The organism is Novosphingobium sp., from assembly GCF_030699305.1.
Lineage (GTDB): Bacteria > Pseudomonadota > Alphaproteobacteria > Sphingomonadales > Sphingomonadaceae > Novosphingobium.
Map to the genome: position 1 here is coordinate 1 of NZ_JAUYNB010000029.1, position 57,671 is coordinate 57,671.

Annotated in this window: 46 protein-coding genes, 1 tRNA gene and 1 pseudogene (1 of these 48 running past the window's edge); 18 read left to right on the top strand and 30 right to left on the bottom strand. The window is 62.9% G+C overall.

The annotated features are described in order from the left end of the window. Positions 1–79 precede the first annotated feature (79 nt). Complete coding sequence (locus tag Q8Q53_RS11830) at positions 80–721, top strand: helix-turn-helix domain-containing protein (RefSeq protein ID WP_305701979.1); 642 nt, start codon at positions 80–82, stop codon at positions 719–721. Positions 722–890: 169 nt separating this feature from the next. On the opposite strand, the gene Q8Q53_RS11835 is transcribed toward Q8Q53_RS11830, so the two are convergent. The 12 genes from Q8Q53_RS11835 to Q8Q53_RS11890 form a co-directional block, all read right to left on the bottom strand. Further along, the gene (locus tag Q8Q53_RS11835) at positions 891–2,579 is read right to left on the bottom strand and encodes a DUF262 domain-containing HNH endonuclease family protein (protein ID WP_305701980.1); all 1,689 of its coding nucleotides are present in this window, start codon (positions 2,577–2,579) and stop codon (positions 891–893) included. A 340-nt stretch (positions 2,580–2,919) separates the two neighbouring features. Beyond that, entirely contained in the window at positions 2,920–8,883 is a 5,964-nt protein-coding gene (locus Q8Q53_RS11840; protein WP_305701981.1) for a DEAD/DEAH box helicase, read from the bottom strand. After that, positions 8,873–12,232 carry an STY4851/ECs_5259 family protein gene (locus tag Q8Q53_RS11845; RefSeq protein ID WP_305701982.1) on the bottom strand — a complete coding sequence of 1,120 codons (3,360 nt, stop codon included), beginning with the start codon at positions 12,230–12,232 and terminating at the stop codon, positions 8,873–8,875. The genes Q8Q53_RS11840 and Q8Q53_RS11845 overlap by 11 nt, the downstream gene beginning before the upstream one ends. Before the next feature lie 53 nt (positions 12,233–12,285). Then, a complete protein-coding gene (locus Q8Q53_RS11850) occupies positions 12,286–16,041 on the bottom strand; it encodes a DEAD/DEAH box helicase (protein WP_305701983.1) in 3,756 nt (1,251 codons plus the stop codon). Beyond that, positions 16,035–17,432 (bottom strand): EH signature domain-containing protein, encoded by a 1,398-nt coding sequence (locus tag Q8Q53_RS11855; protein WP_305701984.1) that lies wholly within the window; start codon positions 17,430–17,432, stop codon positions 16,035–16,037. The genes Q8Q53_RS11850 and Q8Q53_RS11855 overlap by 7 nt, the downstream gene beginning before the upstream one ends. Beyond that, complete coding sequence (locus Q8Q53_RS11860; protein WP_184081893.1) at positions 17,429–18,157, bottom strand: OmpA family protein; 729 nt, start codon at positions 18,155–18,157, stop codon at positions 17,429–17,431. The genes Q8Q53_RS11855 and Q8Q53_RS11860 overlap by 4 nt, the downstream gene beginning before the upstream one ends. Beyond that, positions 18,157–20,082 (bottom strand): anti-phage ZorAB system protein ZorA, encoded by a 1,926-nt coding sequence (gene zorA, locus Q8Q53_RS11865; protein WP_305701985.1) that lies wholly within the window; start codon positions 20,080–20,082, stop codon positions 18,157–18,159. The genes Q8Q53_RS11860 and zorA overlap by 1 nt, the downstream gene beginning before the upstream one ends. Positions 20,083–20,362: 280 nt before the next feature. Next, positions 20,363–20,620 carry a ribbon-helix-helix domain-containing protein gene (locus Q8Q53_RS11870; protein WP_305701986.1) on the bottom strand — a complete coding sequence of 86 codons (258 nt, stop codon included), beginning with the start codon at positions 20,618–20,620 and terminating at the stop codon, positions 20,363–20,365. Beyond that, entirely contained in the window at positions 20,617–21,273 is a 657-nt protein-coding gene (gene parA / locus Q8Q53_RS11875; RefSeq protein ID WP_305701987.1) for a ParA family partition ATPase, read from the bottom strand. Before parA ends, Q8Q53_RS11870 begins: the two co-directional genes overlap by 4 nt. Positions 21,274–21,341: 68 nt before the next feature. Next, entirely contained in the window at positions 21,342–24,221 is a 2,880-nt protein-coding gene (gene mobF / locus Q8Q53_RS11880) for a MobF family relaxase (protein ID WP_305701988.1), read from the bottom strand. Further along, complete coding sequence (locus Q8Q53_RS11885; RefSeq protein WP_305701989.1) at positions 24,218–24,979, bottom strand: hypothetical protein; 762 nt, start codon at positions 24,977–24,979, stop codon at positions 24,218–24,220. The genes mobF and Q8Q53_RS11885 overlap by 4 nt, the downstream gene beginning before the upstream one ends. Before the next feature lie 340 nt (positions 24,980–25,319). Beyond that, on the bottom strand, positions 25,320–26,492 hold the full coding sequence (locus Q8Q53_RS11890; protein WP_305701990.1) for a helix-turn-helix domain-containing protein: 1,173 nt from the start codon (positions 26,490–26,492) through the stop codon (positions 25,320–25,322). A gap of 406 nt (positions 26,493–26,898) precedes the next feature. On the opposite strand from Q8Q53_RS11890, the gene serS reads away from it, so the two are divergent. The 5 genes from serS (at position 26,899) to Q8Q53_RS11915 (ending at position 31,223) form a co-directional block, all read left to right on the top strand. Then, the gene (serS, locus tag Q8Q53_RS11895; protein WP_305701991.1) at positions 26,899–28,194 is read left to right on the top strand and encodes a serine--tRNA ligase; all 1,296 of its coding nucleotides are present in this window, start codon (positions 26,899–26,901) and stop codon (positions 28,192–28,194) included. 165 nt (positions 28,195–28,359) lie between these two features. Then, complete coding sequence (gene surE / locus Q8Q53_RS11900; protein ID WP_305701992.1) at positions 28,360–29,121, top strand: 5'/3'-nucleotidase SurE; 762 nt, start codon at positions 28,360–28,362, stop codon at positions 29,119–29,121. Further along, positions 29,121–29,996 (top strand): M23 family metallopeptidase, encoded by an 876-nt coding sequence (locus tag Q8Q53_RS11905; protein WP_305701993.1) that lies wholly within the window; start codon positions 29,121–29,123, stop codon positions 29,994–29,996. Before surE ends, Q8Q53_RS11905 begins: the two co-directional genes overlap by 1 nt. Next, positions 29,993–31,021: a TrkA family potassium uptake protein gene (locus Q8Q53_RS11910; RefSeq protein ID WP_305701994.1), complete on the top strand. Its 1,029-nt coding sequence runs from the start codon at positions 29,993–29,995 to the stop codon at positions 31,019–31,021. Before Q8Q53_RS11905 ends, Q8Q53_RS11910 begins: the two co-directional genes overlap by 4 nt. A 19-nt stretch (positions 31,022–31,040) precedes the next feature. Next, positions 31,041–31,223 (top strand): hypothetical protein, encoded by a 183-nt coding sequence (locus tag Q8Q53_RS11915; protein WP_305701995.1) that lies wholly within the window; start codon positions 31,041–31,043, stop codon positions 31,221–31,223. A gap of 216 nt (positions 31,224–31,439) precedes the next feature. Here Q8Q53_RS11915 and Q8Q53_RS11920 read toward each other — a convergent pair whose 3' ends face one another. After that, complete coding sequence (locus Q8Q53_RS11920) at positions 31,440–31,784, bottom strand: DUF1761 domain-containing protein (protein ID WP_305701996.1); 345 nt, start codon at positions 31,782–31,784, stop codon at positions 31,440–31,442. A gap of 68 nt (positions 31,785–31,852) precedes the next feature. Between Q8Q53_RS11920 and rimO the strand changes: the two genes are divergently transcribed. After that, positions 31,853–33,226, top strand: coding sequence for a 30S ribosomal protein S12 methylthiotransferase RimO (gene rimO, locus Q8Q53_RS11925; RefSeq protein ID WP_305701997.1), 1,374 nt, complete (start codon positions 31,853–31,855; stop codon positions 33,224–33,226). Between the two features lie 28 nt (positions 33,227–33,254). Beyond that, positions 33,255–34,658 carry a serine hydrolase gene (locus Q8Q53_RS11930; protein ID WP_305701998.1) on the top strand — a complete coding sequence of 468 codons (1,404 nt, stop codon included), beginning with the start codon at positions 33,255–33,257 and terminating at the stop codon, positions 34,656–34,658. Here the strand turns inward: Q8Q53_RS11930 and Q8Q53_RS11935 are convergent. Continuing rightward, positions 34,655–35,629: a magnesium and cobalt transport protein CorA gene (locus Q8Q53_RS11935; RefSeq protein WP_305701999.1), complete on the bottom strand. Its 975-nt coding sequence runs from the start codon at positions 35,627–35,629 to the stop codon at positions 34,655–34,657. The genes Q8Q53_RS11930 and Q8Q53_RS11935 overlap by 4 nt on opposite strands. 106 nt (positions 35,630–35,735) lie before the next feature. Here Q8Q53_RS11935 and Q8Q53_RS11940 point away from each other — a divergent pair, with 106 nt between their 5' ends. From Q8Q53_RS11940 to Q8Q53_RS11950, 3 genes are read left to right on the top strand one after another with little or no spacing between them, the layout of a single operon-like run. Further along, the gene (locus Q8Q53_RS11940; RefSeq protein WP_305702000.1) at positions 35,736–37,226 is read left to right on the top strand and encodes an NAD(P)/FAD-dependent oxidoreductase; all 1,491 of its coding nucleotides are present in this window, start codon (positions 35,736–35,738) and stop codon (positions 37,224–37,226) included. Positions 37,227–37,280: 54 nt separating this feature from the next. Next, entirely contained in the window at positions 37,281–38,042 is a 762-nt protein-coding gene (locus tag Q8Q53_RS11945) for a molybdopterin-binding protein (RefSeq protein ID WP_305702001.1), read from the top strand. Further along, on the top strand, positions 38,032–38,583 hold the full coding sequence (locus Q8Q53_RS11950; RefSeq protein WP_305702002.1) for a hypothetical protein: 552 nt from the start codon (positions 38,032–38,034) through the stop codon (positions 38,581–38,583). The genes Q8Q53_RS11945 and Q8Q53_RS11950 overlap by 11 nt, the downstream gene beginning before the upstream one ends. A 66-nt stretch (positions 38,584–38,649) precedes the next feature. On the opposite strand, the gene rplA is transcribed toward Q8Q53_RS11950, so the two are convergent. From rplA to Q8Q53_RS11980, 6 genes are all read right to left on the bottom strand, one after another. Beyond that, complete coding sequence (gene rplA / locus Q8Q53_RS11955) at positions 38,650–39,351, bottom strand: 50S ribosomal protein L1 (protein WP_305702003.1); 702 nt, start codon at positions 39,349–39,351, stop codon at positions 38,650–38,652. Between the two features lie 4 nt (positions 39,352–39,355). Beyond that, positions 39,356–39,787 (bottom strand): 50S ribosomal protein L11, encoded by a 432-nt coding sequence (gene rplK / locus Q8Q53_RS11960; protein ID WP_305702004.1) that lies wholly within the window; start codon positions 39,785–39,787, stop codon positions 39,356–39,358. 174 nt (positions 39,788–39,961) lie between these two features. Then, entirely contained in the window at positions 39,962–40,498 is a 537-nt protein-coding gene (gene nusG, locus Q8Q53_RS11965) for a transcription termination/antitermination protein NusG (protein ID WP_305702005.1), read from the bottom strand. 22 nt (positions 40,499–40,520) lie between these two features. Beyond that, positions 40,521–40,715: a preprotein translocase subunit SecE gene (secE, locus tag Q8Q53_RS11970; protein WP_305702006.1), complete on the bottom strand. Its 195-nt coding sequence runs from the start codon at positions 40,713–40,715 to the stop codon at positions 40,521–40,523. Between the two features lie 133 nt (positions 40,716–40,848). Then, the gene (locus tag Q8Q53_RS11975; RefSeq protein ID WP_305702007.1) at positions 40,849–42,354 is read right to left on the bottom strand and encodes a hypothetical protein; all 1,506 of its coding nucleotides are present in this window, start codon (positions 42,352–42,354) and stop codon (positions 40,849–40,851) included. Positions 42,355–42,386: 32 nt separating this feature from the next. Beyond that, a tRNA-Trp gene (locus Q8Q53_RS11980) sits at positions 42,387–42,462 on the bottom strand. Between Q8Q53_RS11980 and aat the strand changes: the two are divergent. Next, positions 42,436–43,098, top strand: a pseudogene (gene aat, locus Q8Q53_RS11985) (leucyl/phenylalanyl-tRNA--protein transferase); the annotation flags it as partial. The gene Q8Q53_RS11980 and the pseudogene aat sit on opposite strands and share 27 nt — an antisense overlap. A 47-nt stretch (positions 43,099–43,145) precedes the next feature. Here aat and Q8Q53_RS11990 read toward each other — a convergent pair. From Q8Q53_RS11990 to Q8Q53_RS12005, 4 genes are all read right to left on the bottom strand, one after another. Further along, on the bottom strand, positions 43,146–43,790 hold the full coding sequence (locus Q8Q53_RS11990) for a DUF2155 domain-containing protein (RefSeq protein ID WP_305702008.1): 645 nt from the start codon (positions 43,788–43,790) through the stop codon (positions 43,146–43,148). 3 nt (positions 43,791–43,793) lie between these two features. Then, positions 43,794–44,234 carry an NADH:ubiquinone oxidoreductase subunit NDUFA12 gene (locus Q8Q53_RS11995; RefSeq protein WP_305702009.1) on the bottom strand — a complete coding sequence of 147 codons (441 nt, stop codon included), beginning with the start codon at positions 44,232–44,234 and terminating at the stop codon, positions 43,794–43,796. Positions 44,235–44,302: 68 nt separating this feature from the next. Then, the gene (locus tag Q8Q53_RS12000) at positions 44,303–44,785 is read right to left on the bottom strand and encodes a DUF192 domain-containing protein (protein WP_371136550.1); all 483 of its coding nucleotides are present in this window, start codon (positions 44,783–44,785) and stop codon (positions 44,303–44,305) included. Further along, on the bottom strand, positions 44,785–45,342 hold the full coding sequence (locus tag Q8Q53_RS12005) for a regulatory protein RecX (RefSeq protein ID WP_305702010.1): 558 nt from the start codon (positions 45,340–45,342) through the stop codon (positions 44,785–44,787). The genes Q8Q53_RS12000 and Q8Q53_RS12005 overlap by 1 nt, the downstream gene beginning before the upstream one ends. 140 nt (positions 45,343–45,482) lie before the next feature. Here Q8Q53_RS12005 and Q8Q53_RS12010 point away from each other — a divergent pair, with 140 nt between their 5' ends. The 4 genes from Q8Q53_RS12010 to Q8Q53_RS12025 all read left to right on the top strand — a co-directional run bounded on the left by Q8Q53_RS12010 (position 45,483) and on the right by Q8Q53_RS12025 (position 49,633). Then, entirely contained in the window at positions 45,483–47,243 is a 1,761-nt protein-coding gene (locus tag Q8Q53_RS12010; protein WP_305702011.1) for a fatty acyl-AMP ligase, read from the top strand. Between the two features lie 140 nt (positions 47,244–47,383). Continuing rightward, positions 47,384–48,595 carry a toxic anion resistance protein gene (locus Q8Q53_RS12015; protein ID WP_305702012.1) on the top strand — a complete coding sequence of 404 codons (1,212 nt, stop codon included), beginning with the start codon at positions 47,384–47,386 and terminating at the stop codon, positions 48,593–48,595. Position 48,596: 1 nt separating this feature from the next. Beyond that, entirely contained in the window at positions 48,597–49,340 is a 744-nt protein-coding gene (locus tag Q8Q53_RS12020) for a hypothetical protein (RefSeq protein ID WP_305702013.1), read from the top strand. Then, positions 49,340–49,633: a polyhydroxyalkanoic acid system family protein gene (locus Q8Q53_RS12025; protein ID WP_305702014.1), complete on the top strand. Its 294-nt coding sequence runs from the start codon at positions 49,340–49,342 to the stop codon at positions 49,631–49,633. Before Q8Q53_RS12020 ends, Q8Q53_RS12025 begins: the two co-directional genes overlap by 1 nt. A 6-nt stretch (positions 49,634–49,639) precedes the next feature. Here Q8Q53_RS12025 and Q8Q53_RS12030 read toward each other — a convergent pair whose 3' ends face one another. From Q8Q53_RS12030 to Q8Q53_RS12040, 3 genes are all read right to left on the bottom strand, one after another. After that, positions 49,640–50,242 carry a CDP-alcohol phosphatidyltransferase family protein gene (locus tag Q8Q53_RS12030; protein ID WP_305702015.1) on the bottom strand — a complete coding sequence of 201 codons (603 nt, stop codon included), beginning with the start codon at positions 50,240–50,242 and terminating at the stop codon, positions 49,640–49,642. Positions 50,243–50,292: 50 nt separating this feature from the next. Then, on the bottom strand, positions 50,293–52,440 hold the full coding sequence (locus Q8Q53_RS12035; protein WP_305702016.1) for an FAD-dependent oxidoreductase: 2,148 nt from the start codon (positions 52,438–52,440) through the stop codon (positions 50,293–50,295). 61 nt (positions 52,441–52,501) lie between these two features. Next, positions 52,502–53,623, bottom strand: a complete 1,122-nt coding sequence (locus Q8Q53_RS12040; RefSeq protein ID WP_305702017.1) for an FAD-dependent oxidoreductase — start codon at positions 53,621–53,623, stop codon at positions 52,502–52,504. 125 nt (positions 53,624–53,748) lie between these two features. On the opposite strand from Q8Q53_RS12040, the gene Q8Q53_RS12045 reads away from it, so the two are divergent. After that, positions 53,749–54,510 (top strand): DUF1499 domain-containing protein, encoded by a 762-nt coding sequence (locus Q8Q53_RS12045; protein WP_305702018.1) that lies wholly within the window; start codon positions 53,749–53,751, stop codon positions 54,508–54,510. A 7-nt stretch (positions 54,511–54,517) separates the two neighbouring features. On the opposite strand, the gene Q8Q53_RS12050 is transcribed toward Q8Q53_RS12045, so the two are convergent. After that, positions 54,518–54,958: a DUF2721 domain-containing protein gene (locus Q8Q53_RS12050; protein WP_305702019.1), complete on the bottom strand. Its 441-nt coding sequence runs from the start codon at positions 54,956–54,958 to the stop codon at positions 54,518–54,520. 67 nt (positions 54,959–55,025) lie between these two features. Here Q8Q53_RS12050 and Q8Q53_RS12055 point away from each other — a divergent pair, with 67 nt between their 5' ends. Further along, positions 55,026–55,583 (top strand): lipocalin family protein, encoded by a 558-nt coding sequence (locus Q8Q53_RS12055; protein WP_305702020.1) that lies wholly within the window; start codon positions 55,026–55,028, stop codon positions 55,581–55,583. On the opposite strand, the gene acs is transcribed toward Q8Q53_RS12055, so the two are convergent. Further along, entirely contained in the window at positions 55,580–57,508 is a 1,929-nt protein-coding gene (acs, locus tag Q8Q53_RS12060) for an acetate--CoA ligase (RefSeq protein ID WP_305702021.1), read from the bottom strand. The two genes, Q8Q53_RS12055 and acs, sit on opposite strands and share 4 nt — an antisense overlap. Positions 57,509–57,579: 71 nt before the next feature. Beyond that, positions 57,580–57,671, bottom strand: partial view of a TonB family protein gene (locus Q8Q53_RS12065; RefSeq protein ID WP_305702022.1) — the final stretch only. It continues 625 nt past the right edge of the window; the window shows 92 of its 717 coding nt (coding positions 626–717); its start codon lies off the right edge, out of view; the stop codon is at positions 57,580–57,582.

Genomic DNA, 57,671 nt, shown 5'->3' on the forward strand with positions numbered 1-57,671 from the left:
GCCAGCGGCGGATCACACTGAGTAGGTCCATGTCGATCACTCCGATGCCTCCCGACTGTCAGCCGGGGGCGAGGAAAGCATGGGTCAATTCTCAGTGATAATTTCTGCACCTCCTGGGTCAATTCTCAGCGCTACTCAACAAGCGGCCACCATTCGTGCGTCACGGCAGGCCAAGGCACTGACCCAGAAAGAGCTTGGGCAGCGCGTCGGCCTGCCTCAAAGCCATATCTCAAAGATCGAGAAGGGCGCCGTCGATCTCCAGCTATCCAGCCTCGTCCAAATCGCTCGCGCACTGGACCTTGAGGTTAAGCTTGTGCCCCGCAAGGCTTTGGCAGCTGTAGAGGGGGCTGTTCGTGCCCACGGTTCGACCTCCGCAACCAGTCGCGCCCTCAACCTGCTCAATGAGCAGGAGCGATTGGCCGAGCGCATCAAAAACAGCTTTCCTGAAATTCCGCAGACCGAAACCTTCCAGATCGCGATCCGGAACATTCGCAAACTACCATTCGATGCCGCTCAATTGAAGGCTCTGGACGATGCCTTGGGGCCTGCAAAGCGACTGAAACCCCTGATCGACGCACAGGGCAGTGAAGCCAAGCTGGCCAAACAGCTTGCGGAAGCGACTTCGTCGCTGCGGCACTTCCGGAACATTCTGGCAAAGAACCCGCTCATCGAGACACGATGTCAGCTTCCTGCCTATCGGCTTGAGGAAGATGACGAATGACTGGCGCAGCCGCCCTCGACAGACTCCTGCATGACCGCCGCATCGGCACGCTTGCCCTTCTCGATGGGGATTGCAGCATATTCACGTTTGACGAGGCCCACCTCGCAGATGAGGATCATGCGACGCTCTCGCTTTCCTTTCGAGTCCGCATTTGTGCAATCGCAGCACCTCAAGCCTCTTCTATATCCCATTTCTCGTAGAGTATTTTCAACAGGCTTTGCTGACGCGCCTTTACGATGTCAGGTGTCCACTCATCTTCCGCAATGACCTGGCTAGTCAGCGCATAGGACGAAACGTTTTTGGTGCCAGAAAAGTAGATATCGCACTTAGGGCCAAACTCGTAATTCTGCGCGGAAGAGTTCTTCTTTTTGTTGAGTGGCACGAGGTTGGCGAGCCGATGCACCCAAGCTTTGCGTTCGGACGCATCTGGCCACCATGTCCTCCATTCGCTGTCTGCCGGGACAGTCTGCGGCAGGACATGCTCGATTGTTAGAATCGAAGGATCATAGGTCGCCGCGCCATCGGAGATAAAGGAATCTAGCCGAAGGATGAGATAATTGCGTCGTCGCGGCGTCAGCTCATAGATGTCGCCGTCCAGCGCATCGCGGAACGCTTCGTGATCGTCGTCCCCGAACTCGAACTGCGCCATGTCGTCCGGCTCTGCACCTGACTGTATATCGTTGATCAACTCGGCATAGGCGTCGATGCGATCGTTCACGTTCCAGCGGCAAATGTGCATGTAGGCGGCGAGGCGCTCGAGCAGCTCAAAGAAGCGCGCCACTCGTTTCGGCTTATTCCGTTGCTCCTTGAGATACAGCATCGCCGGCGGGATCCAGTCGGAATTGTCGATCCGTTGCAGCCACCGGATAAAATAGTTGACCGTTTCGGCGTGGGAAGTCGCGGAATAGGACGCGTTTCGGATCGCATCTAGGGCATCGGCAAATGGCTCGAGAACGTCGTCAATGAAGATTTTCGGATCAGGGTTTTTTGGAAGGACGTGGGTCCGAAACTCCTCGAGCAGGATGCGCTTCGCCTTTTCCTTTGCATAGACCATGCGGATATAGGTGAAGAGATCCCGGAAGCCATCGCGCGTAAGTTCGACCTCCATCTCCTCCCATTTGTCGTTATAGATCTGCCGGTCGCTCTCGCTCTTGAGCTTACCGATCGTGTCGGCCTTGATGATATCGGTCGGCTGAAGGTCGAGGCCGCGGCTGTTCATCACCGAGAAGACGCGAAAGGCGGAATCCTGGCTGGCTGTGGACACTGCCACCAGATAGCAGCGCGTCAGCAGAAAGGTGACGAACTCCCGAAGCTTCTCCGGCGTCGGCAACGCCTCGGCGACAGCCCGCACGAAATGCTTCGCATTGGCCCGGATATTGACTTGTGATTCGTTATCAAGCGACGAGGGATCGAGATCGATCAGGGCTTCAAGTTTCAGGTCCTGGACGTATTTCGCAAAGAAGCCCTTGTCGCGCTCGCGCAGCGCCAAGCGGGGCTTGGGAAGGATCCCTTCCATCTTCTTGCCCGGTTCAAGGATGTAGGGACGAAGCTCATCAAGATCCTCGCCATCGTTCGCACAGGCCATCGCAGCAAGCAGGATGGTAAGTGTTGTCAGACGCTGCTGCCCGTCGATGACCTGCGAATAGGCGCTGTCCTCCGACTTGATCAGCACGATGCTGCCGAGAAAATAGCCTTCCTCCTGCTCTGCCTGAAAAAAGGCTATCAGATCTTCGAAGAGTTCGCCGGCCTGATCGGGCGTCCAGGCATAGGGCCGCTGATAGGAAGGGATGACATACTCGAAATCGGACGAGAAAATCTTGGAGAGAGGATACTCAGCGCCACTAATTTTCTTCGACACAACTGACTCCCGTATTCCCAGCCAACAAGGTGCAAGCCGATCCCTGCCCTGTCAATCAGGGCAGGGTCACCTTTGAGAAGCATAATCGGCTTTCCCCCCGCTAGTCGCAGGTGCACCGCACATAGAGGTAAACTTAATTCTTCTCCAACCCTGTGCGATTATGTAAGGTTTCTGACTTTTACAACTCCGAACAGGATCAGTGAAAGCGGTGCTTTCGCCCCCTATACAAAGTTCGAGTCGAAAACGAACTCTGATAGCCGCATCTCGCAATATTACCTTGTTGCGGAACCTCACCTATCACATCAAGGCGCACTCGGATCCGCACCCTGCCTGTATCCACTTATTGCTTCGTCACTGCAAAGTAGCTTTCCCCAGACCCCGACACTGCAGCGTTTGACCGCGCGAGGTCACTTGCCTGCGCATCCGGGGCCGCGCGGAAGTCATGCCTCGGCGGGTTGCCTACGATGCGCCAGTAGCCAAAACCTTGGTCGAGCAGGACTACAGCCTTGCTCCCGTCTGCGTATTCCAATTCCAGCTTTCGCCCATGAATAGCGCTACCAGTCACCTCAAGGGCGACATCGAGGCCAAGGTTTTCACCCAGAAACTGCGCAACGTCCTCACGGTCGCCCTCATGATCCCAGTCGTTGAATATCCGATAAGGCACCCGGTCTTTCTTCAACGGCTGTACAACGACATCGACTTCGACTGTGTCGCCGACCTTCAGCTCTGCCGCAAGAGCCTCGCAGGTCCTAAGGAACAGAAGCATAGGCAGCGGGGCATTGAGGTAGCGGTCCGAATAGGAAATTCGGACGAGCTGGCCCGGATGCCAGATTCCGGCCGCTTCCATATGCTGCTTCAGCTTTGCGCCAAAACGTTTGCCAAACTGCCCCACCGGGCATTGGCCAAATCCAAACATGACCTCCACCTTGTCCCCGGGAGCGACTTGGCGCTCGAGGTCGTCGGCAATTATCAGAGTGAAGGGCGTCGGCGGATTGACGCTACCGGCAACGACAGCATGGGTTTCACCAACCCCCCATCGCTCGCCGGGCTGCGTTGCATTCTCGTCGCGTGAAAAGAAGCCTTTCGCGCTGTCCAGGGAGACCAGTTCGGCGATACGATGGTTGCCGAAACGGCCTCCTGCAGCTTCGCCGAGGGCAAGCCGGAAGTCGTTGCGTACCGCCGTATCGCGCAAGAACCGGCGCTCCACTTCAGCCAGGTTATCGAATGACTTACGGGACAGAACCAGCGTCACCGGTACGCCGCGGGCTGAGGCAGACGAAAAAAACGATCGCATTTTGATTGATGACAGTTCGGCAAGATCGAAGGCTTCGGGCAGGAATACCGTTACACTATCCCCGCTTCGCGCGCGCAGCAGAATTGTGTTCGCTGCATCGTTGACAGCCTGCGCGTCCGCAACGACCCGGTCCTCCTCGGGCAACTCGGCATTCGTCTCGAGGAAGGCACGAACGGCCATCAACGCCGCGTTTCGATCGAGGCGACCTTGCTGCTTGTAGAGATCTGCCGCCAGCACACAGGCCGAGCACCCCATTTCGCATTCCTTGGGGCAATCGAGAACATGGGAGGCCCGTTCAAACACATGATAGATGTCGTCGAGCAATCTCGGCGCATACCCGGCGCCGCCAGAGGCTTCGTCAAACAGGTAGATCGAGGGCAACTTGCGGCCCAACTGGCCATCCCTCGCAGCTACCGAAATTCCCAGTTCGCGTGGCTCAATGCCAAGCCAGCGGGCGAGACTTTCGCGCAGAGCGGCGCCGAGTGCCCAGGCTGCGCCGTCGCTTTCGAGCCCCGGCAACTGGACTTCTACGACGTCGGTCAGAACCTCGTGCCCCAAAGCCAAGGCACGCGTGATCGCGTACCCCTGATCGTTGCCCGGACAGCGATCAATCGCTTTCTTGTCGCGTGGCGTCAGCGGCCAGTGATCCTTAAGCGCGTCGGTGCCTGCTTCTCCAGCTCGTCCGCACTCGAGGCAAATCTCGTAACCCTTGTCGTTTGGCCCGCGCGAATGGTGATAGATGTAACCATCGTGCGCAGCACGGATGCGACCACTTTCCGGCTGCAGCAAGGGTTGCCACAAGGCGTCGCCGACGCTGACCTTTGGTGACTTGGGCTCGATGTAAACAGCCTGATCCGTGTCGGCATGGGGCTGCGCATTCCAGTCGACCCTGAAACCGGCCGGCTCGAGAAATTGCTCCGTCTTGACGTTCGGATCGCCGCAATGGTCGCAGCGTTCGGGCATCTGGTGATCGGAGCCGGCGCCGCCGCATTGATCGCACCACCAGGCCCAGCGCAAGTTCTGCGGCTCTCGCTGGCCGCTATCAATCGGGCTCAACCAATTTAGCGTTACGCCGGCCGACTTCCAGACGAGGCCATCAACCACAACCTCGGCACCTGGAGCATATTCACGGATTGCAATGTCGGCATTGCGGGTTGAGCACTCATAGCGGCGATCCCGCGTACCCTCCTCATCCGAGCGATGGCGCTCCTGCGCCTTTTGCGTTTCAGCACACAAGGTATCGAAGGGAACAACGGCTGTAGGAAACCCGCTTCCCGGTATCAGTGAACGATTGGCCAGCTCCTTGAGCAGGAACTCCTTGCACAGGCGCCGCGCCTGGAACTCGATTGCCTTCTTTGCAGGACCTTCAAGCGCATCGGCATCGTCCTTCAGGCGCTCCCAGGTCCGTCGGAAGTTTGCTGCCTCCTGCTCGAACATCGCAGCCGTGTGCTCACGAATCGCAGTGTCGAATTCGAGACCAGTACCCTTCAGCAGGCGTGTGAGCCCAGCGTCTGTGTTGGCCGCAGTAGTGGGCAGTCGAACCCATTCGCAGAAGGCGTCCACGGGCGGCAGCCCCTCGAAAGGCCGAAGGTCGGCGCGGCAGCCGAAAAAGTCGCCCGTCTTAGTCCGGGCGAACTCGCCATCCACCTCTCGGAACCATTGGGCAAGCAGATAGGCATTCGCGTGGCGCAAAGCGATCCGGTCCGAATCCAGAGAAACGCGCGGTGATGCGAGCTTGCGGGCGAGGTAGCTGGCAGGATCGGCGAACGTTTCCAGATCGAGCGGGGTGTTACGTGCAATCGTGAGGCTTGTCGAAAACCCTTGGCCCCGTCGACCCGCTCGACCAGCGCGCTGGTTGTAGTTGGCAATTGAGGGCGGAACGTTGGTCATCAGGACCGCCTCAATCGAGCCGATATCGACGCCCATTTCCATCGTCGTCGAGCAGGCCAGGAGGTTGATGTCGCCTTGCTTGAACTGCTCCTCGAAATCCCGCAGCCGGTGTGGAGGCTGCTGTGCACTATGTTCTTCGGCACGCAGATAGGGAGTCGCCAGCGCTGCCTGGTCATGGAGGTGAGTCCATAGATGCAGGCCGCGTAGGGACCGCACCTGCTCGTTGTCAGCCAGCCAGTCAGCAAGCCTTTGCTTGGTTTCGGAATTGAGCGGCCTGGTATGCGGCAGCTTCGGGAATTCGACTTCCGCGACCACCTTGCCGTCGAACCTTCCAGTTCCCGTGGTGACAAGGTTTGGCGAACGACCGAACACGAGCCGGGGCAGCACCCGCCGCGTTAGCGGGCATTGCCAGGTCTTAGTCACGGCTTCGATCTCTGCGGTTTTCTCGAGGCGCAGACTGAATGTGCCGCCGACACCGGAGAGAAGCGGCGCCATGTGTTCCCACGCTGTGCGAAGGAGTTGATTGATTTCGTGGCGATCGCGCGGCTCCGAGATATCCAAACCCAGGGAGGTAGCAAGAAGGAGGACGGCAGTCGGTTGCCCACCTTTCGTGTTAACTGACGGCCAGAGGATATCCCTTTTGGAACCGGGGGGTTGATCAGGTCCGATTACATTCCGGGGACGCGCCCGACCGGGCATCCAACGAGCGTCGCCGTCGTCTACGTCCAACGCAAAATAGCTTCGGAGATAGTCGACCATGAAATACAGGAAGTCGCGCCAGTCCTCGATTGAGTAACCTTTTGCTGCAACGGCCTCGGGCAGCTTCTCCTTGCCGATCCGTTCGATGTCCGGGAAACGCAAGCGAGCCAGACCCAGCGTTTCCATGGCGTTGGCGTTGCGCGGTCTGCGGGCGAGTTCACGCAGCATCATGAAGCGCGCAAGTGCTTCACGATTATCGTGATAGCGCTCGCTGCGGTCGAGGTCCCAGACCTTCGCCATCATGCTGATTGTCGGCTCCGAGGCCAGAGCAGATACCAGTTCCTTCCACGCAATGCCTGCTGCGCTGACACCGTTAAGCTCGGCGTCGATCTTTGCGATGTCGTCCTTAAATGAAGGCATTTCACCGACCAGGCTCGCGAGCTTTGCCCGCTTCTGGATTAGTTCCTGCCGCTTCTCCTCGGGGAGGTCGCTGCCTTGAGCCGCCTTTTGCACCGCATGGTAGATGAACCCGCGTACAAATCCGCGCTCGCCGTTGGTCTCGATGTTGGCGGCAAACCGGGCCGTGCCCTGTCGGCTATCGGAGAAGCTGATCAGCTGGCGGCCATCGAAAGGCAAAGCATGCTCTGCCTGATGCGGTGAAACACCTTCTAGGAGGATCGGCGCTGCATTCTGGGTCAGGTACGGAGTGCCGAAACGGAAAGACAGCATCGCCGGCCGCCCGTGCCGCTTGTTGCTGAGGCAGGCCGGGCAGCGCCCCTCGTTCAACTGAGTCAGCGAGAATTGGCTCGCTTCGCCGTTCAATTCGCCGCTGACGACGTCAAATCCAACAGGCGTCGACTGGGATTGCGCGTTGATAGCGATCAGGCGCGGATGCCCGATGCCCTCCGGTTGCCGCTCTTCCTCGTCGTCTTCGTCATGGTCCCGATCGCGGTAACTATTTTCGCGAAACTCATCGGTGTCTTGATCGCTTCGCCGCGGCAAGACCCTGTCCCCCAGATCGTTCACAGGCAGGAACGGCTCGCCACAATCCGGGCAGCTCTGGATCTCGAACACCAGCGACTGGCAGTGTGGGCAACTGTCCTTCTGATCAAACAGGACTGGGCCGAATGGCCAGCCGTCCGGCCGTGTGCCCCCGGTGCAGCCCGGATTAATGCAGGTCCACAGGCCAGGAATGGCTCGTGTAAAACTGTGCGCGCGCATCGGCAGCACCGGCCTGATCTCTTTGGCATTGTGCGCAGACAGGTCGAGCAGGATCTTTTCTGCGGACGTCGTGACGGATGACAGAGACGAGATGGTCTGCGGCTTCCTTTCGAGCATCTCGGCCACCACACGCGCCGTAGGATCGTCCGATGCAGTCAACACCTTCGAGAGGTCCACCGGTTGCGGCTTGCCGATTACGACATGGGTGCGATCAAGAGGGACGCCGGCGATATCGGAGAGGAACCTCTGGAGCGAAGCAACCGCCTCCGCGTCATCCGCCGACCCTATCGTGGCTGAGGTCGCCACAAATCGGACCTGATCGGGCGTCACGTCGAACGCATTCATGACGCGCCGAAGCAACAACGACAGCTCCGCAGCGGCTGAACCGATGTAGCTATGCGCTTCGTCGATCACGATCCAGCGCAGCTTGCCCCTGGACGCATCGAGTATCTTACGGTCCTCACGCCGGATCGTCATGTATTCCAGCATCGTCTGGTTCGTGACGAGGATGGGTGGCGGATTCGCGCGGAGGGTTTCGCGGTAAAGAACCTGATGCGGGATTTCGTGCTCGGCTTTGTCGCGGTTTGATTTTCGCGCTGTTCCCATCAGCCCATTGTAGAGTGCGAAGCGCACATCGCCGGTGAGCGGCTTCGTCCAGGCCGTGAGACGCTTCTCCTGGCTCGCGATGAGCGCATTGAGCGGATACAGCATGAGAGCCCGCACACCGGTCAGCGGCCCCTCGGCTTCAGATGCGCGGACCAGATCATCAAGCAGCGGAACGAGGAAGCACTCGGTCTTGCCAGAACCCGTCCCACTTGAGACCAACACGGATTGAGGGTTTGCATTTCGCAGAAGCTCCCAGGTTCTCAGCTGGTGCTCGTAAGCCGGATAATCGAACCGCAAGTCAGAAACGGACGTTCGCGTGATCGCCTCAATCGTGCGGGGATGGAGCAGCGAGGCCAGTTCATCAGGGCGTTTGCCAGACGAAACATAGCCGGGTGCTGCCTGAAAGAGCTGTTCCGACAGCAACGCACCCTTGGAGGGATCGGTGCCGGCGAGGTTGTGCCGGAGAAAAGCGTTCAGGCCCTCATGCCTCATGCCAGCCCGCGACACGACCGCTTCTGCGAGGCCAGCCTGCAAGCGCCGATGGACATCCATCGGCGACAGACGGGTAGGCTGGGACATCTTGTTAGCGGTCATTCTTAAGCTCCGTGAGGGCGTAGCCATACGCCTTGGCAAAGTATGCAGGATGACGTCGCTCGACGTCTTTCACCGTGAGAATCTGTACCTTGTCGAGCGTGATCCGACCCATAGCCGCCAAGGCTGCCACAAACGGCGCATCAAAGACCCGCATGAGGGATTCGAGGAAATTTTCCTTTGGGAGCTGCTCGCGGAAGGCGGGACGGAAAGGGTTGAAGCCGCCAGCGTCAGTGCTGATGCCCTCGCTCGTGTGGTCGGTGAAGTGACTACGCACGTCCTCCCAGGTCGACGGCGAATAATCGCGGCAAATCAGTGGAGCCAACTGCGGTGCCCGCGCTGCGATTTCATTCTGGCGCTCAGTGAGCCTGGTTAATGCCCATTGGGGGTCATCCAGCCGGGTGACGAGATAGTGCCCTTGGGCCTGGAAGGCAGCATCCCATGCGCCGTAAGGCAAAAGGATCCAGCTCGAACAAAGCCCGTCGAACAATTCGAGAATGGTCGACAGGTGCTGTTCTTCACAGCGGTACAGTAGCAGGGGAGCAAGTGCACCGGCGTGAAATAATTTGCTGAAGATCTCGAATGTCTGCGGTGGGAGGCCATTTAGCGACAAAGCCAGTCTCATGACGACCTGGATCGTCTGACTGGCCTCTGCCGTCGTCGGAACTTGCGCTATTTCGGCAACGAGGGACTGCAGGTCCTCTTGCGCCTTAAGGAATGGCTGGGCCATGGCCCGGCCAAGCCGATGCTGCGGAACTACGGGATCCGGGTCGCCAGAGACAAATTTAGGTCGAGTGAGGACGCGGGAGCCCTCACGAAGATAGACGAGCCAATCACCTTTGAGACGCGGTAAGTGAATGAGCTGGCCGCCAAGGCCACTTTGCAGACCGTCGTAACTGCCAAATTCGAGCTCTGTCTCTGGAGCACCAAGTGAGCGGGCCCACACCCTAACATCCTCACCGACTATCGCGGTTTTTGGACGCAAGCCCCCGTTTGGTTCCCACTCGAGGCTGTTACCGAACTCCGTTACATACCAGTGGTCGTTGCTTCCGTTGTGAAAATCGAGCCTGACCTGAGTGTCGATGCCAAGGGGGCGCATGAGAGCGGCGATATCCGTTCGCAGTGCGGACAGGCCTAGCTCCCCATCAATTCGCCAGTTAGCGTCCAATGCAGCGTCAGCATGATGGGCCACTTCCCCCATCAGGATCGAAGTCGAGGGGACGCGCGCTACCGTGTCACGAAGATCGGCTAGGCCAAGAACTGTGTCGCGCGGGATGAGATCTCCGTCCCAGGTTGTGAGCCATTCCTTCGATTGGAGGGGGACCTTAAGATCGAACGCAGGAGTTTGAGCGGAGGCTAGGCGTAAGGTCAGCAAGGCCCGTCGAGGAGGATCAATCCGGATTCGCCAGCTGTGATCCGAACTCGGTGCTTCGTCGCCTAGCACAGCTGGCCCATCCCAACCGCTCAGCTCGATATCGGAATGTGTCCCGTTGCTCCGCTGTGTCAGCTCAAAGTCAGCTGGCAGAACGAACGTAGTCAGCCGATCGCGCACATGGCCTGTTGATCCATCGAGCCATGCGAATTCACACAACCCTGGCCCGGCAGCGGCCAAGTCTTCAGACCAGCTACGTTGGCCCGCAAACCGCCAACGAACCTCTCCCCGAGATGCGACCCGGTGTGAAAGGCCATCTGACACCTGCGCATGGAGCGGGTGCTTGAAGAGCTGTTCGCCGTCAGGCGACTGCACTCCGGTAACTGCATTGGCCACGATCGAGAGCCGGTCTTTGCGGTCCGCACTCTGTCCGGTTCGCACAAGGAAACTGTCGCCGTTGCTCTTCTGAGCTATGATTGTGCCCGCGCACCGGTAAAGACGGCGCCCTGAAGCGAAGGCAAAATCTTCGGGCTCAATCTTGGCGTTGCCGTCTTTTCCTCGAACTGACCAGTCCTCTGGAACATCGATAAAAACAGGCTCCGCTTTGTAAGCGCCGGAGCCTTGGCCGATGAGAGCAAAGGTTGTGCGCTGGGCATCTGTGCCGCGCGGCTCGAATACACGCAGCCCGCCGTTCACGGGTTTACCGCCAGGCAGCATAAAACTGCGAGCCAGCCGATCTCCGCGTGCGTGAAATTCGGCCGTAACCGGAAGGTCGAATGGAAATTCGATTGCAGCGTCGCTCCGCATAGGTCTCGCGATCCAGCGGTTCGCATCTTCGTGCTCAAGGTAAGCAAGTCTGCCGGAGACGCGGTCTGCCAAACCATCGGAGGGCTGGAGGAATACGCGAATGTGATTGCCGGGCGAAAGCAGCTGATCCTTATCGTCCCATCGTCCGTCTAGATGGAAATCGAGGCATTCACGCCAATCTTCACCATGCTGTGAAATCAGCCGGCCAACGCGAATGCTGCCGCTGCTGGAGAGTTTTTTTGCTTCCAGCAGCGTATCGATCAGGCCCGCCGCCGCCCCGTCCAGGGTCATTGGCAATTCATCGCGCCAATCCTCGTAGGCCTGGTCCAGCCGCGCCGAGTAAGGACGACCATCGGCCGGCACTTCCTTGTCAACGAATGCGCGCAATTCGACAATCTTGAGCGCCAGCTCGCCGCAGATCGCGTACATTTCCTGGCTGCGCCAGATCGTCGGCAGCAGGTATTCGTTCCGCTCACAGATGGCGAGTGCGGTGCCGATGTCCTGCACATCTGAGCCCAAAAGCTCGCCAACAGCCCTTGCGAGATACTTCCTTGGCCAACCTGCTCCGCTCTCAATGGCAGCCGCAGGAAATCCCCCTTGCCGGGCGAGATTTGCAAGGCGCTGATTACTTTTGTCCGATGCTCTGATTAGGGGCGCAATTTGCCAAGCGTCGAAGCCTTGGTCGGCAAGTCGGGTCCATTCAGACCAATTGAGATGCACATTTAAGGCCGAGCCAATGTCTTCCCATTTCGGCTTCCCTCCCTGATAGGAACGACGAAACCAGTCTGCGGCCCAGAGAACAAAGGCTGGCGCCAGTGATGGACGTTGCCAATCAGACGGGAGGCCGGACGATAGCTTCTTCTCCATGCGCTCGAACATTCCGGGCGCAAGCTTGTAGCGGTAAAGCGGCAGACCGGTTGGCCGAGGCAATCCCAGTTCGGCGCTTGCTTTGCCAAGTGGATGAGGGCCCGTGTCTGCAGCCCTGGCACGCTGGATCGCCCGGATCACAAGAAGGCGCGAACCTCCTGTCGCCTGAATTTCGTCGGCAATCTTGCGCAGCTGAGCGGGATCGTTGCGCGCAGCTTCGATTTCAGCTTTGAAATCGCGTCCCTGCATTGCTGAATTATCCCCCTGCAAATGCACTACCGCACGGTAACGTGCGTTACCCGCCATGCGCTAACCATCAATGAACATTACTTTATAATCAATGATGGAGGACGAGACTTTCAGTGTATTAGGGGCGAGTTCGGTGAAGCTCTATCGTAGAAAGCATTGACTACGCAGGACCAGCGGGCGTTCATGATCCCGTCGATACCGCGTCCCAAATCCCAGATGACAGAGTCCCCGTTAGCCAGACGGGCTTTGACGAAACGATCATGCAGGTCTCCGACGGATCGGCGCGACTTTTGCGCCAAGTGCAACTGCACCGATGCCAGCATGCGGTTCCACCGATCTTCGAGATCTTTTCGTTGATCGTTCGTGCTTTCGGGTTCCCGCGTCTGAACCGAGTCCGCATCGAAGGTCACAACATGGACGGCGGCGATTTGTGAAGCGAGCTGCCCAAAGCGACTGATGAAACTGATGAGTCGTCCCCGCGCTTGCCCATCAGCGCAGCAGTACGGATCCTGAATCTCAAGCAGTGCGATTTTCGCATCCCGGACGTGCTGCTCAAAGATGGTCCAGTCTCGCTGCCCATATTGTTCGAAGACCACTCGCTGAACGTGGGAAGCCCGTGCTTCTGCCGCTTCAACAGGAGTTCGCACCGAGAGAATCGGGCGACGAACCAACGGCCTGTCCAACGGCGCTGCCACAACCTCGTCGGCTGCGTCCTCTGATCGCGCGTTTCTGTCCTCGGTCGGACTAGGCGTTGCCACTTCCTCAGGCGCGGGCGGCAAGGATTCGCTCGCTGAGAATTTGGGTTTTTCATGACTGACCTGAGGCTCTGTCGGAGCGGGACGCTCAATGCTGTAACTGGCCTGCTCCCGGGCAGATTCGGGCTTCGTTTCAGGCGTTGTAGCGGATTGATCCTGCCGCTCGGGCCGCTTCCCATCGAGCACGTCGGCAAGCAAGTCCTCAACATCCCGCTCGCTCTCGGGCGGCATGAGCAGGCCACGGCTCAGTGAACGCTTGCGCTCCATGAGGGCGTCAAGACGCTGATCGAAGCTCGACGGACCGATCGCTTCATCGGGATGGATGGCCATCGGAATGTGTATCGTGACCGGACGTGTCTGACCGATCCGGTAGGCGCGGTCGGTCGCCTGGTCCTCGACAGCCGGGTTCCACCAGCGCGAGAGGTGGATCACATTGTTGGCAGCGGTGATGGTAAGTCCAACACCTCCTGCCTTGGGAGATAGAATTAGAACGTCAAAGGCAGATGCTGAGCTCTGGAATGCGTTCACCATCTCCTGGCGCTTATGACCGGCCACCTTTCCGCTGATGCACATCGGCCTATGCTTGAGGTCGAAGCGCTCCTGGATGGCCATGGCCAAAAAGGCCTGCATTTCGAGATCTTCGCAAAAGAGCAGTGCCTTCTCGCCGCGCTGTTTAACTTCCTCGAGAATCTCGAACGTCTTCTTCAAGCGCGCCGACTGTGAAACGTAGGCGCCAATATCCGTGACGCCCCGCGGTGCCAACGGATGGAGCGATGTCCCGCGCAGCATGTGCAACACTTTGAGCATCGCGCCTTGCTCGCCGCTCTCACGAAGAGCGCGCGCCCTTGCGAGTACGAGATCATAGGCCTGCGCTTGGGCAGGCGGCATTTCGACCGCGTATTTTCGCGTCGTCTTTTCCGGCAGACCGGTGAGGATCTCGTCCTTCATGCGCCTGAGCATGAACGGAGGCAGCTCGTCATCACGCTCGACCAATCGCCGCTGAAGGTCTTCAAGGCCCGACAGATCGTTCGCCGGGTAGCTGCTTTCGAACTCCCGGCTCGATCCGAGAAAGCCTGGGTAAACCGTATCGGCAATTGACCAGAGATCCTGAAGCCGGTTCTCGACTGGTGTACCGGTCATGGCAATTTGCAGGCGACCATTGAGCGCCTTGGCTGCCCGGGTCATTTGGCTGGCCGGGTTCTTAAGCTTCTGGATTTCGTCGTAGACGATCGCGTCAAACGGAATGCGCGCGAAGCTCATATGATAGTCGCGCATCGTTTCGTACGTTGTGAGGACGATCCCTGCGTCTTCCCACTCGCCGGAATCGAGCCGTGAGGTGCCGCCGCGAATGTCGCTTCCAGCCTCCAGCCGATAGCTGCGCAAGTTTGTCCCAAAGGCTTCAATCACGGGCCCGATGAGGCCAGCCTCGACGTGTTGAGCCAGTTCTGCTTGCCAATTCTTAAGCAAGCCGGTTGGAGCGACGATCAGAACTGGTTTGGGATGAGCCGAGTTGGACCTTCGCCAGAGCAGGAACATGAGCGCCTGGAATGTCTTGCCCAGGCCCATATCATCGGCGAGCAGGACGCCCGGCAACCTGCGTTCCCATGCTTCAGTCAACCAGGCAAACGCTTCGCGTTGGTGAGGCTTTGGCTCGGACTTCAGACCTTGCGGAAGAGCCGGCACCTCAAATGCCTCTGGAGCGGACTTCGGCCGTGGCAGACGCGCGTAATCGAGTTGCTCGAAATTCTCCCCGACCTGCAGAAAGAAGATATCGACCGGTTCGCGTTCTTGCTCAGATCGCGATTGGTCTCCTGTCTCTGCTGCGATTTGTCGCTCAAGATCGGCAATTCCGCGCGTTGCCTGAAGGGTAGCCGGGGTGGCGGGGATGCTCTCGTCGCGCCAGGCGACGGTTTCGTCTCCCGCCTGGATCGCAGTCTCAAGGTCGCCAGCGAGAATCTCAGCGTCACCGGGAGCCAGGGCAACGTGCCGGGCATCCGGAGGATCACCAATCCGTAGACCAAAGCTTTCGGGTAGCCAGCTGTTGGGCTTCGGTTTGATCCAGGGCAGGACCGGTTTTTGCCAGACCTCGATCCCGCTGACACGCTCCGAAAACTGTTGCGTTTCGATAAAAAGCCGGTCGGCCGCTTCGTCATCGCCGGTAGCATCGAGTTTCAGCTCTTCGCGCAAAACGCGCTGGGGAGAGCGTAAAAACTCGCGCTTCTCCTGCGAGGTCCCTGCCTGCTTGGTACGGACGATATCGAGCGCTTTACCCAGAAGGGGGTCGAGGAACAGCAGCGTTCCGTCGAAAAGGAGATAGCTGCGCCTTCCTCCTTCCTGGCTCCGAAATCTGCGTTGAAAATGCACGGTATCCTGCGGGGTCAGCAGGGATGCTTCATGCTCATCGACGAGGTCACCCTCCGTCGTTTCCCCCACATGTCTTGAAAAGAGAACGGGGTCAAAATCGAAGCGACCGTGATCCGTCTTTGCATTCAACGAGAAGTTCGCAGCGTAAGCTATGCGGATGCGTTCCAGAAACCCGTCGGCTTCGATCCCTGCGCCCAGCTTATCACCCAGCAGTGTGCGAAGCTCGGCAAAGGCTGCTCTTCGTTCGTCGGGCTCACTTGCTGACTTAACAGCTTGTGCAGCTTGGAAGGCGGAAAACACCGGCTCGGGAATACGGCTGACCCGCCCACCCTCTCGGACACGAGCGCCTAGAATATCAGCACGAACAGGCGCGCCGCCGCGGCGAATCCATTTCGGATTGACCGTGATGGATCCTTCGGCGAGCGATCCGCTCGAGTTCAGTTGAAGTGTCAGAGGCGTGGCGGGCGGCAAGCCGAGGGCAAAGGCATCGGCCTCGTCCAGTTGGGCCGCAATGTGAGGGGGAAGGACGACCCCTCCGTCTTCTTCAAGAATTTGCCCTTCCTGATCGAACGAGCGTGCGAGCGCCAAGGCCGCTTGCCCAGCTTCTGGAGCAACCTTGGGCCATTCCGAGACTGGCACCGTTTCGCTTGAGGCCCGCTTAAACAATCCACCCGGCCGCTCACGCAACAGCGCGATAGTCTCGCTTCCATCGCTCTGCTGGGTTGCAATGAACTTTGGATCTACCACTGACTATTCCAATTGCGAATTGTCCCTCGGCCCAATTGTGGATGTTGAATCGAAGTTCTGCGGAATATTATGGCCGCAAATTTTCCCTGCCAACTTGAGCTGTGCATGGCATGTTCAAAATCACTACGACCGGTCATGATCCTAAGGCTGCCACCTTCGTAATATTTTAGATACAGGCCAGGAGCCTTGCCATCATCACTCGCCCAAAATCTACATAACCCATTGTCGCTCCACTCAGAAATCCTGAGATCACCGATCTGCATGATGATCGAGGAAGAGGACGGAGGCCCTCCTCGGATGATGCCGTATTCCGGACGTTCGCCACTTTGCCGAATGATATCTTCGATTTGGTTGCGCGCGCGGATGCCAAGGGCTGGCCAAGCGTCACTGACCAAGCCTGCATCGAGATAGGCCATCCAGAATTTTTCACGTTGGGCCCATTGATCGGGCCGATCGGTAGTCTTCGCGATAGCCCGGAAGAATTCGCGCATTGCGACTTCCGTGAGCCAGCGTTTGAAGACCTGTGTGATCGTGAGTGCTCGTTCTGCGCCAATGGTCTCTGCCAGCGAACGGACGATTCTGTCCCAGCGGGGTCGCTGAAGGCGTGGGTCACCAATCTGGTCGAGGAGAAACTCGGAAATGGCCTTACGATGCTCGGGCTCGGGCTTCTCCTTGACCCAAGGTTCCAGCAGCGCGCGCACGACGAGCTCAATCTGGCCTGCCAAGGCCTCCTTATCAAAGAGCCTCAGCAAGCTGCGCTGCGCCGAGACTGCCTTGCTCGGCGGCAACTCTGCTGTCGCTACGCAAAATCTGGCGAAGGTTGCCTGGCCAAAGCCGCTCGCCGCCAAATTTGCTCCCAGCCCAACTTCCCGCATCAGCTGAAAGACGTGCTCGTCATCGCGAGCGAGTAGATCCTGAGCCACCCGGGCGGGGCCTTGCGAGGGCGCAAATAAATCCCATTGCCGTGCCCTCTCTCGCCATGCCCACTCGTGCCGCTGGGCAGCACTTGAGGCAGCATCAGCAAGCTTGCCCATAACAGGCCGGTCGACCGGGAAATAGGTGAGGTAGCCATCGATCATGGCTTGGTCGGAACTGCGCCGCTGCTCTTCGACCGCGCGGTCGAGAGCCGCAGATCCGAGGTCATCAAACTCTGGATCGCACCATGCCCCGCGCAGGACTCGGTTGAGTTGAAAGCGCGGCAGCGCCTCGGCTCCGTTTTCAGCCGCACTGCGCAAGAAGGGCTTCAATTCGACAACTGGCTCCGCCTCACCGATACTCGCATCAAGCTTGGCGAGTTGCCGCTGCAATTCAGGTTGCGTTGTCGGAGGCTTGGCGAGCCCGGCAGACGCCAGGGCGTCCATCCGATCGATTGCTGCGCGCAGGATGCTCATTGCTCCTGCCTCAAGATGTCCTTGTCCAAACCGGCGCTGGGTGTGGTCATCAAGAACCGCAAGTCGATCCGTCGATTACGCTTCTTCGCCGCCTCGCTATCACCTTGCGCGATAGGGCGATCCGGACCGTAACCGCTCAGGCCCAGAATCGGTGCAGAACCTGGCTGACCTGCTGGCTTGTTGAGGAACCCCCGCAAGGCCGGCTGATTGAGCTGAAGCATGGTGAACGTCGTTTCGGCTCTTCGAACCGAAAGGCCATAGTTGTTCATCCCGCCGTACATCGCGTCGGAATCGGTATGCCCCTCTACAAAGACGGCGTCGATCATGTGCTTTGAGCGCTCCGCTTTGCAGAGATTCGACGTCGTATAGCAGGGCAGAACCTCGACCATTGCGCTGGCAACCTTGTTGATCGCGGCTTGCCCTCTGTCGCTCAGCTCCCAGCGTCCTTTGTCGAACAGCACGTCATCAGGCAGGCGCAGCACACCTGTCTTCGTGTCAATTTCGACCTGCAAACCCTTGTCCTTCAATGACTGCTGCAGGTCATTGAGGATCTCTGCCCGGGTTCGGTTAGCACCGGTCAGCTCTTCGGTCTTCGATTGCAAATTCAATGCGAAGTAAGCCAGTAGTATAATGAAAATAAGAAGGAGGCCAACCATCATGTCCGTCATGGACATGAAGTAGCTTTCGCCTTCTTCAGGGGGTCTCCTGCGAACGGCGCCTTCCATTATTCAGCAGCTTCCCGATTTTGGTTCGCAAGAATTCCGGCCAGCTCCTCGACCGTATCTCGCAGCGTTGTCAGTGGCTCAAGTGCACCTGCAAGCTGCGCCACACCTTCGCCCAACGCGCGGTCGATTTGACCAACACGTTCGTTGAGGTTCGTGGCATGGCTGCCTGCCGCATCGGTGATCTTTTCGAGCGCGGCTCCAAGTGACCGATCGACTTCCTCAAAGCGGGCCCGATATTCAGACCAGGCCGACGAGGCTGCTGATGCCGTTTGGCTCAGCGATACAGCGAGCTCGCGCATCTCCTCTCGGGTATTTTCAGAAGACTGCGCGTTCTTCACAACGATAGTCTCGACCGATTTGACAGCTTCGGCGATCGACAGGGCAGATTGACGGACAGGAGCAGCAGCAGCCTCGACGTCGTTGGCAACTGTACCGAATGCCGTGGCCAGATCGCTCGAACGGGCTGCGACCTGCTCGATAGCGCGAGCGTGGTCGCCAATAGCGGTCTGGGCCGAAGATATCCGGTCAGCCGAAACAGAGATCGCGCTGCCGGCGTCCTTCATGCTGGCGACGAGCGGGGTGCCTGCCCCGTTGAAGCGCTTCACGAATTCCGAGAAGGACTTCTCCATCGCCTCCTGGCCGATCCGCGCAGCGTCATTTGCGGCACTGGTCGAGGCTTCCCCGAGTTGAGTGGCCGCCGCGGCCAGGCCAGCTTTCATGTCGTCCAGGGTCGAGCCGAGGCTGGTGAGCAGTTCATCCATTCTCTGGCGTGCAAGTGCGCTCGCTTGCTCATTTTCCTCGCGCATACGGTCGGCGATCACGCCGAAGTTGCGATTAAGGTCGCCAAAGGCAGTGCGCATCTCGTCAGACGCTTGGCCGAACCGACGCACCGCTTCTTCGATCTGCCGGTCTGCTTCTCCGGTCTGTTTCTCAAGTCGCTCTGACATGGTGGCCATCGACACCGTCATTGCCCCGATCGCATCAGCCAGGCCCGCCATCTCAGCGCCAGCGCTTGAAGCGATGGCATCACGGACAGCTTCGCCGCCGCCACCACTGATCTTGTCGATGCCTTGCTGGATCGAACCCAAATGTGTGATCATCGGGGCCATCTGCTTTTCAAGAGCGCCATCAAGGGCTGCAGCCAATTGCTCGGAAAACGCCCTGAGGGCCGGTGTCTGTTCTTTTAGCTGCTCCAGCTGATCGCTCGCAATGCGCTGCGGCGGAAGATAAGCCATGCCATGCTCAAGCCTGTCGCAAAGCATTGAGAGGCCGTCATTGATCCGCTTATCGAACCGATAATCGTATGAGCGCAAGACTATGGACGCCACGATACCGCCCACTGAAGCCCAAAACTTTGCGCCCGCGACCTTCATTAGTTCATTAAGGCGCTCCTGCATCGCATCGACCCCACCGCTGAAGTCCAAAGTCGACAGGGCGGCAATGATGCCAAGAAAGGTAATCAGCAGGCCGATAGCGATGAAGATGTTTGCAAACCAATTGAGCCCGCGGTGATTGTCTCCGAGATTTACGAAGAAGTGTTCAGGGCGGGCCGAATTTTGGAGAACATCCGCAGAGGGATCGACTATTGTCTCCCGAAACTCCTCCCAAGTCCGACGCAGTGTGAGCGCCTCGGGGTGACCAACCTCCATCATCCGCTCATCGATTTCATTAAACCGATGGGCAAAGGCAAGTCGGGCAGAATCGATGTCAGCCGTACTACCGCCAGTCACATCATCAAGAAGTCGAACCCGCGATTCGATCGCTTCTGCAAGAGGCTGGTGGAAGTCCCGCTTGTAACGAGATGAAATTGCGAAGGCCGTTCCAATTAATACAATAGCCAAGAAAGCAGCCATCGCATCGCCGATGAGTGGAATCTTGGTGAAAAAGAAGATCAGACCATGACCCAGCCATTCGGTAATTTCCACAAAACCCCCTGAAACTCAACACAATCAAAAAACTCTGCTCCGATGCCAGAAGGAAGACAAGTCCGGCAAAAGCATCGAAGCAGCATAACCGCGAACAGATCGGACGGTATCGAACGCACCCGCTGCCGCCAAGGCTGCTTGCATTGAGGGCTTGAAGATTTTGAAAATTACCGACCTGATTGTACGCTGGCGATGACGACGTTGAGGTGACTCCCTCTGACATGTGAGCGCCCAGCCGGACAATCCGAAACGATGTGACCAGACACCATTCCCGTCAGGCCTAAGGTCCGATCGGACTTTCACCGTACTTGCGAAGGACATCGTCAAATGCTTCGGCCATCAACGCCTGCAGGCTGACCCCATTTCTGCGCGCGCAGGTGTGCAGTGCCAGCGACATCTCTGGCGAAAAGTAGCCTGAAATCGCCTTGCGTCCGATCCGGCTCGGCGGCGGGGCCGATGAATTGACAACCTCAACCGCAATAGCTCGCGGTTCGGTCGCTTCCTTCGGCCTGTCGGCCAACTTGGCAAATCGACTCATCGCGCCTCTCCTCCAACAAGTTCACATGTCGCCATGTTCACATGTTCACACACCCACATGTGAACATGTTCGATCTCACACGCTGCCTTCCGGCCTGGCTCCAGCTCGAATACGGTCTTCCCAGCAGCGCTGGCATGGCGGAACACTGCCCGATCGGCGATCCGGTGTGGACAGACATGTACGCCAAACCCGCTGACAAGTTCGGCAGCGTCGGCATGGATCCGCTCGGCGTGCGGCGGTCCCGCGGTGAAAACTACCCACGCGGGTTTCGCCAGCAATTGCACCAACCTTGCCGTCGTCCGGATCGCAGCCAGATCGAACGCGCTCGGGCGGCAGGGGATCAGCACCAGGTCGGCCGCCTCCATTGCCTTGCTCGCGGTCGTGTCCGCATGCGGCGGCGTATCGATCACGATGAACGTCGCGCCCGCCTCTCTGGCCTGCGCGATCTTGGCGGCGATGCGAGGCGGAGCGCTGTCGATCACTTCAGGCGGTGCTTCGTCGCGCCATGCGGCCCACTGGCTGGCCGTGGCCTGAGGGTCGGCGTCGATGACCAGTGCCACCTCGCCCTTGCGCTCGGCTGCAGCGGCGAGGTGGATGGCCAAGGTGGTTTTCCCGGTCCCGCCTTTCTGGCTGACAATCGCGATTGTGGTCATGTGGGCTCCTTCACTTGCGGTCATGTTCACATGTGGATGTGTGGGCATGTGCGAGCGCAGGCTGCGGCTCACATCTCGAAGTCGTAATCTCGGCTGATTTCCTTGGTCGGCTCGGGCTGCTTGATCTCGAGTTGGCGTTCCTTCGCGGTTTCCATCGCCGAGGTCTTGCCGCCGATATTGCGGGTCACATCGCGCTCCAGCGCCTTAACGTTGTCGACCACCAGGGTCGCGCTGTCGGCGATGCGGGTGACGGCGACGAGGAACGACTGGGTCGAGTTCAGCATCTTTTCCTTCTCGCTCATCAGGATGATCCCGTTGTCGGCGGTCATGCCTTGGGCGATGTGGACGTTGATGGCGTAGGCTAGGTCGAGGCGTTCGAGCATCCGGTCGCCGCGGTGGAGTTCGTGCCGTTCGCCCTCGTGGGTCAGCACGGTCATCGAATGGCGACCGATGGACTCGATTTTCGCAATGTCGCCGTTGAGTAGGCCGCGCTGGCGGTCGTTGTCGGTCCAGCGGATCTTGTCGCCCTCGAACACGCCGATGTTCTTCTGCTGGTAGATCGAGACGGCATCGTGGGCGAGGTTGCGGGGCAGCTTGTCGGGCGTGAACTGACGGAGCGAGCCATCGGCCATCTCGAGCCGGACCCTGCCGTCTTCCGCGTGCTTTACAATGCCCCGATCGCCCCGACTGAAGCCTTGGCTCGGCAGATCGGTGCGGAATTCGACGATCCGCCCGTCCTGGTAGCCGCGCATCTGCCGCGCTCCCTCGCGCGTGATGGTGACGCGGTCGAGGACGTTGACCCGCTTCTCCTCGCCATCCAGCTCTCCGCGCGTCATCCGCTCGCGCTGGACCGCCGAATTGGCGGCAGTGCGCATGGCGCGACCCGATGCGAGCAACAGGGTTCGGTCGCGCTCGCCTTCGGGAAGCTTGGCCCAGAGTTTTGCGGCGGTTTCCGGTCCCTTGGCAAAGGGCACTTCGACGGTGTTGGGCTTGAGCAGATCGAAGGCCCGTCCGAGGTTTCGATTGTCCAGCGCTTCGTTCAGCGCCTGCATCTGTGGCGACTGCGCGCGCAGGTTCTCGGTGATCGTCGCGGTGGCGAGGCCCTCCCTCTGCAGCAGCTCGAAAGGCTTGCCCGCCTCGATAGCCGGAAGCTGGCGGGTGTCGCCGGCAAGGATCAGGCGCGCGACGTCCATGCCGCTCGCCAGCTCGATCAGCTTGGCGAGCCGCTCGTTGCCGATCTGCGAGGCCTCGTCGACCATGATGACCGAACCGGAGAGCGCTGCACTGACTTCGGCCATCTTCTCCGGGCTGGCCGTGCCATCGAGCACGCGTTTGAACCGGCCGAGGAAGCTGTCGACCGTCGAGGCTGGCACATCGAGCTTGGCGCCGAAGTCCCGGGCGGTGCGTCCGGCGTGGGCCAGTGCGAACACGGCCTTGCCATCCTGCTTGAGCAGGGCCGCCACTGGCATCAGCGCGGCCGACTTGCCGACGCCGGCACCGCCCTGGATCAATTGCACCCGGTCACGCGATTGCAGGACATTGATCCCGGCCTGCTCCTGGCCCGGATTGAGCCGCCTCAGGCCAAGGTCGCGCGCGGCTTGCTGGAGGTTGGCGCCTAGGTCCTTACCCTCGGCCAGCGGCTGCACGGCATCGCGTCCGGTTTCGGCCAGGGCAATCACCCGCTGCTCAAGCTGCAAGGCCGACTGCGTGGTCATCAGCCTCTCGCCGCCGATCAGCAGGCCCTTGTCTTCCAGCACTGTAATCCGCGCCTCGATATCCGCGACGGTCACCGGACCGCCGCGCTCAAGCGCCGTGCGGATGAGGTCGTTGCGCTCGAACGCCGCCTCGCGCTCGCCGAGGTCACGCGCCGCCGACGCCACGGCCTGTGCTGCCGCGAAGGACTTTGGATCGAGCCGCCCCAATCGCTCGGGCACCAGCGGATCGCCATCCTTGGGCGTCAGGCCCATCGTACCGGCAATCGCCATGCCGCGCGCGCCGATCCCGCGTGCCCCCTCGATCACCCGCGACCAGACCGTCTCACGCTGGACCGAACGCTCGGCCGCGGCATCGATCAGCCCTCGGCCATCGAAGCCGACCCTCTCCGCCGTCGCCTGCCATTCCGCGCCCCGCTGCTCGGGGCTGAACTCAGGGTTCTTGGCCTGCCGGGTGGCGAGCGCCGCCAGTTCGCGTTCACGGGGGCTGCTGCGCTCCTCCCGGGCCAGGGCTTCGAGGATTTCCTCGCGGCGGGTCGAAAATGCTTCGATCGCCTCGCGGGAAACGCCTTTGATCTCGAAGGCACCGTCGATCGGATTGCGCGCCGGGGTGGTCTCGTAGCCGAGTTCCTCTATCCGGGCACGCAGCTCGGCATTGTGGACTGCGCCGATGAGGTGCTGGTTGCGGTAGAGCTGGTCGTTGTGGACCGCGTGCCACTTGCCGTCCGAAGCCTTGGTCGCGTTGGCGATGACAGCATGGACATGCAGTTGCGGCTCGTTGTTGCGGTTCACGTCGTGGAGGAAGGTGGCGGCGACCATGTTGCCGGTCTTCTCGACCACCTGCTGCTTGGCCGCCGGATCCCAGACCCGGGCCTCGACAAGGTTCTTCTCGGCCCATCCTAGGGTTGCGGTCACCGAATCTTGGAAGGCGCCGACGATGCGCTCGTCGCGACCGATCAGCGCCAGCAACGATACAGATTTGGGAGCGGAGAAGGTCATGTCGAGACCGGGGCGATGTTCACCGTGGACGGCGGTGATTTCGCTGCCGTCGGGCAGCTTGCCGGACAGCACGTCGATGAAGGCCTGTTCTTCGACGATGCCCTGCAGGCCCAGCGCCTCTGCACCTAGGCCGAACCACTCGCTGGCCTCGGTTAGTTCCGAGGTCGTGTAGTAGTTGTCCTGGGAGTAGTATTCACCCGCCCCGCTCGCGGTGCCGACTGCCGAGAGGTTGATCATTTGGCCGACCTCGCGGGCGGCACATAACCACGGCGGTATTCGGCGGGCACCTGGCAGTCCCGGACGCCATAGCGGTCATTGATAACCCGGCAGACCAGTTCGGTTGTGGGGAGTGCCCGTTTGGCGATTGGCACACCGAGCCACGCCATATTGGCTGCGGCCAGCAGAACGACAAAGGCGCCGACGAGGCCAATCACGGAGGCCAAGGCGACGAGGAACCGAAGCGAGAAGTCTCCCGGGAACACGACCTTGTAGTGATTGCGCGGCGCGACGGCTTCTGCGCGGACCGCTTCGAGGCGGTCGAGTACCTTGGCCAACCCGGCCTCTTGCGTCTTGGCGATCTGGGGCTTCAGCCCTTCGATGAGAGCGATGACATCCCGTACCTTGTTGACGAAGGGCTCGTAGGACTTGCGATTGATGTCGTTGACCCGGGCAGTCAGATTTTCCTGCGCCTGGCGGATCGATTCCTCGTTGCCGACCCAGGCGTCCATCATCCGCTTTTCATGCCGCTGGGTGGACCGCTGGACCCGCTCCAGTTCGACCACGGCTTCGCGCACCTGAGCAGCCAGCGCGTTGAGGCTGCCATCGATCCGGGGGCCGTCCTCGATCTGGAATGCGAGTCGTCCGGCATCGTGCGCTTCGACGGCTTCGGTCGCGATGGCCCGCATCAGCTCCGCCCGCGACAGCGTCCGGGCACTGCAAAGGCGGTCGATCCCGTCGAGAAGCCGATCATCATAGTTGACGTTGACCTGCCCCATGATCAGCGTTCCCGAGCCAGCGGGTAGCGCTCAACGCCTATTCGCCAAGGTATTGATCTATTGAGGTTATATTTGCCCGCTCTAGCCGTATTCGCAGCAAAAAGAGCTTTTCGGCTCGATGTAAGGACTGGACTAGCGCCTAGAATGCAGGAATTCCGCGCCTTCTGGACTCCCTCCGGATTGCTACCCCGTAGCGTGGTGTGTGCACCTTCAAGCAAAAAAAGCGCGAGGAACCAGCTGAGGTCATTTGTGCTCTTCGAGGCTGCCTGAGGGGTAATTCCGGCGGGACAAGGACGGCCCGATGGCCACTCGAGATCATGTGTAAAGCTGGCAGGCGTGGTCATTCCGGATCTCCCATGGGGATGCCGATGCGCGCGAGGATTTGGGCTGTGAGGAAGGCCATGCTTTGGCCCTGCTCGGCCTCGGGTAGCGATGGCGCTGAATGGACACCGGGCGTTGCCGCCTCTTCCCGCTGGAATGCCCTCAGCAGCCCATCGAGATTGAACCCGGCTCGCTTGACACTGCGGACCATGCCGCTGAAGCACTTGCCCGGATGCCTTGCCAGATAGCGGTGACCGGTTCGCAGACGAGCGTTGCGGTCGATGACCAGCACGCACAGGGCCGCTCGTTCCCGGCCAAGCACGGAGCAGGCCTTGCCCCAAGTGCGTTGGCCGATGCCAAGCCAGCTTGCTGTCTGCCGCGATGCCTCGATCAGACATGGCCACGCCGGATCGCCATGGGCCGATGCGATTGCACGATACTCCTCGGAAGCGAGTTCGAGCGCCGCGCGCGGTGTGATCGTCGGCTCCGGCCGCTCGCTACAGGATCGTGATGAATCCTGATTCTGTATGTTGGGTCGGTCGTCTTCTTCCGGTCGATCGGAAGTTTTCGTCGCACGGGGATCGCTGGCGAGGTCCGCAAGCACGGCTTCTAGAGCAGACTGAATTGCCTCCAGCCTCTCGATGCGGTGGATTGGAGCTAGCCGGCCGTCGGGCAGGATCGCGTCGGCCCGTGCGATCAGCTCCGGCTCTCCCGCATCGCGGATCAGGCGGCGCGTTCGTCGGATCTCGGCCTTGCAAGTATCCACTGCCTGCTGCTCTAGGCGACGAGCCTCCCATGTCGCCTTCAGGTGGGCGTAGCGCTCGATCAGAGGCGCAAGGTTGATGCCCGCCGCCCATCGGATGCTTCCGCCGCTCCTGAGTCCTGAGCGGGCACCATTGCCGCCCGTGGTCCTGGCGATCAGTCCTTTTGCCTCAAGTTCGCGCTCGGCATCGTTGATGGCACGGCTGCACAGATCGAGGTCGTCGGCAGTTCGGCAGACCCGATCCCAGACGGCGCAGATGCGACCGGCCCGGTAGTCGTCATCGCGCGAGCGCCAGACATAGTGCCGAAGCACCCGGGTCGCCGTGCTGGACAGTCCAAGGCCACGCTTGCCGAGATCCTCAACCAGCGACAGCAGATCGACGCGTCTGACGCCCTGGGGAAGCCCGCCATGGGCAAGTGTCGCGCTCATGAAGCACCGCCCACAAGCTCAATGCTTGCACGCGATTCCGTGATGGCGTAAAAGGCTCGGGTAGCTGCAACGCTATCGAAATGACCGCTGGCGAGGGTGGCAGCCCTTCCGGCGGTTTTTCGTTTTCGGTCTGGCGGTCTGGCGGCCGCCTCCGTCGCTGCCGAAATCCGACCAGATATGCGCGTTTTCGAGGGCCTCCAGAGGCCCTCTCGTACAAATCGCGTACAGCGCCCTTTGTACAAGAGGCTATTTCTGCAACGAAAACAGCTAACTAATTGATTTGGCTGGCTCCCTTCACACGGGTGGGGTCGCAGGTTCAATACCTGCCGCGCCCACCACTTCCTCTCCCTGACATGGTTGCCGGATACGGTTGAAAGCCGGGCCTCAAGCGGGCATAGGCCGCGCCATGCATGATATCCGCCAGATCCGGGACAATCCCGCCGCTTTTGACGCCGCCCTCGCCCGCCGCGGGGTAGAGCCGGTTTCGGCTGAAATCCTGGCGCTCGACACCCGGCGCCGCGCGGTCGCCACGCAGATGCAGGAAGCGCAGAGCCGCCGCAACGACGCCTCGAAGGCGATTGGCGCCGCGATGGCACGCGGTGACAAGGATGAGGCGGAGCGGCTGAAGGCCGAAGTCGCCGCGCTGAAAGACACCCTGCCCGCACTGGAAGCCGACGACCGCGATCTGCTCGCCCGGCTGAACGACGAGTTGGCCCGCCACCCCAACCTGCCCGACGCGGCGGTGCCGGACGGCGCGGACGAGAGCGAAAATGTCGAAGTCAGCCGCTGGGGCACCCCGCGCAGCTTTGACTTCACGCCGCAGGAACACACCGATATCGGTCCGGCGCTGGGGCTGGACTTTGAAACCGGCGCGAAGATTTCGGGCGCGCGCTTCACCTTCCTGCGCGGGCAGATGGCGCGGCTGCAACGCGCGCTGGGGCAGTTCATGCTCGATCACCAGACCGGCGTGAACGGCTACAGCGAATGCGCCACGCCGCTGCTGGTCAAGAGCGACGCGCTGTTCGGCACCGGCCAGCTGCCCAAGTTCGCCGAGGACAATTTCCGCACCACCGATGGTCGCTGGCTGATCCCCACCGCCGAAGTTTCCCTCACCAATTCGGTGCGCGAGGAGATCCTGACCGAAGCGGCGCTCCCCCTGCGGATGACCGCGCTGACCCCGTGCTTCCGCAGCGAAGCGGGCGCGGCCGGCAAGGATACGCGCGGCTATATCCGCCAGCACCAGTTCGAGAAGGTCGAACTCGTCACCATCTGCAAGCCGGATGACAGCGCCGCCGAGCATGAGCGGATGGCGCAGGCGGCCGAATCGATCCTCCAGGCGCTGGACCTGCCCTATCGCAAGGTAATCCTCTGCGCGGGCGACATGGGCTTTACCGCGCGCAAAACGTATGATCTGGAAGTGTGGCTGCCCGGACAGGGCGCTTACCGCGAGATTTCGAGCATTTCCAACTGCGGCGATTTTCAGGCGCGGCGGATGAATGCGCGCTATCGCCCCGACGGCGCGAAGGGGACGGAATTCGTCCACACGCTCAACGGATCGGGCCTCGCCGTGGGCCGCACGCTGGTGGCGGTGCTGGAAAACTATCAGAACGCTGACGGATCGGTCACCGTCCCCGCCGCGCTGCGCCCCTACATGGGCGGAATCGACAAGCTGGAGCCTGATTTCGACTTTCTTTGGCGTTGATATTTGAAAGCTCCGTCATGCTGAACTTGTTTCAGCATCCATCGGGCCGCAAGTTTGGCGCGGCAGGCGTGACTCCAAGTCGGCCAATGCAGGCTTGAGCGGAGAAATGGACCCTGAAACAAGTTCAGGGTGACGATCCCTTTTCACTCGGTTAGCGAGGTTGCCATGCGTATCTTACTGACCAACGACGACGGCATCTTCGCTCCCGGCCTGACCGTGCTGGAACGAATCGCGGCGCGCTTTTCCGACGATATCTGGATTTGCGCCCCGGCCGAGGAACAGTCCGGCGCGGGCCATTCGCTGACCCTGTCGCGGCCGGTGCGCCTGCGCCAGCACGATGCGCGGCGCTTTTCGGTATCGGGCACGCCGACCGATTCGGTCATGATGGCGCTGCGCGAGGTGATGCCTGGCAAGCCCGACCTGATCCTGTCCGGCGTCAATCGCGGGGCGAATCTGGGCGATGACGTGACGTATTCAGGCACCGTTTCCGCCGCCATCGAAGGCGCGCTCGCGGGCATTCGCTCGATCGCGCTGAGCCAGGTCTATGCGCAGGAAGGGATGGGCGACACCGTGCCCTTCGCCGCCGCCGAGGCATGGGGCGAGCGGGTGATCGAACCGCTGCTGGGCGTGCCCTTTGCCGAACGCACACTGGTCAACGTCAACTTCCCCGCCATCGCCCCGGACGAGGTCAAGGGCATCCGCGTAGTTCGGCAGGGATTTCATGACTATGCGCGTGGATCGGTGGTTGAAGGAACCGATCCAAGGGGGTACCGTTACTTCTGGTTCGGACTGCACGGGATTGAACATACCCCCGGCCATGCAACCGACCTTGAAGCAATCCAGGATGGCTATGTGTCCGTAACCCCGCTGCAACTTGATCTGACCCACAACGCATCGCTGGCCGCGATGGCAGAGCGGTTCGCCTGATGCCCCGCGCGGCGCTCCTGTTCGGAGTCGTCGCGCTGCTGCTGGGTGCGCCGGTTGCGGCGCAATCTTCTGCCGAAAACCGGGCCGACGATCCCAGAACCGCGACCGAATACGTGGTGAAGCCCGGCGAAACACTGGGCGGCATCGCCAACCGGGTGGAAGTGCCGCGCCTGCTGATTATCGAGGCGAACGGGCTGAAGGCGCCCTATCTGGTCCGCATCGGACAGAAGCTGGTGATCCCGCGCCGCCGCACCCACACGGTCAAGGACGGCGAAACCGGGTTCGGCATCGCGCTGGATTACGGCGTGCCGTGGCCCGCCATTGCCGCCGCCAATGGCCTTGATTCCAAGGCTGCGGTCAAGGCCGGACAAAAACTGGCAATCCCGACGCTGATCAAGGGCGCGGCCACGCCCGCTCCGGTGGCCAGCGCCGTCCCTGAACCGGAACCCACCGCCAGCGCGACGCCCACCGCCAGGCTGCCGCCAGATACCAAGGCCCCGCGCTTCGCCTGGCCGCACGGCGGCAAGGTCCGGCGGGAATTTTCCCCGCGCGGCAAATCCGGCTGGCATGACGGGATCGACCTGACCGCCGACAAAGGCGATGCCGTGCGCGCCGCCGCTGCGGGCAAGGTGATCTTTGCCGGGCAGGGGCCAAAGGAATACGGGCTGACGGTGATCGTCTATCACACCGGCCGCTGGACCACGACCTACTCGTTCCTCGACAAGATCACCGTCAAGGACGGCGAGGCGGTCAAGCAGGGCGAGCGGATCGGGCTGGCGGGCGAAACGGGCCTCGCCACCTCGCCGCAGGTCCACTTCGAAGTGCGCCGCAACCGCGTTGCGCTCGACCCGGTCGATTACCTGCCCGCACGATGACCCGCCGCGCCCGTTTCACTCCGTTCCGCCCGCTGCGGCGGCAGATCAAGGTGCCGGTCTGGGCCGATATCGGCTTGCGCCTGTTCGCCGCGCTGGGGCTGATCTCGGTCGTGGTGCTGATCCACTGGCTGGACCGCGAAGGGCTGACAGACAGCCTTGATGGGCACATCAGCTTTCTGGATGTCGTCTATTTCACGATGATTTCCATCACCACCACCGGCTTTGGCGATATCGCCCCGGTCAGCGATCAGGCGCGGCTAGTCGAAGCGGTGATCGTCACCCCGATCCGGCTGGCGGTGCTGTTTATCTTCGTCGGCACGGCCTATAACTTCATCATCAAGCGCAGCTGGGAGAATTGGCGGATGCGGCGGATTCAGGAACGGCTGACCGGCCATGTCGTCGTGCTGGGCTTCGGCATCAGCGGGTCGCAGGCGGTGGGCGAGTTGATCGATCGCGGGACCGATCCCGGCAGCATCGTCGTGATGGACGGCAGCGCCGACCGTCTGGCCGAGGCTGAGGCGCTGGGCTGCAACGTCATTCAGGACGACGCCAGCCGCGACGAGGCGCTGAAAGCGGTCCGGATTGACAGCGCCGGAACCGTGCTGGTTTCCGCCGGGCGCGACGACAGCTCGATCCTGATCGTGCTGACCGTGCGCCACCTCGCCCCCAGCGTTCCGATCAGCGTGGTCGTCCGCAACGAGGATAACGAGATCCTGGCGCGTCAGGCCGGGGCAGACAACGTCATCAACCCGGTGCGCTTCACCGGGCTGCTGCTGGCCGGATCGGCGCAGGGCAGCCACGTGGCCGACTATCTGGCCGATCTGGCCACCGCATCGGGCAACGTCCAGCTGGTCGAACGCCCCGCCCTGCCCGACGAAATCGGCCGGGGCCTGAACGATCTGCCCAATTCGGTGCGCGGCCTGCGGATCAACCGCAATGGGCGCGAGATCGGCTTCTGGGAAGCGGACGCCAACCGGATCGAGGCTGGCGACGTGATCGTGGCGGTGGTGCCGACGGCGGGGTGATCCGGATGGGTTTGGGCCGATGGAACATGCCTTCCTTGTTTCGTTTCTCGAAGAGCGAACCACGCCCGAGGACTTCTGCCTGGAGATCAGGAACGAGGTTGATGCTTGCGAGGCAGGCTTCCGCTCGCCAACCGGCGTTGGCTACATCGTCGTCACGGATGGGCCGCTGACGCTTGCGCCCCTGTCAGTGATTGCAGATTAGCCCAGAAATCGTCACCCTGAACTTGTTTCAGGGTCCATTTCTCCCATCGCACCGCCGCTTGCGAGGCATGATGGATGCTGAAACAAGTTCAGCATGACGTGGGTTGAGGCGCCGATCTGGTCGACATTCCAGCCATTCAGGCCACCACATCGGATGGGCGCAAACAAAACATCTTCGTGTCTTCGTGTGAACCCAAAAACCCCGCCCCCACAACCGCTACCCCAGCAGGAAAAACACCCCGCCCATCGCCAGATAGGCGAGCAGAAACGCCCCGCTGTCCTTGACCGTCTCCGCGCGCGGCGTGCCGTCGCGTGACTGGCTGATCCACAGCGCCGGGATCACAAAGGCCAGCGCCAGCCCGCCTGATTGCATGAAATAGAGCCACGGCTTGGCCGCCAGCGTCTCCGGCCCGATCCGGGCGAGCGCGTGGCCCAGCATCCCGGCGGACACCAGCATCCCGCCCACGGCAACCACCGGCGAAATCCCGCGCCGCAGCGCCAGCAGCAGGCCCGCAGCGATCAGCGCCGCCGCCGCCACGCCCAACCAGTTCATCGGACCCATTGCCTGCTCCTGTGCCGCCAAACCACAACAGTAGCGAAATCCGCATAACCCGTGTAGGGGCCGCGCCCATGGCAATCGAGATTCCTGAAGCCCGCAAAGTCGGCATGGTCAGCCTGGGCTGTCCCAAGGCGCTGGTCGACAGCGAACGCATCCTCACCCGGCTGCGCGCTGATGGCTATGCCATGAGCGCGGACTATGCCGGGGCAGATGTGGTGCTGGTCAACACCTGCGGGTTCCTCGATTCCGCCAAGGAAGAAAGTCTGGCCGCGATTGGCGAGGCAATTGCCGAGAACGGCCGCGTGATCGTGACCGGGTGCATGGGCAATGAGGCGGAGCTGATCCGCGCGAAGTTCCCCGCCGTGCTGGCCGTCACCGGCGCGCACCAGTACGAAGCCGTGGTCGAGGCCGTGCACGAAGCCGCGCCGCCATCACAAGGCCCGTTCGTCGACCTGATCCCGCAGCCGTCGGACGCGGATATCAAGCTGACCCCGCGCCATTACAGCTATCTGAAGATTTCCGAAGGCTGCAACCACGCCTGCGCGTTCTGCATCATCCCGCAGCTGCGCGGCAAGCTGGCCAGCCGCCGGATCGACGCCGTGCTGCGCGAAGCGGAAAAGCTGGTCGCGGCGGGGACGAAGGAACTGCTGGTGATCAGCCAGGACACCTCGGCCTATGGCGTCGATGTGCGGCACGAGGAACGGACGTGGAAGGGCCGCGCCGTCCGCACTCACATGACCGATCTCGCCCGCGAACTCGGCCAGCTGCGCACGCCCGAAGGCCATGCGCCGTGGGTGCGGCTGCACTATGTCTATCCCTATCCCCACGTCGATGCGGTGATCCCGCTGATGGCCGAAGGGCTGATCACGCCCTACCTCGACATTCCGTTCCAGCACGCCGCGCCAAATGTGCTGAAGGCGATGAAGCGCCCCGCCAACGAAGCCAAAGTGCTCGAACGCCTGAAATCGTGGCGCGAGATTTGCCCGGACATCACGATCCGTTCCAGCTTCGTGGTCGGCTTCCCCGGCGAGACCGAGGAGGATTTCCAGTACCTGCTCGATTGGCTGGACGAAGCGCAGCTGGACCGCGTCGGCGGCTTCCGGTTCGAACCGGTCGCGGGCGCGGCGGCGAACGATCTGCCCAACCCGGTGCCCGAAGCGGTCAAGGAAGAGCGCTATCAGCGCCTGATGGAAAAGACCGCCGCGATCAGCGCCGCGAAACTCGCCGCCAAAGTCGGCCGCACGCTCCCGGTGATCATCGACGAAGTGGGTGAACCGGACGAGGATGGCGACATCGGCGCGACCGGGCGGTCACAGGCCGATGCCCCGGAAATCGATGGTGCGGTCTATTTGCGCAACGTGCCCGCCGGTCTGAAGGCCGGTGACATCGTGCAGGTCGAGATCGAGGACGCCGACGCGCACGATCTGTTCGGGGTGATTGCCTGAGCGGCGAAAATACGCTTAGCCTCTGGCCATGCGCCGCCTGTTCCCCGTTCTTGCTGCCCTGTGCCTGCCGTTCACCGCTGCTGCCCAGCCGATCACTCCTGCTGAGCGGACGGCGATCGAGCGCGCGGTAACCAGCACTTTGCGCGAAACGCGGGTGCCATCGGCGCAAGTGGCCGTAGTGCGGGATGGCCAGCTGGTGTTTCAGGGGGCGTGGGGCAAGGCGGCAGAGGCGATACCCCAGTCCCGGCCCGATCTGCCCTATCAGATCGCGTCCAATTCCAAGCAGTTCATCGCCGCGCTGCTGTTGTTGCTGGAAAACGACGGCAAGCTGAGCCTCGACGATCCGGTGTCGCGCTGGTTGCCCGACGTTTCGGGGGCGGAGCGGATTACGCTGCGGCACATGTTGACGCATACCTCGGGCCTGCCCGACTACTGGCCGCACGATTTTGCCTTCGCCGCCACGGCAGAGCCAGTCACCCCGGCGGGTATCGTGGCGCGCTGGGGACGCGGGCCGCTGGAGTTCGAACCCGGCACGCGCTGGGAATATTCCAACACCGGCTATGTCGTCGCGGCCCAGATCGCCGAGATCGCGGGCGGCGCGCCGCTGTGGCAGCAACTGGAACAGCGCCTGTTCAAACCGCTGGGGATCAGGCCGCTGCCGCTGGATGACACCAACACGGCCGGTTTTCCGCAAGGCTATCACCGCTATGCCACCGGTCCCGTGCGGCCCGCCAAACCCGCAGCGCGCGGCTGGTTGTGGGCGGCGGGAGAACTGTCGATGACGGCGGCCGATCTGGCCCGCTGGAACATCGCGCGGATCAACCGCGAACTGTTGCCACCCGAAGACTGGGAGCAGATGGAAACCCCGGCCCGGCTGGCAGACGGATCGCGCACCACGTATGGTCTGGGCGTTTCGCGCCGCACGGTGGGCGGCCGGACGCGGATCGATCACGGCGGCGAATCGGTCGGGTTCCTGTCGCAGAACACGGTCTGGCTGGACCAGCGCACTGCCGTCACGGTGCTGACCAACGCCGATTACGGCGGCGCGGAAAATGCGCTGACCAACCGGATCGCCGCGATTGTGCTGCCCAAGCTGCCCCCGGTCCCGGCGCGCATCGCGGACACTGGCGGCCGGATCGATGACATCCGGCAAGTGCTGGCCGGACTGGCGAGCGGCCAGATCGATCCGGCGCGCTTTACCCCCAACGCGCAGTATTATTTCAGCCCCGCCGCGCTGGGCGATTACCGCACCAGCCTGGCCGGGCTGGGCGCGCCGCTGTCCGTCACCAGCACCCGCACCCCGTGGCTGCGCGGCGGGTTCGTAGGGCGGACCTATAGCGTGCGATACAACGGCCAGCGGTTCCGGCTGTCCACTTACGCCGAACCGGGCGATGCCGGGCGGTGGGAACAGTTCATCCTCTATGCCGATTAAAGCCAGCCGATCCGCTTGAACCGCACATACAGCCCGCCGCAAACCCCGAAAATCAGGCCCAGCACCGCCGGATAGCCCCAGCGTTCGCGCAGTTCGGGCATATAGTCGAAATTCATGCCGTAAATCCCGGCAATCGCGGTCGGCACCGCCAGGATCGCGGCCCAGGCAGCCAGCTGCCGGGTCATCTGCCCCTGCCGGTGCTGTTCCAGCAGGCTGGCGGTGTCGACGATGCTGGCCAGCGTTTCGACCAGCCCCAGCATCCGCCGCATCGCCCGCCGGACATGGTCCTGCACATCGCGGAACCAGACCCGCGCCGATGGATCGATCACCGGCAATTCGACCGTCGCCAGCCGCTCGCTCATTTCCTCCATCGGCCCGACGATCCGCTGGAACCGGCGGAGCTGGCGGCGAAGGCGGAAAATGCGGCGGATCGTGGACGGTTCAGGGAACGTGTCGATTGCCCGCTCCTCCATGTCCTGCACCGCGCTTTCCAGCCTTTCCATGATCGGCTGATAGCCATCGACAATGAAATCGAGGATCGCGTGGGCAACATAGTCCGGCCCTTCGGCCATCCGCTCGGCATCGGCTTCCAGCCGTGCGCGCAGCGCCGTGTGCGACCGGGTTGAGCCGAACCGCACCGAGATCAGAAAATCCGTCCCCAGGAACAGCGCGGTCTGGCCATAGGCGATCCGCTCCCCCTCCTCGATCGCGGCGGTCCGCGCGACAATGAACAGGGTGTGCCCATAGATTTCGACCTTGGGCAGCTGCGTGGGGTTCAGCGCATCCTCTACTGCCAGCGGGTGCAGCCCGAACTGGGTGCGGGCCAGTTCCATTTCCGCCGCGCCCGGTTCGGCCAGCCCGACCCAGTCGAACGTGCCGGCCGGCCCCGCCACGCGCGGCTCGCCGGTCAGCGCCAGTGTGGTCTCGACCGGCTGACCGGCGGCGTATCGGCGGGCTGCGATGATTGCCATTGCATCGCAGTGCCAAACCCGCATGATGCTGGCAATCCCGCACGGCTTGCGATACGTGCGGCAATGAAACTTACAACAATGTCAATTTACCGGGGGGAGCCGGATCATGAACGCAATCACGCCCATCGATGAATGCCTCGACGTCCTGATCGTCGGCGCCGGGATTTCCGGCATCGGCATGGCCGTCCACTTGCGCAAGGACTGCCCGAACAAGAGCTTTGCGATCCTTGACCGGCGCGAGCAGCTGGGCGGAACATGGGACCTGTTCCGCTATCCCGGCATCCGGTCAGACAGCGACATGCACACGCTGGGCTTCGCCTTTGCCCCGTGGAAGCACGAAAAGTCGATCGCCGATGGCCCCGCGATCCTCGATTACCTGAACGAGATCACCGCCGAATACGATCTGCGCCCGCATATGCGGTTTGGCCAGAAAGTGATCGCGGCGGACTGGGACAGCGATACCGCCCGCTGGACCGTGACGACCGAAACCGCCGACGGAACGCTGGCCCGCGTGCAGGGCCGGTTCCTGTTCCTGGGTTCGGGCTATTACGATTACGATGATCCCTATGATGCCGGGTTTGCCGGGCGCGACAGCTTCAAGGGGCAGATCATCCACCCGCAGTTCTGGCCCAAGGATTTCGACTATACCGGCAAGAAGATCGTGGTGATCGGATCGGGCGCAACCGCCGTTACCATCGTCCCGTCGATGGCGCACGGCGGCGCGGGCCATGTCACGATGCTGCAACGCACCCCTACCTGGATGGCCAGCCGCCCGGCGCGCGACGGCATTGCCAATGCGCTGCGCAAGTTCCTGCCGGAAAAGGTCGCCTATGCAATCACCCGCGCCAAGAATATTTTCCTGCAGGACCTGATGTTCAAGCGCGCCCGCAGTGCGCCGGACAAGGTCAAGGATTACCTGACCAACCAGGTGAAGCAGAACCTGGGCGACAATTACGATCCGCAGGCGTTCACCCCGCCTTACGATCCGTGGGACCAGCGCCTGTGCCTGGTGCCCGACGCCGATTTCTTCACCGCGATCAACCAGGGCAAGGCCTCGGTCGTGACCGATCATGTCGAATGCTTTGACGAAACCGGGATCAAGCTGAAATCCGGGCAACACCTCGATGCCGATGTGATCATCACCGCGACGGGGCTGAAAATGGTCTTCGCGGGCAAGATCGCGTGCAGCGTCGATGGCCAGTCGATCGATTTTGCCCAGACGTTCTATTACCGCAACTGCATGTTCTCCAACGTCCCGAACATGGCCGGGGCGTTCGGCTATCTCAACGCGTCGTGGACGCTGCGGGTGGACATCATCGGCGATTACCTGACCCGGCTGCTCAACGCGATGGACGCCAACCACGTCCAGATTGCCGTGCCCGCCCTGCCGGACGAGCAGCGCCCGGATGAGGATGACGTGTTCGATTTCTCCTCCGGCTATATCCAGCGCGCCAAGCACATCATGCCGCGCAACGCCCCCACCCTGCCGTGGCGGCTCAATCAGGAATACCGCAAGGACAAGCAGGACATGCGCCACGCCCCGATCGACGACGGCGTCATGCAGTTCCGCCGCGTCCGCGCCAAAGTGGATGCGTGAACAGACCGAAAGCCCCCTTGCGTAATGGCGAAGTTGCCGTAACGCTTGGGGCCTATGGCTGAAACATCACGCATCTGGACCGCCGCAGTGCTGGTCATCGGGGATGAAATCCTCTCCGGCCGCACGCAGGACAAGAACGTCACGCAGATCGCCGCCTGGCTCAACGTCCAGGGCATCCGCCTGCGCGAAGTGCGGATCGTGGCCGATGACGTGGATGCCATTGTCGAGGCGGTGAACACGCTGCGGGCGCGCAACGATTACCTGTTCACCACCGGCGGAATCGGCCCGACCCACGATGACATTACCGTTGATGCGGTCGCCCAGGCGCTTGGCGTGGGCGTGGTGATCCACCCCGATGCCCGCGCAATCCTGGAGGGCTACTACGCCGCGCGCGGCGGACTGAACGACGCGCGGCTGCGCATGGCGCGGGTGCCGGACGGGGCCAGCCTGATCCCCAACCGGATGTCGGGCGCGCCGGGGATCCAGCTGGGCAACGTTTACATCATGGCCGGTGTGCCCAGCATCACCGCGGGAATGCTCGATGCGCTGACCGGCACGCTCGAAGGCGGGCTGCCGGTGCTTTCGGCAACGGTCGGCTGCTGGGTCGCCGAAAGCGAGATTGCCGACCTGCTGGCGACGACGGAACGCCTGCACGACGATTGCCAGATCGGCAGCTATCCGTTCTTCCGCGATGGCCGCGTCGGCGCGAATTTCGTGATCCGGTCGACCAGCGCGGACATTCTGGCCGATGTCAGCACCGCGCTAATCGCCGGACTGACCGCGCAGGGACGCGATGCGGTGGCAGGTGGCATCTAGGATAGCCGCCACGGCGCTGGCGGCGCTGGTCCTGCCGGCCTGCGCTTCGCCGCAGCCGGACGTGCTGGACCGGTTTGAGGCGACCCTGGCGGCGCATGACAGCGCCACCGCAGCACTCGGCAGCTGGTGCGCGCAGCACGGCATGGCCAGCCCGGCCCGGATTACCGCAGCGGTTCTGCCCGGCGGAATGCGGACCGATCCGCCCGACCTTGCCGCGCTGCTGCAACTCGATGCGCCGCCCGGCTACCGCCATGTCCGGCTCAGCTGCGGCGGGCGGGTGCTGTCAGAGGCGCATAACTGGTTCGTGCCGCAACACCTGACCCCGGCGATGAACGCGGCGCTGGCCGCCAGCGATGTGCCGTTCGGCAAAGTCGCCGCGCCGCTGCGCTACACCCGCCAGCGCCTGTCCAGCCTGCGCGGGGCTGGCCCCGGTTGTCCGGACGCCACGATCCTGACCCACCGTGCGCTGCTGCGCCTGCCTGATGGCGCGCCGCTGGCGCTGCTCACCGAATGCTACACGGCGGCCAACCTGCGCCGCTGACGCGCAAACGAAAGGGCCGGAAAGGTTTCCCCTTCCGGCCCGTTCATTGCGCTGGTCGCGACTGGATCAGGCGCCGTGGATTTCGGTCAGGTCAACCTTGATCCCCGGACCCATCGACGAGGTCAGGCCGATCTTGCGGACATACTTGCCCTTCGCGCCAGCCGGCTTCGCCTTGACGATCGCATCGACGAACGCGTCGAAGTTGGCTTTCAGCTGTTCGTTCGAGAACGACAGCTTGCCCAGACCGCCATGGATGATCCCGGCCTTTTCGACGCGGAACTCAACCTGGCCGCTCTTGGCAGCCTTGACCGCTTCGGCGACGTTCGGGGTAACCGTGCCCAGCTTCGGGTTCGGCATCAGGCCCTTGGGGCCCAGCACCTTGCCGAGACGGCCAACCACACCCATCATGTCCGGCGTGGCGATCACGCGGCCATAATCGAGGTTACCGGCCTGCATGTCTTCCAGCAGGTCTTCGGCGCCAACCTTGTCGGCCCCGGCGGCGAGCGCCGCTTCGGCCTTGTCGCCGCGTGCGAACACGGCAACCTTGACGTCCTTGCCGGTGCCCGAAGGCAGCACGACCATGCCGCGCACCATCTGGTCGGCGTGACGCGGGTCAACGCCCAGGTTCAGCACAACTTCCAGGCTCTCGTCGAACTTGGCGCTCTTGAGATCCTTCAGCAACTGGATGGCATCATCAACGCCATGGAGCTTCTGGTTGTCGCCCAGCTTTTCAACGAGGGCCTTCTGCTTCTTGGTTTGCTTGGCCATGATATCAGCCCTCCACAACCTGGAGGCCCATCGCGCGAGCGGAGCCTTCGATGATCCTGGTGGCGGCCTCAAGGTTGTTGGCGTTGAGGTCGGCCATCTTGGTCTGGGCGATTGCCGCCAGCTGCGAGCGCTTGATTTCGCCGGCCGAGATCTTGCCCGGTTCCTTGGAACCCGACTTCAGACCGGCAGCCTGCTTGATCAGGTAGCTGGCGGGCGGGGTCTTGGTGACGAACGTGAACGAGCGGTCCGCATAGACGGTGATGACCGTTGGGATCGGCATGCCCTTTTCCAGATCCTGCGTGGCGGCATTGAACGCCTTGCAGAATTCCATGATGTTCACGCCGCGCTGGCCCAGTGCCGGACCGATCGGCGGCGAAGGCGTGGCCGAGCCAGCCTTCACTTGCAGCTTGATATAGCCTTCAATTTTCTTGGCCATGAATGGCCTCCTTTCTTCCTGTTGGACCGGACGGACCGGCCCGCAGAGTGAGCGGTGAAACGGCGGCCCGAAAGCCGCCTCCCGCATGGAATCGCCGTGGCAGAGCCAAAGCGAAGCGGCGCGCGTAGGCGAATACGCACACCATTGCAACTGCCGGGTTGCCCCGGCGGGTTGTTACTTGGACAGTTCGACGTGCTCGAAGTCCAGCTCGACCGGGGTGGCCCGGCCGAAGATCGAGACCGAAACCTTGACCCGGTTCTTGTCGAAATCGAGTTCCTCGACCACGCCAGAGAAGCTGTTGAACGGCCCGTCGAGCACCTTGACCGAATCCCCGATCTCGTAATCGACACTGACGTGCTTTTTCGGTTCGGCCGCAGCGGCATCGCGCGCGCCGAAGTAGCGCGCCGCCTCACGGTCGGTGATCGCCTGCGGCTTGCCGTTGGGACCAAGGAAGCCGGTGACTTTCGCCGTGTTCTTGACGAGGTGATAGACGTCATCGTTCAGCGTCAGCTTGGCCAGCACGTAACCGGGCATGGTCTTGCGTTCGACCTGAACCTTCTTGCCGCGCTTGACCTCGGTCAACGTCTCGGACGGAACCTCGACCGCTTCGACCAGCGCTTCCAGACCAAGGCGTTCCGCCTCGGCCAGAATCGAATCGCGGACCTTGTTTTCGAAGCCCGAATAGGCGTGGATGATATACCAGCGAGCCATGTGTCTCTCGTAACTTTCGAAATCAGGCCAACGACAGCAGCCAGCGCACGACGGCGCCGAACAGCGAATCCACGCCAAGGAAAAACAGGGCGAGAATCACCATCAGGATCCCCACGAAGATCGCGGTTGTGACGGTTTCCTGACGCGTCGGCCATACGACCTTGCGTGCTTCCGCCTGAACCTGGCGCATGAATTCGCCGGGATTGAACTTGGCCATGGCTACTGAGCCTGTGCTGTTGAACGAAAAAACTCAAACCGTCTGCCGCGCCGGGAACAGCACCGCCCCGGCGCCCTTAACACGGGCTGCCGGGGTGGCAAATGTTCTCCGATGTCGGAAGACACTCGCGCACTTAGCTATCGCGCGGCGGTTTTGCAAGCTTGGCCAGGAATGTGCCCGGCGCGCGCTTCACGATCACCGCCCCCTTGGGCAGGCTGGCAGGTTCATCGCGGCCAATATACCACAGCCAATCCGCCTCATAGGCCGGACCATAGCGGGCCAGATCGATCGGCTTGGCGCGATAGCGCAGCAGGCGGTGATAGGGGTCGCGGAAAAACGGCCCGCCCTGCCTGATCGAAATCATGTGCACTTTGGGCAGCGCGAAGTTCGAATTGTTCAGCGCATCCAGCCGGACGATCGACCACGCGCCGACGTGCTCCTGCGGGTTGTAGCCCCACTCGCGGCGTTCTGTCACCACCAGGCTGGCGATGCGCGCGCCGCGCGGCAGGTCCTCGATCATGGTCAGCAGCCGGGTGGTGTGTTGCGATTCGCGAACCCAGTCGGCGGTCGTCAGCCCCAACCGGCCCAGGAACAGCACCGGAGCCAGCAGCAGCAGCCAGCGCGGCGTGCGCCAGGCCAGCGCCAGACAGCCGACCATCAGCCCGGTATAGATCATCCGCGCGTCGACCAGATCGCCGCCGAAGATGTGGCGCGGCATGACCAGCGCCAGCGCCAGCATCGCAATCGCCGCCCAGCCCAGCCGCCCGTCAAACCGGCGCAGGCACAGCGAGCCAAACAGGATCAGCCCGATCAGAATGACACTGGCATAATCCAGCCATTCGATCTGATCCTTCATCGCCTGTTTCCAGATCGACCACTTGTACGTCAACGCATGGGCGCCATAGGACGCCAGTTCCCTGGTCCCTTCGCCCGCGAACAGGGTGGTTACGAACGGTGCCATCAGCGGCCACGGGGCCAGGAACGGCCGCCAGCTTTTGTCGCGGTGCCATTCATAGCCGAATACCATCACGCCCAGCGCGCCCCAGCCCGACACGTGGCACAGCCACACGCCCAGCCCGATCGGCACGAACAGCGCCTCGCGCCAGCGCTTGCCTTCCAGCCGCACCCACAGTGCAAACGCAATCAACGCGCCCGCCAGCGACAGTCCGAAATTGAGGAACCCCAGCAGCATGGCCGGCGACCAGATGAAGCACAGCGCCAGCAGGGTGCCCACCCCGATCCGCCGCCGCAGGGTCCATTCCACCGCGATGATGCCAAGGCCTGTGGACAGCACGGTCAAGGCCACCACAATCCGGCCGGCGGCTTCAAGCCCGAACAGCTTGGCAAACGGCCAGATCAGCAGATCCGCGCCGAGGTTGCCCATCAGATACCACTGAAAGCCATAATACTCTTTCAGAAACGGGCTTTCCGCCCGGTCCAGCATGATGTGATAGCGGGCCAGGTGGGCCGGATAATCGACCATCTGCGGATACCGGGCGAGCAGCACCGGCAAACAGGCCAGCACGGCCAGCGCAATCGCAAACCACAGGCTTTGGCGCGGGGAAACTTCGCCCTTCAGCCACGACAGCCGTGAAACACCCCGCATACTGAACTGCTCGGCGGGAGGTTCGGCGTTCATCGGCTCAAGTCTGTTAGGGGGCGGATAGCGCCTGGCAGGAGTGGGGGGACTCGAACCCACGGCCCTCGGTTTTGGAGACCGATGCTCTACCAACTGAGCTACACTCCTGCGGGCGGATGCGGCCTCTATCGCGCCGCGCGGCCAATAGCAAGGCGGCGGGCGGATTTATTCTCCCGGCCGGCGCGCGGGTCTGCTAGCGTTGCTGCCGTGCACGCCCCCGCCGCCCCGCAACCGCTCGATCCGGACCTGCTGCTGCTGGCCTATCGCAGCGGTGTGTTCCCGATGGCCGATACGCGCGACGACCCGGAGGTGTTCTGGGTGGAGCCGCGCCAGCGCGCGATCCTGCCGCTCGATGGGCTGAAAGTGTCACGTTCACTGGCCCGCACGCTGCGGCGCGGCAAGTTCCGCGTCACCTGCAACGCCGCTTTTGCCGAAGTGATGGCCGGATGCGCCGCACCGCGCCGCGAAACCGACGACACCTGGATCAGCGGCCGGATCACCGCCAGCTACCTGTTGCTGCACCAGCTGGGTCAGGCCCATTCGATCGAGTGCTGGCAGGATGGCGCGCTGGTCGGCGGGCTCTACGGCGTGGGGTTTGACCGGGTGTTCTGCGGCGAATCGATGTTCAGCCGGGTGCCCGATGCGTCCAAGGTGGCGCTGTGCTGGCTGGTCGCGGCGTTGCGGCAGGCGGGCGTGGTGCTGCTGGACTGCCAGTTCATGACCGAACACCTCGCCTCGCTGGGCGCGGTGGAAATCACTCAGGCGGAATACCTGGTGCGCCTGCGCGCCGCTCAGAGCGCGACCGATGGCGCCGCGGCAGCGGGCGCGCTGGGCGATGCAGCGGGCGACGGGCTGGCCGAAGGCTTGGGTGCAGGGGTGGCAGGCGTGGCAGGGGCCGCAGGCGCGTTGCCCGATGGCTTTGCCGCACTGCTGGCGGCAGCGGCGGGGTCTTCCTCTTCGCCGGGGAACTTCATCGCGCAGTCCTTGACCCAGACGTCATAGACCGGATGCTCGACCACGTTGAGCGAAGGCGAATTCCTGAACAGCCAGCCGGAAAACACCTTGCGCCATTGCAGCGGCTGATCGGCCCCGGCCCGTTCCTCGATAAACACCTGCACGAACGCCCCGGTTTCGGCCGGACTTTCCCACGGCAGGGTCCGCTCGCAGCTGGCCAGCCGGACCACGACGTTGCCGACGCGGCGCGATTCGCCCGGCTTCAACACCAGGTCCTGGGTCAGGTTGTTGCGCTTGTTGAGCAGGCCGAGCGTGGCGACCCGGTCTTTTACCGGCGTGCCATATTCGCTTTCCACCACGGGTGCGGCGACCTGATCGGCCACGGCCTTGGGAATGTCGGTCGCGGCAGGCTGCGCGTCATCGCTGCCGCCCGAACAGGCGGCCAGCAGCAATAGTGCGACAGGGGCCAGCGCCCGCTTCACGCCTCAGGCGTCCGGCGCAGTCGCAAGTTTGTCGCCATCCGGCGACCAGGATTCATAATCGCCGGTTGCCGCCGCACGCTTGCCGCCGCGTTCCAGCGCGCCTTGCGGGCGATAGGCCGCCTGCGTGCCGGTGGCGTTGGGGGTGAAATCCACTTCCCAGATCCGCGCTGCGGGCAGGAAGCTTTCCGGCACGCCGTCAAAAGTGCCGTGCAGCCAACCGTGCCATTCCGCCGGAACCCGGCTGGCGTCGTTCGCGCCGTTGTAGATCACCCAGCGGCGTTCGCTGCCGCCGAACGGCTGGCCCGCCGCACGGCGCTTTTTCGCGCGGTAATACTTGTTCCCTTGCGCGTCGGTGCCAACGTGTTGGCCGGTGAACGCGCTGTTGAGCATGGTGCCAATGGTGGCGCCGTCCCACCAGGTGAAGATCTTGCCGAGGATTCCCATGCGCGCCGCCTAGCCGAATTGCAGCGCGGGGGAAAGGGCCGGTGCAGGCTTTTTGCGCGCCGAGCGCATTACCAGCTGACCTTGTCGCCGGGTTTCAGCCCCAGCTCAGCCGCGCGTCCGCCGTTCAGTTCCAGCACCGCGATCACCAGCCCGACCGACCGCAGCGGGCTTTCGTCATACGGCACGGCATTGGCGGCGATATTGCTGATCCGCCCATCGACGCCCACGAAAATCAGATCGAGCGGAATCACCGTGTTGCGCATCCAGAAGCTGGCCCCGCGCGGCGGGTTCATCGGGAAGATCATCCCTTCGTCCGCGCCCATCGCGGTGCGGAACATCATCCCGCGCGCCTGTTCCTGCGCGGTGCGGGCCAGTTCGACGTGAAATTTGTGAACCTTGTCGCCGCTGGTGACGGTCAGCGGCACGACGGTCAGCCCGGACACCGGATGGGCCGAAGGCGCGGTCTGGGTCGAACCCGGCGCAGCCTCGCCCGAATTGGGCGTGCAGGCCATGAGTGCCAGCAGCGCCGCCGTGATCGCCAGTCTCCGCATCAATCGTCCCCATCCAGTTCGGCGGCCCAGTCCTCGGCCGCTTCCACACTGGGGGAATTGACCAATTCGCGCGCGCTGTCCAGCGGGTGCCCGGCGCGCAGCATCGCGGCCAGCTGCTTTTCGCGCACTGCCCGGTCCGCGCCCGCCGGACCGAACGGCCCGATCCGCCGTTTGCGCGCCAGCGCCAGCGCCGCGCGGCGCTGTTCGGCCTGACCGGCGCGCACTTCATCGCGCACCTCTTCGGCAATGCCGGCCGCGCCCAGCGCCTGCCCGATCCGCCGCGCGCCAAAGCCGCGGCGCAGCAGGCTGCCGGTCTTGGCGCGGGCAAAGGCGGCATCGTCGATATAGCCGGCCTCCACGAACCGGGCGACAATCGCCGCCACCGGCGCGCTTCCCTCCCCGTCCCAGCCGCGTTCGCGCAGCTTGCGGCGCAGGTAATCGTCCAGCTTGGCCGCGCTGGTGGCGAACCGCGCGACATAGGCCAGCGCCAGCTCTTCAAGCCGGGAGCCATCCAGCGGCCGGGGGTTGGGGCGGGAAGTTGGGCGGGATCGGGTCATACGCGGCCTTATTCGTGCCACAGTATGCAGCAATTGGGAAACAATGGCCGCAAAACATGTTGGCTTTGCGCAGGATAAAACCATGGGAGCGGTGCCGAAATGCGGCGCATTCCTTTGAAAAACAAACGGGTTAATGCACAATGATTGATGCCGCCACGACTGTGACGACTTCATCGGGCCAACTGGTCCCCACCCCTAACGAGGACGAACACCCGCGCCGGTTCGCCGATTTCGCCACGTTCGGCGATGCGCTGGATTATGCCGCGCTGGGCAAACGCGGGTTCAATTTCCACGATCCGCGCGGCAATCTGGCGCGGGTCTATCCGTTCAGCGAGCTGCGCAGCGATGCGCTGGTCATGGCCCGCCGCCTGATCGCCCACGGGGTGCGCAAGGATGACCGGATCGCGATGGTCGCGGAAACCGGGCCGGAGTTTGCCGCGCTGTTCTGCGGCGCGATCTATGCCGGGGCCTGGCCGGTGCCGCTGCCGCTGCCGACCAGCTTTGGCGGCAAGGAAAGCTATATCGACCAGCTGGCGGTCCAGCTGCAAAGCAGCGATCCATCGCTTCTGTTCTACCCCGCCGAAATCGGCGAAATGGCTGGGGCTGCTGCCGCGCGTCAGGGGTGTGAGGGGATTGCCTGGCAGGACTTTGCCGACGCGCCCGCGCCCGACTGCGAACTGCCCACCGCTCACCCGGACGATATCTGCTATCTGCAATATTCCAGCGGATCGACCCGCTTCCCGCACGGCGTTGCGGTAACCCATGCCTCGCTGCTCAACAATCTGGCCGGGCACAGCCACGGAATGAAAATCCAGCAGTCCGACCGCTGCGTCAGCTGGTTGCCGTTCTATCACGACATGGGACTGGTCGGCTGCTTCCTGTCGCTGATCGCCAACCAGATTTCCGCCGATTACCTCAAGACCGAAGATTTCGCCCGCCGTCCGCTGGCCTGGCTGGACATGATCAGCCGCAATCCCGGCACCTCGTGCAGCTATTCGCCCACCTTCGGCTATGACATCTGCGCCCGCCGCATTTCCAGCCAGAGCAACGTGGCCGAACGCTTCGACCTGTCACGCTGGCGGATCGCGGGCAATGGCGCGGACATGATCCGCCCGGACGTGATGCAAAGCTTCGTCAACGCCTTTGCCGGCGCCGGGTTCAAGGCCGGCGCGTTCCTGCCCAGCTATGGTCTGGCCGAAGCGACACTGGCGGTCACGATCATGCCGCCGGGCGAAGGCATCCGGGTTGAACTGGTCGAGGAAGAACGCCTGTCGGGCAGCCCGCGCGATCTGTCGCGCCCGGCCCGCTACCGCGCGATCGTCAACTGCGGCAAGGCGGTGAGGGACATGGAGCTCGTCATTCGCGGCGAACACGGCCAGAGCCTGCCCGATCACCACATCGGCAAAGTGTGGTGCAAGGGGCCGTCGGTGATGCACTCGTACTTCCGCGATCCGGAAAGCACTGCCGAATGTCTGGTCGATGGCTGGCTGGATACCGGCGACATGGGCTATCTGGTCGATGGCTATCTGTTCATCGTCGGGCGGGCGAAGGACATGATCATCATCAACGGCAAGAACCACTGGCCGCAGGACATCGAATGGGCGGTCGAACAGCTGCCCGGCTTCCATCAGGGCGATATTGCCGCGTTCTCGGTCGAGAATGACAGCGGTGAGGAAGTGCCCGCCGTGCTGGTCCACTGCCGCGTCAGCGATCCGGAAGAACGGGTCAGGCTGCACAGCCAGATCCGCGACAAGGTCCGCTCGATCACCGGCATGAACTGCGTGGTCGAACTGGTTCCGCCGCGCACCCTGCCGCGCACGTCGTCGGGCAAGCTCAGCCGGGCCAAGGCCAAGAAGCTGTATCTGTCGGGCGAAATCGCCCCGTTCGATCTGGCCGCCTGAACCGGCCTGAAGCCGGTTTGAATTGACCGGGGCGGCAGGCTTCACGGCTTGCCGCCCCTGTCTTATCCCGCTAATACAGCTTGCACTGCCGCGCATGGCACCCCATGTTGCGGCAAGAACCTGATTACCGGGAAGAACCAATGGCCATCACGCCCACTGCAACCGCGACTGAAACCCCCACGATCACGCTGACCCCGCCCGATCCGGTGCCGGTGATAGCGCCGGAGCAGGCCGTCGGGCTGGTTCCGGTCGCGCCGGACGCGAAATCCAAGCTGGATGCCAAGGTTGAGGCGTTCATTACCGATCTGGTTTCATCGGATGCCAATTCGCCCGAATTCGGCCAGAAGGTCGATCAGATCACCAACATGGGCCGCAAGGAAATCATGACGGCGGCGGGGATGTCGAACCGCTTCCTCGACCGGCCGGTGCGGGCGATGGACAAGGACAACGGCGTCGGCGCGGACCTTGCCGAACTGCGCCGCACGGTTGAGGAACTCGATCCCGGCCGCAAGGGCAAGCTGTCTTCGGGCCGCAAGTTCCTGGGCGTCATCCCGTTCGGCAACAGCCTGAAGAAGTATTTTGACAGCTATCAGTCCAGCCAGGGCCACATTCAGGCGATCCTGGCGCGGCTCTCGTCCGGCAAGGACGAGCTGCTGATGGACAACGCCGCGATCGACGTGGAACGGCAAAAGCTGTGGGAAGCGATGGGCGCGCTGGAACAGATGATCCACATTTCGCGCAGCCTTGATCAGCGGCTGGAAGACAAGGCCGACGACCTCGACGCGACCGACCCGGCCAAGGCCAAGGCGATCCGCGAAACCGCGCTGTTCTATGTCCGCCAGCGCACGCAGGATCTGCTGACACAGATGGCGGTGACGGTGCAGGGGTATCTTGCGCTCGATCTGGTCAAGAAGAACAACGTCGAACTGGTCAAGGGCGTGGACCGCGCCAGCACCACCACGGTCGGCGCGCTGCGCACGGCGGTGACGGTCGCGCAGGCGATGACCAACCAGCGGCTGGTGCTGCAACAGATCACCGCGCTGAACGAAACCACCGCCAACATCATCGATTCCACCGGCACGCTGCTGCGTGAACAGACCGGCAAGATCCATGAACAGGCCGCGTCCAGCACGATCCCGCTGGAAACGCTGCAACGCGCGTTCCAGAATATCTATGACACGATGGACAACATCGACACCTTCAAGCTGAAGGCGCTCGATTCGATGAAGCAAACGGTCACCACGCTGACCAGCGAAGTCGAAAAGTCGAAGGGCTATATCGCCCGCGCCGAAGGGGCCGCGCAGGCCGCGAAGAGCAGCGACAAGCCCAGCCTGCTGACGCTGGAGGGCTGATTTGGCCGGGGAATCCAAAAACTCCGACCTGATCCTGCGGCAGGCGCGCAGCTCGCTGGTCAACCAGCGGGCGGGCGGACGGCGCACCGGCTCGATCGGGCAGCGGTCCGCCGCGCTGAAACGCGACTATCGCCTGCGCAAGCTGATCCGGACCGGGGTGGCCGTCACGTCGATTCTGTTTGCGGCGATGATTGCCGGACTGGTGATCAACGGAATCGGCGTGGTGGGCGTGATCGTGACCGCGCTGGCAATCTTCACCGCGATCGCGCTGTTCAGTTCCTATCCCAAGCTGAAAGTGCCGGAAATGCGCGACCTGACCGGGGGCGATGTGAAGTCGCTGGTCGGGCGCACGGAATTGTGGCTGGAAAACCAGCGCCCGGCCCTGCCCGCACCTGCGGTGCAGCTGGTCGATCAGATCGGCGTGCAACTGGATGCGCTGGGCCTGCAACTGGACGGGCTGGATGACAAGCAGCCCGCCGCCGTCGAAGTGCGCAAGCTGGTGGGCGAACACCTGCCGGGGCTGGTCAACACCTACACCAGCATTCCGCGCCACTTGCGCACCGAACCGCGCGCCGGGCGCACGCCCGATGAACAGCTGGCCGACAGCCTGAGCAAGATCAGCACCGAAATCGACAGCGTGACGCGCCAGCTGGCCAGCGGCGCGCTGGACAATCTGGCGATCCAGACCCGCTATCTTGATTACAAGTATGGCGCGGCGCTGGACGAACCGGACGGGAAACCCTGATGCGCCTGAGCGTTCCCCACACCCTTGGCCGCGCCGAAGCGGTTGGCCGCATCCGTGCGCGCCAGCATGAAATCGCCGATCTGGTCCCCGGCTTTGCCAAAGTCAGGACCGAATGGTCCGGCGATGACCGGCTGGACTTGCGGGTTGAGGTCATGGGCAAGACGATCCACGGGGCCATCGAAGTGGCCGATGCCAGCGTCAGCTTCGATTTCGATATTCCGGCCGCGCTCGCCTTTGCCGAACCGATGATCCGCGCCGCGATTGAGCCCAGGGCGCAAAAGCTGCTGGCCTGAACCGTCCTAGCCGAAGCTGCGGCGCGCCAGCAGGCTGCGCTGGAGCACGGTCAGCAGGCAAAGCGCGGAAAACCCCGCCGCGATGACCGGGAACTGTGCAGGCCACAGGCACATCGCGATGAAGGCGGCGATTGTCTCTGCCCCTTCGGCCAGACCCGTGGAATAGAAAAAGCTCTTGGTCCCGTGCGCGGTCGTTTCCGCCCCGCGCCGGGCGGCAATCGCGGCGAACACCAGAAAACTGGCACAAGTCAGGGTGAAGCTGGCCACCAGCACCATGGCCATCGGCGTGTTGAGCGGCGAGGCAAGGCCGAACGCCACCGGCACCGCAACATAGAACAGGTAATCCGCCAGCGTATCGAGATAGCCGCCAAAATCGGTGATGCCGCTGGCCCGGGCGACCGCACCGTCCAGCCCGTCAAGCAGCCGGTTCAGCACGATCAGCACCAGTCCCGCGCCATAGTGCCCCTGCGCAATCGCCGCTGCCGCGCCCAGCGCCGGAACCAGCCCCGCCAGTGTCACGGCGTTGGCGCTGATCCCCCGGCGCGCCAGCATCCGTCCCAGCGCATTCAGCGGCGGATCGATCAGCGGGCGCAAGCGGGCATCGAACATCGTTTCAGTCCCTTCAGGCCCAGGTTACCCGGCACATCACGTCCGCGTGCCTAGCCCCGCCGCCAGGTATGATACCGCCCGACCCACCGCAACAGGCGTTCCGGCGCGTGCTTCTTTTTCCATTCACCGGCGGCATACTTGTTGGCTTCGGCCATCGTCGGATAAGTGTGGATCGTGGCCATGATCTTGTTCAGGCCCAGCCCGTGTTTCATCGCCAGCACATATTCGGCCAGCAGTTCCCCGGCGTGTTCGCCCACGATCGTGACCCCCAGAATGCGATCCTTGCCCGGCAAGGTCAGCACTTTGACGAACCCGGTGGTCGCGCTGTCGGCTATCGCGCGGTCAAGTTCATGCAGCGGGAAGACGGTGACTTCGTGGGGCACGCCTTCGGCATGGGCATCCTGTTCGTTCAGGCCGACCCGGGCCATTTCGGGGTCGATGAACGTCGTCCACGGGATCACCCGATAATCGGCCTTGAAGCGTCTGAACTGGCCGAACAGTGCGTTGACGCTGGCGAACCACGCCTGGTGCGAAGCGGTGTGGGTGAACTGGTAAGGACCGGCCACATCACCCGCCGCATAGATATTGGGATAGATCGTGGCGAGGTATTCGTCCGTCACGACCGTGCGCTGCGTTTCGATTCCCAGCGCCTCCAGACCATAACCGGTCAGCCGGGCCTTGCGCCCCACCGCGACGATCAGCGCATCGAAGGGGATCGCCTGTTCCTGTCCGCCGCTGGCAACCACCAGCCGCCGCTCTGCCCCGTTTTCCACCCGCAGCGCCTCATGCCCGGTCAGGACCGTGACTCCCGACGCCTGCTGCGCCGCGCGCGCGAGCTCCGAGACGTCCGCATCCTCCCGCGGGAGCAGGCGCTCCCCGCGCTCGACCTGCGTCACTTGCGCCCCCAGCCGGGCAAACGCCTGAGCCAGTTCCGACCCGATCGGGCCGCCGCCCAGCACGGCTATGCGGCGCGGGATTTCATCGGCCTGTGCAAACGTTTCCCACAGCGTGTCGCTGGTCAGATAGCCGGATTGCGCCAGCCCCGGCAGATCAGGGATGAGCGGTTCCGCCCCGGCCGCGATGATGATGGCGCGGGTGGTAAGCCGCTGGTGGCTGCCATCGGCGTGGGCAATTTCCACCGTCCAGGGATCGACAATGGTCGCATAGCCCTGCGCCACATCGACCCCCAGACCGGTGTAGCGTTCCACACTGTCATGCGGCGCAATCGCGGCAATCGCGTCATGGACCCGCTGCATCACCGCCTTGAAACTGAACTGCGGCTCTACACCGTTCAGTCCGTAACGGTCTGCGTGGCGCATCTGGTGCGCGATGCGGGCCGACTTGATCAGCGCCTTGGACGGCACGCAGCCATAGTTGAGGCAATCCCCACCCATCTTGTTTGCTTCGACCAGTGTGACTTTCGCGCGGACCGTCGCACCGATCAGCGATGAGACAAGGCCCGCAGCGCCCGCGCCGATCACCACCAGATTGCGATCGAACCGCCGGGGGCGCTGCCAGCGGGCATAGACCCTCCGCCGCACGATCGCTGCCATGATCCATTTGCCCAGCCAGGGCAGCAGGCCCAGCGCCGCGAACGAAGCCAGCAGCCGCGGCGAGGCGATGTCGGACAGCGCGCTGATCCCGGCAAGCTGCGTGCCCGCGTTGACATAAACCACCGTGCCCAGCAGCATCCCCAGCTGGCTGACCCAGTAATAAGTCCAGACCCGGATCGGGGTCAGCCCCATCACCAGATTGACTGCGAAGAACGGGAAAATCGGCACCAGCCGGAGCGAGAACAGGTAAAATGCCCCGTCGCGCGCAACCCCGTCGTTCACCGCGCGCAGCCGGGCGCCAAAGCGCCCCTGCACCGTATCGCGAAACAGATAGCGCGAGCCGAGAAACGCCAGCGTGGCCCCGATGGTCGACGCGAACGAGACAATCACCGTGCCGGTCGTCACCCCGAAAATCGCGCCTGCCGCCAGCGTCAGCACGACCGCACCGGGCACGGACAAGGCGGTCAACACCACGTAAGCCACAAAGAAAATCAGCGCCACCAGCGCCGGGTTCGCCCGGTAGACAACATCAATCGCGGCCTGCTGGGCCTTCAATCCGTCAATCGTGAGATACTGCCCAAGATCGAGCAGGAACCAGGCGGCAAGCGCGAGCACCAGCAGCGCGGCGATGACAATGCGTTTCACAAGATTGCTCCCAAACGGATGGCGGTTTGCGCCTGATTGGCCGCGCTCGGCAAGACTGCGCTCATCGCCCGCCCTCACCGGGCCGGGTGTAGCGGCCAACGAAGTGCCGGTCGATCCAGTCCTTGATCCACCAGACCCAGCGCCCGGCCGCCATCAGGCCGCCCCATGAACCGATCGCGCGGCGGTCCCCCGTTGCCAGCAGGTATAGCGTCCGGCCGCGCGGCTGATACGCCTTGAGCGGCGCTGCACGCGCCGCCGCGCGCAAGTTTGCGGCCAGCACCGGACCGGCCTTGACCGCATGAACCCCGGACCGTTCCAGCGGGCGGTCGGCCCGGTTGATGATGTCACCGGCCGCGAAGATCGCGTCGTGCGAAATGCTGCGCAGGTCCGCGCCGACAGCGACAAAGCCCTGATCGTTGCAGGCCAGCCCGGATGCCGCCAGCCAGCGCGGTGCGCGGCTGCCGGTCGCGGCGATCACGCAGTCAGCGGCCAGCCCGGTGCCATTGGTCAGCAGCACCCCGTGCCGCGTGCCGACAGCTTCGCCGTAGTGCAGCGCGACGCCCCGCCCGGCCAGTTCGGCCAGCGCCCGTTGCCTGACCGCACTGGCGTGGCCTGCCAGAAACCCGCGCTCGACCGTCACCAGCGCGACCTGGGGTTGCCGGAACTGCCGGGCCAGCGCGGTCGCGACCGCCAGCGCCAGCTCCACCCCGGCCGCACCGCCGCCAACCACGACAACGCGCGGCGCGTCGGACCCGGCGATTGCTGTCAGAAAGTGCGTCCAGCGCGCCATGAACGCGCCGACCGGGCGAACCGGCAGCAGCCGGTCGCCCAGCGCTGCAAACGTTGCAGTGTCGATTTCTCCGCCGGTTGCCAGCGAGAGCAAATCGAACGCCAGCGTCTCGCCGCTGGCCAGCGTCAACTGACGCGCGGCGGCATCAAGGCCGGTCACATCAGACAGGATCAGCCGCGCCCCGGCCTGTCTGGCCAACGGCTCCAGGTCGATCAGCAGCTCGCCCGCCGGATAGATCCCGGCCAGCCAGCCCGGCAGCATGCCGGAATAGGCGGTCTGGCGCGTCGACGTTACCAGCCAGCGCTCGGTTTCGGGAAAGGGCCGCTGCGCCCAGTCGGCCAGCACCGCCAGATGCGCGTGGCCGCCGCCTGCCAGAATGATGCGTCGCGTCATGTGTTCGGTCTGACTTTCGAATGCGCTGCAGCGGTGGCCCGGCCAGGCTGGCCAACCTTACACGCCGCCGGGCCAAAGCGGATCGGTGATTGACGCCGACAGGCTTTCCTGCTGACTTTACAGCCATGACGCAAGCCGGACCAAATACAGTACAGCCATCCAGCCGGGCCACGCGCCTGGGCCACTGGTCGTTGCGGGTCGCCCTGGCCGCGCTGGCGGTGGCGGCGATCGGCCTGACGCTCGCGCGCTATGACATGATCCCCAAGCTGACCGGATTTTCGGCGCTGCTGGCGGGAGGACTGGTGGCGATCGCGGCGCTGATCGCGGGACTGGCAAGCCTGATCGCCGGTCGCAAGGCGGTCTATCCGGGCCGGTCCAAGGCCTGGGCCGGTCTGGCACTGGCCCTGCTCTATGTCGGTTTTCTGGGCACCCGACCGCTGGTCGCGGGCGATGTCCCGTCGATCCACGATGTGACGACCGATCTTGCCAACCCGCCGCAATTTGCAGTGCTGCCGCTGCGCGCCGACAATCTGGTCGGTGTGGGCACTGCCGAAAACTGGCGGAAAATCCATGCCCAGGCTTATGGCGATCTGGGCCCGGTCACGCTGCCACAGCCCGTGCCGGTGGTGACCGAACGGGCCGTGCGCCTGGCCGAGGAAGCTGGCTGGAAAATCGCCAGCGCCGATCCGGCGCGCGGAATTGTCGAGGCTACGGCCAGCGTGTCCTACATCCGCTTCCATGACGACGTTGTCATCCGGATCACGCCGGTCGGGGATGGCACCAGCAGCCGGGTCGATATGCGCTCGGTCAGCCGGGTCGGGGTCGGGGATCTGGGCGTGAATGCCAGGCGGATCGGCGATTTCCTGAAGCAACTGTCAGACGCCTGACCCCGGGTCAGATATCGCGCTCAAGCTCCAGCAGGCTGCGCGGGATGCGCAGTTGCGCGGACGCCACGCGGGTTTCGGCCAGGAACAGCATCAGCGCCCACATCAGCAGGCCGATTGCGACCAGGAACAACCCTGCCGCCGCGACTTGCAGCCGGATCGCCACGAATTCTTCCAGAAACAACACCGCTACGGTCACGCCGATGGCCAGCCCGCTCAGCACCAGCAGGAAGATCGCGCGGGTGATCAGGTGGATGCGCTGCGCAATGGCGCGCATTTCGATCACCACGGCATCGTGATCCGCGCCGCTGGTGGCGGTGTGCCGGTCCTGCAACTGGCGCGACCGGTCAACCACGCGGCCCAGCCGGGTCGACAGCAGGTTCATGATGTTGGCAATCGCGACCAGCACGAAAACCGGGGCTAGGGCGAGCTGGATGGTCTGGGCGATCATGGGGCCTTGCATACGGGGGAATGGTCCCCAGATTCAATGCCACACTCACCACAAGGCATTTGCCGCTATGACATCCCGTTTCAAAGCCCCGCTGCTCCTTGCTGCGCTGGCCGGGGCAAGCGTGCTGTTGTCCGGTTGCGCCGTGCTGGGGCCGAAGCATCCGGTGGGGAACACCGCCGTGCCGGAGCCGGCCAAATCGGTCGATCTGCCGCGCTATCTGGGCAAGTGGTATGAAATCGCCCGCTATGAACAGTCGTTCCAGAAAGGCTGCGAAGGCGTCACCGCCGACTATGCCCTGCGCGCGGACGGCGCGATCGATGTGCGCAACGCCTGCCGCAAGGCCGATGGCAAAACGTCCGTCGCCAATGGCAAGGCAAAGGTGGTCGATGCCGTCACCAATGCCAAGCTGAAGGTCAGCTTCTTTGGCCCGTTCTATGGCGATTACTGGGTGCTGGACCGGGCGGACGATTATTCGTGGGCCATCGTCGGTGAGCCGTCAGGGCGTTACCTGTGGCTGCTGGCGCGCGAAGCGACCCCGCCCCCCGCCAAGGTGGAGGCGTTGATCGCCCGCGCCCGCGCGCTGGGTTACGACACGTCGATGCTGATCCGCACGCGCCAGCCCTAACGCCCGCTGGTCAGCAGCACGTCAACCACGCCCGGATCGGCCAGTGTCGATGTATCGCCCAGGTTCGCGGTATCGCCTTCGGCGATCTTGCGCAGGATGCGGCGCATGATCTTGCCCGACCGGGTCTTGGGCAGGCCCGGTGCAAAGTGGATCACATCGGGCGTGGCGATCGGGCCGATTTCCTTGCGGACCCATTGCACCAGTTCGCGGCGGATGTCCTCGCCCGGCACTTCGTTGGCGTTGAGCGTGACATAGGCATAAATGCCCTGCCCCTTGATCTCGTGCGGCATCCCCACGACCGCGGCTTCGGCGACGCGGGCATGCGCGACCAGCGCGGATTCGACTTCGGCAGTGCCCATGCGGTGGCCCGATACGTTGATCACATCATCGACGCGGCCCGTGATCCAGTAATAGCCGTCCTCGTCCCGGCGGCAGCCGTCACCGGTGAAATACTTGCCGCGATAGGTGGTGAAATAGGTCTGGAAGAACCGCTCGGAATCGCCCCACACGCCGCGCATCTGGCCGGGCCAGCTTTGCGTCAGGCACAGGTTGCCTTCCGCCGCACCGTCCAGCACTTTGCCATCCGCGTCCACGATCTGCGGCACCACGCCGAACATCGGCTTTGAGGCAGAACCGGGTTTGAGGTCGGTTGCGCCCGGCAGCGGGGTGATCATCGCGCCGCCGGTTTCGGTCTGCCACCAGGTGTCGACAATCGGGCAGCGTCCATCGCCGACCACGCGCCAGTACCATTCCCACGCTTCGGGATTGATCGGCTCGCCCACCGATCCCAGCAGGCGCAGGCTCTTGCGGCTGGTGCGCTTCACCCAGTCATCGCCTTCGCGCATCAGCGCGCGCAGCGCGGTTGGCGCGCCATAGAAGATGTTGACCTGATGGCGGTCGACGATTTCCCAGAAGCGGCTGTGATCGGGATAGTTCGGCACGCCTTCGAACATCACCGTGGTCGCGCCGTTGGCCAGCGGACCATAGACGACATAGCTGTGCCCCGTGACCCAGCCCACGTCCGCTGCGCACCAATAGATTTCGCCGGGGCGGTAATCGAACACGTAGTGGTGCGTCATCGCCGCCCACGTCAGGTAACCGCCGGTGGTGTGCAGCACGCCCTTGGGCTTGCCGGTGGAGCCAGAGGTATAGAGGATGAACAGCGGGTCCTCCGCGCGCATTTCCTCCGCCGGGCAATCGGCTGAGACGCTCTCGCGGTGGTCATGCCACCAGTGATCGCGCCCATCGGCCATCGTCACAGCATTGCCGACATGACGAACGACCAGCACCGCGCTGACCGAGGGGCAATGCTCCAGCGCGGCATCGACGTTGGCCTTCAGCGGCACCTGCTTGCCGCCGCGCATCCCGGCATCGGCGGTGATGACGATGTTGCTGTCGCAGTCCTGAATCCGGCCCGCCAGCGCCTCTGGTGAAAAGCCGCCGAACACGATGGAGTGGATCGCCCCGATCCGGGTGCAGGCCAGCATCGCCACCGCCGCTTCTGGGATCATCGGCAGATAGATCGTGATCCGGTCCCCCCGCCGCGCGCCCAGCGCTTTGAGCGTGTTGGCGAACCGGCAGACGTCGGCGTGCAGTTGGCGATAGGTCAGGCGGCGCTGGTGTTCGCTGTCATCGCCTTCCCAGATGATCGCCACCGTATCGCCGCGTTCGGCCAGATGGCGATCAAGGCAATTGGCCGACACGTTGAGCGTGCCGTCGGGAAACCACTCGATCCCGAAATCGGCCTCGTCAAAGCTGGACTGGCCCAGCTTGGTCCACGGCTTGATCCAGTCGAGCCGATCCGACTGTTCGCGCCAGAACGCTTCCGGCTCCGCGATGGAACGGCGATACTGCTCGGCATAGGCGGCGGCATCGACATAGGCGCGGCTGGCCCATTCGGCGGGGACGGGGTGCAGGGTGGCCATGGTGGTCCTCTCTCGGATTCGTGCTTTTGCCCAGTTAGGAACCGGACCGCATGCCCGTCAATCGCGCGCCGTCATTCATACCACCGCTGCCGCCAGCCATAGGTGGACGCAACCGGGTTGCCCTGCGCATCGGTCGCAGGCTTGAAGCGGAACCGTTGCAGCG

Bases quoted from the DNA above. Each gene is read 5' to 3' on its own strand.
- Q8Q53_RS11915 (WP_305701995.1), top strand. From the start codon at position 31,041: ATGGAACATGCCTTCCTTGTTTCGTTTCTCGAAGAGCGAACCACGCCC.
- Q8Q53_RS11890 (WP_305701990.1), bottom strand. From the start codon at position 26,492: ATGAGCGCGACACTTGCCCATGGCGGGCTTCCCCAGGGCGTCAGACGC.
- Q8Q53_RS11930 (WP_305701998.1), top strand. From the start codon at position 33,255: ATGCGCCGCCTGTTCCCCGTTCTTGCTGCCCTGTGCCTGCCGTTCACC.
- Q8Q53_RS11885 (WP_305701989.1), bottom strand. From the start codon at position 24,979: ATGGGGCAGGTCAACGTCAACTATGATGATCGGCTTCTCGACGGGATC.
- Q8Q53_RS12015 (WP_305702012.1), top strand. From the start codon at position 47,384: ATGGCCATCACGCCCACTGCAACCGCGACTGAAACCCCCACGATCACG.
- Q8Q53_RS12025 (WP_305702014.1), top strand. From the start codon at position 49,340: ATGCGCCTGAGCGTTCCCCACACCCTTGGCCGCGCCGAAGCGGTTGGC.
- nusG (WP_305702005.1), bottom strand. From the start codon at position 40,498: ATGGCTCGCTGGTATATCATCCACGCCTATTCGGGCTTCGAAAACAAG.
- Q8Q53_RS11845 (WP_305701982.1), bottom strand. From the start codon at position 12,232: ATGGCGGGTAACGCACGTTACCGTGCGGTAGTGCATTTGCAGGGGGAT.
- Q8Q53_RS11940 (WP_305702000.1), top strand. From the start codon at position 35,736: ATGAACGCAATCACGCCCATCGATGAATGCCTCGACGTCCTGATCGTC.
- Q8Q53_RS11860 (WP_184081893.1), bottom strand. From the start codon at position 18,157: ATGGAAGGCGCCGTTCGCAGGAGACCCCCTGAAGAAGGCGAAAGCTAC.
- Q8Q53_RS12000 (WP_371136550.1), bottom strand. From the start codon at position 44,785: ATGCGGAGACTGGCGATCACGGCGGCGCTGCTGGCACTCATGGCCTGC.
- Q8Q53_RS11975 (WP_305702007.1), bottom strand. From the start codon at position 42,354: ATGAACGCCGAACCTCCCGCCGAGCAGTTCAGTATGCGGGGTGTTTCA.
- Q8Q53_RS11920 (WP_305701996.1), bottom strand. From the start codon at position 31,784: ATGGGTCCGATGAACTGGTTGGGCGTGGCGGCGGCGGCGCTGATCGCT.
- Q8Q53_RS11855 (WP_305701984.1), bottom strand. From the start codon at position 17,432: ATGAGCATCCTGCGCGCAGCAATCGATCGGATGGACGCCCTGGCGTCT.
- Q8Q53_RS12010 (WP_305702011.1), top strand. From the start codon at position 45,483: ATGATTGATGCCGCCACGACTGTGACGACTTCATCGGGCCAACTGGTC.
- acs (WP_305702021.1), bottom strand. From the start codon at position 57,508: ATGGCCACCCTGCACCCCGTCCCCGCCGAATGGGCCAGCCGCGCCTAT.
- Q8Q53_RS11830 (WP_305701979.1), top strand. From the start codon at position 80: ATGGGTCAATTCTCAGTGATAATTTCTGCACCTCCTGGGTCAATTCTC.
- mobF (WP_305701988.1), bottom strand. From the start codon at position 24,221: ATGATCAACCTCTCGGCAGTCGGCACCGCGAGCGGGGCGGGTGAATAC.
- Q8Q53_RS11945 (WP_305702001.1), top strand. From the start codon at position 37,281: ATGGCTGAAACATCACGCATCTGGACCGCCGCAGTGCTGGTCATCGGG.
- parA (WP_305701987.1), bottom strand. From the start codon at position 21,273: ATGACCACAATCGCGATTGTCAGCCAGAAAGGCGGGACCGGGAAAACC.
- Q8Q53_RS11870 (WP_305701986.1), bottom strand. From the start codon at position 20,620: ATGAGTCGATTTGCCAAGTTGGCCGACAGGCCGAAGGAAGCGACCGAA.
- rplK (WP_305702004.1), bottom strand. From the start codon at position 39,787: ATGGCCAAGAAAATTGAAGGCTATATCAAGCTGCAAGTGAAGGCTGGC.
- Q8Q53_RS12050 (WP_305702019.1), bottom strand. From the start codon at position 54,958: ATGATCGCCCAGACCATCCAGCTCGCCCTAGCCCCGGTTTTCGTGCTG.
- Q8Q53_RS12030 (WP_305702015.1), bottom strand. From the start codon at position 50,242: ATGTTCGATGCCCGCTTGCGCCCGCTGATCGATCCGCCGCTGAATGCG.
- Q8Q53_RS11910 (WP_305701994.1), top strand. From the start codon at position 29,993: ATGACCCGCCGCGCCCGTTTCACTCCGTTCCGCCCGCTGCGGCGGCAG.
- serS (WP_305701991.1), top strand. From the start codon at position 26,899: ATGCATGATATCCGCCAGATCCGGGACAATCCCGCCGCTTTTGACGCC.
- Q8Q53_RS11905 (WP_305701993.1), top strand. From the start codon at position 29,121: ATGCCCCGCGCGGCGCTCCTGTTCGGAGTCGTCGCGCTGCTGCTGGGT.
- Q8Q53_RS12005 (WP_305702010.1), bottom strand. From the start codon at position 45,342: ATGACCCGATCCCGCCCAACTTCCCGCCCCAACCCCCGGCCGCTGGAT.
- Q8Q53_RS11995 (WP_305702009.1), bottom strand. From the start codon at position 44,234: ATGGGAATCCTCGGCAAGATCTTCACCTGGTGGGACGGCGCCACCATT.
- Q8Q53_RS12055 (WP_305702020.1), top strand. From the start codon at position 55,026: ATGACATCCCGTTTCAAAGCCCCGCTGCTCCTTGCTGCGCTGGCCGGG.
- surE (WP_305701992.1), top strand. From the start codon at position 28,360: ATGCGTATCTTACTGACCAACGACGACGGCATCTTCGCTCCCGGCCTG.
- rplA (WP_305702003.1), bottom strand. From the start codon at position 39,351: ATGGCCAAGCAAACCAAGAAGCAGAAGGCCCTCGTTGAAAAGCTGGGC.
- rimO (WP_305701997.1), top strand. From the start codon at position 31,853: ATGGCAATCGAGATTCCTGAAGCCCGCAAAGTCGGCATGGTCAGCCTG.
- Q8Q53_RS11935 (WP_305701999.1), bottom strand. From the start codon at position 35,629: ATGGCAATCATCGCAGCCCGCCGATACGCCGCCGGTCAGCCGGTCGAG.
- Q8Q53_RS11840 (WP_305701981.1), bottom strand. From the start codon at position 8,883: ATGACCGCTAACAAGATGTCCCAGCCTACCCGTCTGTCGCCGATGGAT.
- Q8Q53_RS12045 (WP_305702018.1), top strand. From the start codon at position 53,749: ATGACGCAAGCCGGACCAAATACAGTACAGCCATCCAGCCGGGCCACG.
- secE (WP_305702006.1), bottom strand. From the start codon at position 40,715: ATGGCCAAGTTCAATCCCGGCGAATTCATGCGCCAGGTTCAGGCGGAA.
- Q8Q53_RS12040 (WP_305702017.1), bottom strand. From the start codon at position 53,623: ATGACGCGACGCATCATTCTGGCAGGCGGCGGCCACGCGCATCTGGCG.